48 protein-coding genes (1 of these 48 only partly in view) are annotated in these 57,671 nt (G+C 51.9%); 4 read left to right on the top strand and 44 right to left on the bottom strand.

Annotated elements, in window-relative coordinates; genetic code table 11:
* Positions 1-119: 119 nt before the first annotated feature.
* The 9 genes from CLFS41_RS06390 to CLFS41_RS06350 all read right to left on the bottom strand — a co-directional run bounded on the left by CLFS41_RS06390 (position 120) and on the right by CLFS41_RS06350 (position 9,446).
* Positions 120-1,517: an alpha/beta hydrolase gene (locus CLFS41_RS06390; protein WP_045091789.1), complete on the bottom strand. Its 1,398-nt coding sequence runs from the start codon at positions 1,515-1,517 to the stop codon at positions 120-122.
* Positions 1,518-1,541: 24 nt separating this feature from the next.
* Positions 1,542-2,399, bottom strand: a complete 858-nt coding sequence (locus CLFS41_RS06385; protein ID WP_045091788.1) for an EamA family transporter — start codon at positions 2,397-2,399, stop codon at positions 1,542-1,544.
* 1 nt (position 2,400) lies between these two features.
* Positions 2,401-2,937, bottom strand: coding sequence for a hypothetical protein (locus tag CLFS41_RS06380; protein ID WP_242856778.1), 537 nt, complete (start codon positions 2,935-2,937; stop codon positions 2,401-2,403).
* A gap of 91 nt (positions 2,938-3,028) precedes the next feature.
* A complete protein-coding gene (locus CLFS41_RS06375) occupies positions 3,029-3,619 on the bottom strand; it encodes an NUDIX hydrolase (protein ID WP_045091787.1) in 591 nt (196 codons plus the stop codon).
* Between the two features lie 48 nt (positions 3,620-3,667).
* The gene (gene proC, locus CLFS41_RS06370; RefSeq protein WP_045091786.1) at positions 3,668-4,465 is read right to left on the bottom strand and encodes a pyrroline-5-carboxylate reductase; all 798 of its coding nucleotides are present in this window, start codon (positions 4,463-4,465) and stop codon (positions 3,668-3,670) included.
* A 180-nt stretch (positions 4,466-4,645) separates the two neighbouring features.
* Positions 4,646-5,914, bottom strand: coding sequence for a diaminopimelate decarboxylase (locus tag CLFS41_RS06365; protein ID WP_045091785.1), 1,269 nt, complete (start codon positions 5,912-5,914; stop codon positions 4,646-4,648).
* Positions 5,915-6,030: 116 nt separating this feature from the next.
* Positions 6,031-7,467: a pyruvate kinase gene (gene pyk, locus CLFS41_RS06360; RefSeq protein WP_007863283.1), complete on the bottom strand. Its 1,437-nt coding sequence runs from the start codon at positions 7,465-7,467 to the stop codon at positions 6,031-6,033.
* Between the two features lie 163 nt (positions 7,468-7,630).
* Positions 7,631-8,482 (bottom strand): rhomboid family intramembrane serine protease, encoded by an 852-nt coding sequence (locus CLFS41_RS06355; RefSeq protein WP_007863284.1) that lies wholly within the window; start codon positions 8,480-8,482, stop codon positions 7,631-7,633.
* Positions 8,483-8,504: 22 nt separating this feature from the next.
* Positions 8,505-9,446, bottom strand: coding sequence for a magnesium transporter CorA family protein (locus CLFS41_RS06350; protein ID WP_007863286.1), 942 nt, complete (start codon positions 9,444-9,446; stop codon positions 8,505-8,507).
* A gap of 336 nt (positions 9,447-9,782) precedes the next feature.
* Here CLFS41_RS06350 and CLFS41_RS06345 point away from each other — a divergent pair, with 336 nt between their 5' ends.
* Positions 9,783-14,102 carry a 2-hydroxyacyl-CoA dehydratase gene (locus CLFS41_RS06345; RefSeq protein ID WP_045091784.1) on the top strand — a complete coding sequence of 1,440 codons (4,320 nt, stop codon included), beginning with the start codon at positions 9,783-9,785 and terminating at the stop codon, positions 14,100-14,102.
* Positions 14,103-14,232: 130 nt separating this feature from the next.
* Here the strand turns inward: CLFS41_RS06345 and CLFS41_RS06340 are convergent, their stop codons facing one another.
* The 8 genes from CLFS41_RS06340 to CLFS41_RS06305 all read right to left on the bottom strand — a co-directional run bounded on the left by CLFS41_RS06340 (position 14,233) and on the right by CLFS41_RS06305 (position 22,213).
* Positions 14,233-15,153 carry an ABC transporter permease gene (locus tag CLFS41_RS06340; RefSeq protein WP_045091783.1) on the bottom strand — a complete coding sequence of 307 codons (921 nt, stop codon included), beginning with the start codon at positions 15,151-15,153 and terminating at the stop codon, positions 14,233-14,235.
* The gene (locus CLFS41_RS06335) at positions 15,153-16,220 is read right to left on the bottom strand and encodes an ABC transporter permease (RefSeq protein WP_045091782.1); all 1,068 of its coding nucleotides are present in this window, start codon (positions 16,218-16,220) and stop codon (positions 15,153-15,155) included. Before CLFS41_RS06335 ends, CLFS41_RS06340 begins: the two co-directional genes overlap by 1 nt.
* Entirely contained in the window at positions 16,217-17,731 is a 1,515-nt protein-coding gene (locus CLFS41_RS06330; RefSeq protein ID WP_007863294.1) for an ABC transporter ATP-binding protein, read from the bottom strand. Before CLFS41_RS06330 ends, CLFS41_RS06335 begins: the two co-directional genes overlap by 4 nt.
* A gap of 29 nt (positions 17,732-17,760) precedes the next feature.
* A complete protein-coding gene (locus tag CLFS41_RS06325; protein WP_045091781.1) occupies positions 17,761-18,861 on the bottom strand; it encodes a BMP family ABC transporter substrate-binding protein in 1,101 nt (366 codons plus the stop codon).
* Positions 18,858-19,535: an HAD family hydrolase gene (locus tag CLFS41_RS06320; protein WP_045091780.1), complete on the bottom strand. Its 678-nt coding sequence runs from the start codon at positions 19,533-19,535 to the stop codon at positions 18,858-18,860. The genes CLFS41_RS06325 and CLFS41_RS06320 overlap by 4 nt, the downstream gene beginning before the upstream one ends.
* A gap of 14 nt (positions 19,536-19,549) precedes the next feature.
* Positions 19,550-20,329, bottom strand: coding sequence for an MTAP family purine nucleoside phosphorylase (locus tag CLFS41_RS06315; RefSeq protein ID WP_007863299.1), 780 nt, complete (start codon positions 20,327-20,329; stop codon positions 19,550-19,552).
* Between the two features lie 216 nt (positions 20,330-20,545).
* On the bottom strand, positions 20,546-21,565 hold the full coding sequence (locus tag CLFS41_RS06310; protein WP_007863301.1) for a LacI family DNA-binding transcriptional regulator: 1,020 nt from the start codon (positions 21,563-21,565) through the stop codon (positions 20,546-20,548).
* A gap of 111 nt (positions 21,566-21,676) precedes the next feature.
* Positions 21,677-22,213 (bottom strand): PadR family transcriptional regulator, encoded by a 537-nt coding sequence (locus CLFS41_RS06305; RefSeq protein WP_007863302.1) that lies wholly within the window; start codon positions 22,211-22,213, stop codon positions 21,677-21,679.
* A 185-nt stretch (positions 22,214-22,398) separates the two neighbouring features.
* Between CLFS41_RS06305 and CLFS41_RS06300 the strand changes: the two genes are divergently transcribed.
* On the top strand, positions 22,399-23,775 hold the full coding sequence (locus CLFS41_RS06300) for an MATE family efflux transporter (protein ID WP_045091819.1): 1,377 nt from the start codon (positions 22,399-22,401) through the stop codon (positions 23,773-23,775).
* On the opposite strand, the gene CLFS41_RS06295 is transcribed toward CLFS41_RS06300, so the two are convergent.
* From CLFS41_RS06295 to CLFS41_RS06190, 23 genes are all read right to left on the bottom strand, one after another.
* A complete protein-coding gene (locus CLFS41_RS06295; protein WP_045091779.1) occupies positions 23,751-24,443 on the bottom strand; it encodes a hypothetical protein in 693 nt (230 codons plus the stop codon). The genes CLFS41_RS06300 and CLFS41_RS06295 overlap by 25 nt on opposite strands.
* Complete coding sequence (locus CLFS41_RS06290) at positions 24,433-25,863, bottom strand: AAA family ATPase (RefSeq protein ID WP_152649016.1); 1,431 nt, start codon at positions 25,861-25,863, stop codon at positions 24,433-24,435. Before CLFS41_RS06290 ends, CLFS41_RS06295 begins: the two co-directional genes overlap by 11 nt.
* A 150-nt stretch (positions 25,864-26,013) precedes the next feature.
* The gene (locus CLFS41_RS30045) at positions 26,014-26,163 is read right to left on the bottom strand and encodes a hypothetical protein (protein ID WP_161797482.1); all 150 of its coding nucleotides are present in this window, start codon (positions 26,161-26,163) and stop codon (positions 26,014-26,016) included.
* Positions 26,164-26,188: 25 nt separating this feature from the next.
* Positions 26,189-28,477 (bottom strand): alpha-xylosidase, encoded by a 2,289-nt coding sequence (gene yicI / locus CLFS41_RS06285; RefSeq protein WP_007863318.1) that lies wholly within the window; start codon positions 28,475-28,477, stop codon positions 26,189-26,191.
* Positions 28,478-28,525: 48 nt separating this feature from the next.
* A complete protein-coding gene (locus CLFS41_RS06280) occupies positions 28,526-30,508 on the bottom strand; it encodes a TIM-barrel domain-containing protein (RefSeq protein ID WP_152649015.1) in 1,983 nt (660 codons plus the stop codon).
* Between the two features lie 23 nt (positions 30,509-30,531).
* A complete protein-coding gene (locus CLFS41_RS06275) occupies positions 30,532-31,350 on the bottom strand; it encodes a carbohydrate ABC transporter permease (protein ID WP_045091818.1) in 819 nt (272 codons plus the stop codon).
* Positions 31,351-31,409: 59 nt separating this feature from the next.
* Positions 31,410-32,309 (bottom strand): sugar ABC transporter permease, encoded by a 900-nt coding sequence (locus tag CLFS41_RS06270; RefSeq protein WP_007863323.1) that lies wholly within the window; start codon positions 32,307-32,309, stop codon positions 31,410-31,412.
* A gap of 106 nt (positions 32,310-32,415) precedes the next feature.
* Entirely contained in the window at positions 32,416-33,699 is a 1,284-nt protein-coding gene (locus CLFS41_RS06265) for an ABC transporter substrate-binding protein (RefSeq protein ID WP_007863324.1), read from the bottom strand.
* Between the two features lie 82 nt (positions 33,700-33,781).
* Complete coding sequence (locus CLFS41_RS06260) at positions 33,782-34,516, bottom strand: response regulator (RefSeq protein WP_045091776.1); 735 nt, start codon at positions 34,514-34,516, stop codon at positions 33,782-33,784.
* Between the two features lie 106 nt (positions 34,517-34,622).
* Positions 34,623-36,422, bottom strand: a complete 1,800-nt coding sequence (locus CLFS41_RS06255; RefSeq protein ID WP_007863326.1) for a sensor histidine kinase — start codon at positions 36,420-36,422, stop codon at positions 34,623-34,625.
* Positions 36,423-36,587: 165 nt separating this feature from the next.
* Positions 36,588-38,489: a sigma 54-interacting transcriptional regulator gene (locus CLFS41_RS06250; protein WP_007863327.1), complete on the bottom strand. Its 1,902-nt coding sequence runs from the start codon at positions 38,487-38,489 to the stop codon at positions 36,588-36,590.
* A 166-nt stretch (positions 38,490-38,655) separates the two neighbouring features.
* Positions 38,656-39,615: a D-2-hydroxyacid dehydrogenase gene (locus CLFS41_RS06245; RefSeq protein WP_040416385.1), complete on the bottom strand. Its 960-nt coding sequence runs from the start codon at positions 39,613-39,615 to the stop codon at positions 38,656-38,658.
* Positions 39,616-39,670: 55 nt separating this feature from the next.
* Positions 39,671-40,579, bottom strand: a complete 909-nt coding sequence (locus tag CLFS41_RS06240) for a TIM barrel protein (protein ID WP_007863329.1) — start codon at positions 40,577-40,579, stop codon at positions 39,671-39,673.
* Between the two features lie 83 nt (positions 40,580-40,662).
* Entirely contained in the window at positions 40,663-41,574 is a 912-nt protein-coding gene (locus CLFS41_RS06235) for a TIM barrel protein (RefSeq protein WP_007863330.1), read from the bottom strand.
* 11 nt (positions 41,575-41,585) lie between these two features.
* On the bottom strand, positions 41,586-42,521 hold the full coding sequence (locus CLFS41_RS06230; RefSeq protein WP_045091775.1) for a transketolase C-terminal domain-containing protein: 936 nt from the start codon (positions 42,519-42,521) through the stop codon (positions 41,586-41,588).
* Entirely contained in the window at positions 42,521-43,348 is an 828-nt protein-coding gene (locus CLFS41_RS06225) for a transketolase (protein WP_007863333.1), read from the bottom strand. The genes CLFS41_RS06230 and CLFS41_RS06225 overlap by 1 nt, the downstream gene beginning before the upstream one ends.
* A gap of 88 nt (positions 43,349-43,436) precedes the next feature.
* Positions 43,437-44,099: an aspartate/glutamate racemase family protein gene (locus tag CLFS41_RS06220; protein WP_045091774.1), complete on the bottom strand. Its 663-nt coding sequence runs from the start codon at positions 44,097-44,099 to the stop codon at positions 43,437-43,439.
* Positions 44,096-44,950 carry a sugar phosphate isomerase/epimerase family protein gene (locus tag CLFS41_RS06215; RefSeq protein WP_007863339.1) on the bottom strand — a complete coding sequence of 285 codons (855 nt, stop codon included), beginning with the start codon at positions 44,948-44,950 and terminating at the stop codon, positions 44,096-44,098. The genes CLFS41_RS06220 and CLFS41_RS06215 overlap by 4 nt, the downstream gene beginning before the upstream one ends.
* Before the next feature lie 352 nt (positions 44,951-45,302).
* Positions 45,303-46,289 (bottom strand): tripartite tricarboxylate transporter substrate-binding protein, encoded by a 987-nt coding sequence (locus CLFS41_RS06210; protein WP_045091773.1) that lies wholly within the window; start codon positions 46,287-46,289, stop codon positions 45,303-45,305.
* Between the two features lie 36 nt (positions 46,290-46,325).
* Positions 46,326-47,831: a tripartite tricarboxylate transporter permease gene (locus tag CLFS41_RS06205; protein ID WP_045091772.1), complete on the bottom strand. Its 1,506-nt coding sequence runs from the start codon at positions 47,829-47,831 to the stop codon at positions 46,326-46,328.
* Between the two features lie 17 nt (positions 47,832-47,848).
* On the bottom strand, positions 47,849-48,298 hold the full coding sequence (locus CLFS41_RS06200) for a tripartite tricarboxylate transporter TctB family protein (RefSeq protein ID WP_045091771.1): 450 nt from the start codon (positions 48,296-48,298) through the stop codon (positions 47,849-47,851).
* Positions 48,299-48,327: 29 nt separating this feature from the next.
* Positions 48,328-49,329: a 4-hydroxythreonine-4-phosphate dehydrogenase PdxA gene (locus CLFS41_RS06195; protein WP_007863344.1), complete on the bottom strand. Its 1,002-nt coding sequence runs from the start codon at positions 49,327-49,329 to the stop codon at positions 48,328-48,330.
* A 241-nt stretch (positions 49,330-49,570) separates the two neighbouring features.
* Positions 49,571-51,514 carry a sigma 54-interacting transcriptional regulator gene (locus CLFS41_RS06190; protein ID WP_045091770.1) on the bottom strand — a complete coding sequence of 648 codons (1,944 nt, stop codon included), beginning with the start codon at positions 51,512-51,514 and terminating at the stop codon, positions 49,571-49,573.
* 384 nt (positions 51,515-51,898) lie between these two features.
* On the opposite strand from CLFS41_RS06190, the gene CLFS41_RS06185 reads away from it, so the two are divergent.
* Together CLFS41_RS06185 and CLFS41_RS06180 are read left to right on the top strand one after the other, a co-directional pair.
* The gene (locus CLFS41_RS06185; RefSeq protein ID WP_007863346.1) at positions 51,899-52,915 is read left to right on the top strand and encodes a 2-keto-3-deoxygluconate permease; all 1,017 of its coding nucleotides are present in this window, start codon (positions 51,899-51,901) and stop codon (positions 52,913-52,915) included.
* A 20-nt stretch (positions 52,916-52,935) separates the two neighbouring features.
* Positions 52,936-54,108 carry an amidohydrolase family protein gene (locus tag CLFS41_RS06180; RefSeq protein WP_045091768.1) on the top strand — a complete coding sequence of 391 codons (1,173 nt, stop codon included), beginning with the start codon at positions 52,936-52,938 and terminating at the stop codon, positions 54,106-54,108.
* 60 nt (positions 54,109-54,168) lie between these two features.
* Here CLFS41_RS06180 and CLFS41_RS06175 read toward each other — a convergent pair whose 3' ends face one another.
* The 4 genes from CLFS41_RS06175 to glyA form a co-directional block, all read right to left on the bottom strand.
* The gene (locus CLFS41_RS06175; RefSeq protein ID WP_045091767.1) at positions 54,169-54,810 is read right to left on the bottom strand and encodes an RpiB/LacA/LacB family sugar-phosphate isomerase; all 642 of its coding nucleotides are present in this window, start codon (positions 54,808-54,810) and stop codon (positions 54,169-54,171) included.
* A 144-nt stretch (positions 54,811-54,954) separates the two neighbouring features.
* Positions 54,955-56,094 carry a glycerate kinase gene (locus CLFS41_RS06170; RefSeq protein WP_007863351.1) on the bottom strand — a complete coding sequence of 380 codons (1,140 nt, stop codon included), beginning with the start codon at positions 56,092-56,094 and terminating at the stop codon, positions 54,955-54,957.
* Between the two features lie 111 nt (positions 56,095-56,205).
* A complete protein-coding gene (locus tag CLFS41_RS06165; protein ID WP_045091766.1) occupies positions 56,206-57,402 on the bottom strand; it encodes a sugar diacid recognition domain-containing protein in 1,197 nt (398 codons plus the stop codon).
* Positions 57,403-57,494: 92 nt separating this feature from the next.
* Positions 57,495-57,671 carry the final stretch of a serine hydroxymethyltransferase gene (glyA, locus tag CLFS41_RS06160; RefSeq protein WP_007863354.1) on the bottom strand. 1,071 nt of this gene lie beyond the right edge of the window, so 177 of the gene's 1,248 nt are visible here — the last part of the coding sequence; its start codon lies beyond the right edge, outside the window; its stop codon occupies positions 57,495-57,497.

Below are 57,671 nucleotides of genomic sequence, written 5' to 3'. Positions count from 1 at the left end.
GCCCTCATTTTACGTTACTTAACATAAAACATACTACATGTTGGAAGGGGGCATTTTGGCGTGACAACATGTTGTAAAATCCCCAAAAAACTTTTTTCCTCAACAAGTGGTCCAGGGGCCTAAAATCCCCTGTTTTTCAGCTCTTCCACCAATTTCACATAGAACTCCACCACATCAAATCCCCTGTAATCCTCACGCTTCAGATCGATCATATCGCCATGGGAAATGCCCCTGTGCTTTTGGTTGGTGACAATCCCCCTGAAATCCCCCCACATGGCCGACTCCGGGGTCACCAGGCCGTCATTGGCCCCGTCCACTGCCTGGATGAGCAGATAGGGGAACCACAAAAGCGGGTCGCTGAGGAAATCCTTCATCAGTGAAGTATAGCTCTGATAATAGATACCGGGCATATCCGGTACATCCTCATTAAACACACGGCTGGACTCCGTGCTAAACTGGTGGGTAGCCGTGTAGAAATCGGGATGGGAGTCCCCGAACCGGCCGAACCAGTAATCAAACCCCCTGGCTATGGTCCTGTACAGGCCCTCCGGAAGCCTGCATGCATAATCCACAAAGCGGCATCCCCTGTGAGGCGTATTGATGGTGGTCAGGGACGCCACCATAGGCGCTGCCCCCAGCTTTGAGATGGCGAACCGGGAATCCAGCCCGCCCTTTGAATGAGCAATGATATTGACCTTGCCGCAGCCTGTCTCCTCCACGATCTGCTCTATCTTTTTTCGGATATCCCCTGCATTCCAGGCCACTGTGGCAAACGCCTCCTGGTTGCCGTAGTACACCGATGCCCCATACCTTGCAAGTTCCCTTGGGATCCTTCCCCAGTAATTGAAATACCTGAGATCCCTGAATCCAACTCCATGGACCAGAAGAAGGGGGTATTTTGTGCTGCACAGATCCGATTCCGCCCTCACCCGGCGGACCGACTCCTTATAGCACTCAAAATCATATTCCTCATGAACCAGCCTCATGGCGTGGAGCAGCACCAGCAGGTTTACCGCCGGTATCCACATGGCCAGCAGCATAAGGATTCTGGTCCTGAGCCTCAGGCGTTTGGAGGTGAGGAACATGCGCAGTATACCGTTCCAGAGAAGGATAAATAGCATCACGACCGCGTAAATGCCGTTAATCCACAGGACCCGGCTGTCCCCCAGTCTGTCCATAAGCCCAGGGTACAATTTTAAAAAGATCACAGACTGGGCGCAGAAACCGTAGAGAGCAGCATAGCACAGGCTTCTGCCCCCCTCCATGACCGTAATGCGCCAGGATGCAAAGACGTCCTTTTTCCTGGGCAGTATCTGATAGGCCATCCAGATCACCCAGGAAATTCCCGGGATAACGATCAGCGCCGCGTTTCTGGGCAGGCCGCCCATTTCCTCTGTGCCCGGCCACACTCCCTTATACCATGCATAGGCAGACAGGGGAATATTCACGGCAAAGGGAATATAAAACGCAAGAAACAGACGTTTCAGATATGCATGTCCAAATTTTCCACCCTTCATATGTATTTCCTCTCAGTTCCTCCTTTAAACCAGTAAAAGCAAGGTCCCCGCAATCATCAGCGCCAGGCCTGCAGCGGACTTCACAGTCAGCTTTTCTCCCAGGAACAGCCGCGAGAACAAGATGGTGACCACAATGCTCAGCTTATCAATGGGCACCACAATGCTGGCCGGCCCCAGCTGCAGGGCCCTGTAATAGCACAGCCATGAGCCCCCGGTAGCAAACCCCGAAAGAATCAGGAAAAGCCAGCTTCTTCCCCGGATCCGTTTCAGTTCACGCTGTTTCCCCTTAAAAAATACGATCATCCATGCCATGACTAAAACCACGCAGGTGCGGATCGCAGTCCCCAGGTTGGACTCCACTCCCTGGATCCCGATTTTTCCTAATATAGCTGTCAGGCTTGCAAATACAGCTGACATGAGGGCTGCCGCCATCCAGCCCTTTCCTCCCCGTCCCTCAGTAACCCCGGGAGTCCGCCGGATCATAAGCATGGTTCCCGTGCCCATTAACACCATGCAGAAAAGCTTCATGGCCCCCAGTCCCTCACCTAAGATCACAGCTGCCAGGATCATGGTGATGATGGTACTGGACTTATCAATGGGTGCCACCTTATTCACATCCCCCAGGTACAGGGCCTGAAAATAGAGCAGCCAGGACGCCCCTGTGGCAAGGCCGGAAAGCACCAGGAACAAACATGTCCTGGCACTGATCAAACCTATGGTTCCAATGGATCCTGTAAGAAACACCATGATCCATGAAAATAATAATACAACCCCGGTCCGGATCGCCGTAGCCACATCCGAATCCGTGTCCCTGACCCCGATTTTTGATAAAACCGCCGTAAGGCCGGCAAATAAAGTTGATCCAAAAGCAAATAAAAGCATTTTATAATAGTCCTGTCAGTAAAGGCGATATGTACACTTCCAGAAATGCCCCCGCACCGGCTATGGCGATCAAAAGCATTCCAGGCAGGATATGCAGTTTTTTCTGAAACTGTCCGGACCATCCGGAAAGCACATACCAGATCATAAGGTAGACCAGTCCATGGGGAAGCACGGCAAAAAGGAAGGCTGCAATTCCCAAAATTCCCTTTTGCATGGTGAGCACGGACATCACAACGGCCAGGGACATGCCCGCGTAAAAGGTGAGAAAGCCAAACAGCATCTGGCTGCACACCGTAAGCCCTGCCAGCCACCCTGCCCCTGTCTCAAAGGCCCTCTGCTTCCACACTCCCAGAAACTCCTTTAAGCCGTATTCTCCCCCTATACCAGCCGCTCCGGCCGCCCCAAGGATGCTTCCCTGAACCACCGGCCCGCCAAATGCCAGAGTTGCCGCCGTCCCGCCAAAAATCCCCAGGACAAAGCAGAACAGAAGCCAGTCCTGGTATGTAAGTGTTGCAAGACTCAGTCTCAACCGTCTCATCCCCACAGCATACATCCTCCCTTCCGGAGTGTGTTTTCTTTCATGTTCAAATTAATGTATGCGGGTAAATGGGACAATATGCCATGTCCTCTTACACCATGTCGTCCTTCTTATCCACGGAGCGGTACTTTCTGGCATAGGCCATGACAGCGGCTATGGTTTTCCCGTCCGTAATCTTTCCTGTATAGATCATTTCCTCCAGCTCCTCCAGTTCACAGGGAACCACATTGATCACCTCATCCTCGTCCAGGTGCTGATGGGATGGGATCAGGTTGTGGGCCACAAAAATATCAATGGCCTCATCGCAGAATGCCACCGTGGTGGCAAGGCTCATAAGATACTCCAGCTTTTCTTTGGACTCCACCCTAAATCCTGTCTCCTCCTCCAGCTCCCTGAAGGCGCACTCCACCTTTGGCTCATCCGGGGCATCCAGCTTTCCCGCTGGTATCTCCAGGGTAAAGCGGTTCAGCGCATTCCTGTACTGGCGCACCATCAGTATCTTTCCGTCATCTGCAACAGGCAGCACTGCGGCAGCGCCGTCATGGTGGATGAAATCCCACTTTGCCTCATGGCCATTGGCAAGGACCGTATCCTCATACATTTTCAGGATATTGCCCTCATATTTCAGTTCCCTGCCCAGGCGCACCACCGGCATTCCCTCATTTTCAACTTTGCGTTCCATCTTTCTTAACCCTTTCCTGATTCTTATTTGTCCATACTGTTTTAAATCCTATTTCATCCTCTGGGTCTTGTCATAGCAGGCATCCGCCGCCTTGATCACAGAACTTCTGAACCCATGTTCCTCCAGGGCGGAAACCCCAGCAATGGTGGTGCCTCCCGGTGAACACACCTCATCCTTTAACTGGCCTGGATGCCTTCCTGTTTCCAGCACCATCTTTGCGCTTCCCATCACGGTCTGTGCAGCCATGGCATAGGCGGTCTTTCTGGGAAGCCCGTACTTTACTCCGCTGTCGGCCAGGGCTTCGATAAACATATACACAAACGCAGGGGAACTTCCGCTGACACAGCCCACCGCGTCCATCAGCCGTTCCTCCACCAGCTCCATGCGGCCGCAGGAAGAAAAGATAAGCCCGATCTCCCGCTTCTCCTCCTCATCATAGGCGGCTGCCTCATATGCCACCCCTGTCATCCCCTCGCCCAGCATGGCGGGAGTGTTGGGCATGGCCCGGACCACCCTCACGCCGCCTCCCAGCCTGGTCCTGATATTTTCTATGGAAATCCCGGGAGCCAGAGAAATGATCACCTGCTCCGGTCCCACCACATCCCTGATCTCCTCAAATACAATGTCAAAATACTGGGGTTTCACGGCCAGGATCAGGTATTTTACCTGCCCGGCACACTCCCGGTTGGATGAGGCATGCTTTACCTTTGTCTCAGCCGTAACCTTCTCCATCTTTTCCCTGTGTGCGGCTGTAAAAATCATATCCCCGGGCTGATATACCTTGAGAAGCCCGTTTAAAATGGCGCTTCCCATATTTCCCATTCCAATAAAGCCGATCTTAGCCATAATCCTTTTCTCCTTTTCCTTATTGTGTACTCTAGGAGACTCCGAGAGTACACTATTTTTCCCGTACCAGCACCCTCTGATGCCGCTTAACGAAAAATGATAGATACCTGTACGAAACTGCCAAAAAGCCCCGGCAGGCCGCATGTTTGCGGCCCGCCAGGGACATTAAGTATTTATCCGTCAATCAACACATTTCAGTATATCACAAAAATCAAAGGTAGCAAAGTAATCTTCGGGAGTTTCCGCACGGCGGATCATTTCCACGGAACCGTCCTCTTTTAGCAGCAGCTCGGCCGACTTTAATTTGCCGTTGTAATTATACCCCATGGCAAATCCATGGGCGCCCGCGTCATGGATAAACAGCAGGTCGCCCTTCTCAATCTCCGGAAGGCTGCGGTCAATGGCAAACTTGTCATTATTCTCACACAGGGATCCCACCACATCATACACGCGGTCACAGGGAGCTTCCTCTTTGCCCATGACCGTAATATGGTGATATGCACCATACATGGCAGGCCGCATAAGATTGACCGCGCAGGCGTCCACGCCCACGTACTCCTTGTGGGTATGTTTTTCGTGTATGGCCTTGGTGACCAGAGCGCCGTACGGACCCATCATAAAGCGTCCCAGCTCCGTGCACACTGCCACATCATCCATGCCTGCCTGTACCAGCACCTCCTCATAGACCTTCCTCACCCCGTCACCAATGGCCAGGATGTCGTTGGGCTCCTGGTCCGGACGGTAAGGAATGCCGATGCCTCCGGAAAGGTTTATAAATGATACATGCGCCCCTGTCTCCTCTTTCAGATCCACTGCCAGCTCAAAGAGGATCTTTGCCAGCATGGGGTAATACTCATTGGTCACCGTATTGCTGGCCAAAAAGGCATGAATGCCGAAATGCTTTGCCCCCTTTGCCTTAAGGGTCTTAAATGCCTGGAACATCTGATCCCTGGTCATTCCGTACTTGGAATCCCCGGGATTGTCCATAATGTCATTGCTCACCTTAAAGACCCCGCCCGGATTGTAGCGGCAGCTGATGGTTTCCGGTATATATCCCAAGGTCTGCTCCAGGCATTCAATATGGGTGATATCGTCCAGGTTTATGATGGCTCCCATCTTCTGAGCATAGGCAAACTCCTCAGGAGGCGTATCATTGGATGAAAACATGATATCATGGCCTGTAAACCCGCAGGCCTTTGACATCATAAGTTCGGTCATGGACGAGCAGTCCGTGCCGCATCCCATGTCCTTTAAAATATTCAGTAAAAATGGATTGGGGGTTGCCTTTACGGCAAAGTACTCCTTATATCCCTTGTTCCATGAAAATGCCTGTTTTAATTTAGCCGCGTTCTCCCTGATTCCCTTTTCATCATAAAGATAGAAGGGGGTTGGGTATGTTTTTTCAATCTCTCTCAGCTGTTCAAGTGTTGCAAATGGTCTCTTATCCACTACTCTAACTCCTTTCTCTTAAAGAACAGTAAAACGCAAAAAGTCTGTCAGGAAGCACAATAATCCTTGCGCATTATTGTACCCCCAGTCAGACTCCTTTGTCCAGTATTATTTGATTACTCGATATTAATAACTCTCATAATATTGGTCTGTGTGGCTGCCTCATGCCTTCTTGCGTATGTCACCACACCTGCGGTGATGACCGCCAGTTCCCCAACCGTCACAAAACCTCTGTTTTTAAGCTCTTCCACGGAGCTCTCGATCAGTTCGTCCGTTGACTCCGCCCGGCGTGACCATACCGGGACAACGCCCCACTGCAGCTGCATCTGGCGCACGGTTGCCATGCTTGGAGACATGCCGATGATCCTTGCCCCGGGTCTCCATTTGGAAAGCATCTGAGTGGTAAATCCTGTAATGCTGGGAGCAATGATCACATCCGCTTCCAGGTCATGGGCAGTGGACACAGAGGCAAAGCACACGGCATTGGAAACATTCTTCATGTTCTGCTCTGTGACCTTTCTCTGGCGGTATCCCGCATAGTCCAGATGGGACTCTGTCTCCTGGGTGATGGAAACCATCATCTTCAGCGCCTCGATGGGATACCTGCCCATGGCTGTCTCTCCGGAGAGCATTACCGCATCGGTGCCGTCATATACCGCATTGGCCACATCCGTCACCTCAGCCCTGGTAGGCCTTGGATTGCGGATCATGGAGTCCAGCATCTGGGTGGCGGTGATAACGATCTTACATGCCTCATTGCACTTGCGGATGATCTTCTTCTGGATATGGGGTACCTTCTCAGCCGGGATCTCCACGCCCATATCGCCTCGGGCCACCATGATACCGTCAGCCGCCTCAATAATGGCGTCCAGGTTCTCGATCCCCTCCGCGTTCTCAATCTTCGCAATAACCTTCATGCTGGAACCCTGTTCCTCCAGCATTTCCTTAATCTCCCGGATACAATCCGCGGTACGGACAAAGGAAGCCGCAATAAAGTCAAAGCCATGCTTGATGCCAAAGCGGATATCCTCCTTATCCTTGTCTGTCAGGGCCGGAAGCTTGATCTTTACATTGGGCACATTCACGCCCTTCTTCTCTCCCAGCTCTCCGCCGTTGACAACCGTACAGATGATGTCGGTGTCCTTAACCTCCACCACGTCCATCTCAATCAGGCCATCGTCAATCAGGATCTTGTTGCCGGGAGCCACATCGGAATTAAGCCCGCTGTAGTTGATGTAACCGATGGTATCATCTCCCGTCACTTCACGGGTGGTCAGGGTATAGGTCTGGCCTTCCTTCAGCGTTACCTTTTTTCCGTCCTTCAGCTGGCCGGTGCGGATCTCCGGTCCTTTTGTATCCAAAAGCGCTGCAACCGGAATATCCAGCTCCTTGCGCACATCCTTTAACAGCTCCAGGCGTCCCTGATGCTCCTCATAATCCCCGTGGGAAAAGTTAAAACGCGCCACATCCATGCCGTTTTTTGCAAGTTCCATCATTATGTTCTTGTCGCTGGTATTGGGGCCCATGGTACAGATAATCTTGGTTTTCTTCATTGTCAGTCCTCCATAAACTTCGTACAGTGTGATATTTGGTTCGTGATACCTTGTTCGTGATATTTGGTTCGTGATATTTAATGCATCCTATTTGAAAGATGGTGAAAATACCGGAATAGATAGTGGGGTATAACGGAGGTCCACAGTGGGTGCCTGTGGTCCGTTAGCTGGGGGGATCCGATTTTTTCACGTGCTGATGTGTATATAAATGATCCATGCAGTACTCATAGCTGCCTTCACATTTTGAACAATAGCGGAACTCCATGCCCGGGCTGTCCTTGTCCGTACGTCCGCATACCGCGCACTTATGACCTGTCTTGGCAGCTGTCATGGGCTTGATCTTTTTCTGGAACTCTTTCTGGCGTTTCTTCTGCTTATAGCTTGTTTCACCTGCCACCACCATCCATCCAAAGAAGATGAACATGTGCAGGATACATACAAAGATCTCCACCTTTGTGAAAATGCCGCCCTTGTAAAAATCGTACACATAGATCACGGCCTCTGCCACGGCGATCCATTTGGCCTTCAGGGGCAGGACCATCATCAGAAGGATCTGGGACTCCGGGAACATAAGGGCAAACACAAAGAAGAAGGAGTATACCAGGTGGATGGGTGTGAGCATCAGCGGGAAACCAGAAAGCAGGTACACCACCAGGGAGGCGATCACGTTCAGCAGCACGCCCAGTATGATATAGCAGTTAAAACGGAACTTTCCCCACACCTGCTCTACGATCATGCCGAAGGTACGGATACAGTAAAGGGCCAGGGCATTAAACAGGATAAATCCCATGGTACTGCCCCCGGTAAATGCAGGTGGGAACACAAGAAATGTAAAAATTCTCCATATTTGTCCCTGCATAATGGCCGCAGGGTTCAGCGTCAGGTAATTAAACAGAAACTGCGGTGCAATCAGGTACAGCACAATACCCAGCGCCTGGAGCGCGCACACATAGTTGATGATGCCTCCAATGGCATACCTGCTTAATTTCTGTTCAAGCTTCTTTAGAAATTTCATTAACGACTCCTTCTTTATGATATCAGAACAAATCCTTCTTATTAAAAATATAAGCTACCAGCAGTGACAGAGCCAGGGCAAATCCCAGGACAATGACGAATCCGTATGGATGGGTCGCAAAGGGCATGCCTCTGGAATTGACATTCATACCGTAGAAGCTGGCCACCATGGTGGGGATGGACATGACAATGGTCACGGTTGCCAGAAACTTCATCACAATATTCAGGTTGTTGGAAATAACAGAGGCAAACGCATCCATGGTTCCGCTGAGGATACCGCTATAGATATTGGCCATCTCAATGGCCTGTTTGTTTTCCACGATAACGTCTTCCAGCAGATCCGTGTCCTCAGGATACTTCTTGATCTTCTCAGTTCTGAGAAGTTTTTCCAGCACCACCTCATTGGAACGCAGGGAGGTGGTAAAATATACCAGGGACTTCTCCAGCTCCAAAAGCTCGATCAGCTCCTCGTTCTTCTGGGACTGGTGGAGCTTGCGCTCTATGACCTCACTCTTTTTGTCTATGATCCGGAGGTACTGCAGGTATTGGGTAGCGTTTTTATAAAGGATCTGCAGGATAAACCTGGTCTTCATAAAGGTGTGGAAATCCCTCACCCTTCCGTCCATAAATGACGTGAGCACCGGTGTCTCCTCCAGGCAGACAGTAATCAGCACCTCGTTGGTGGTAATAATAGCCAAAGGAATGGTCACAAACCAGTCCTTGCCGCTGCGCTCCTCAATGGACGGGATATCCACCAGAACCAGGGTGTAATCATCCTCCACCTCAATACGCGAGCGTTCCTCCTCATCCAGAGGCGCCTTTAAGTGGTCCGGGTCAATCTGATATGCATCCGCAATGTCAATGATCTCAGAGGCTGTAGGGTTTGTTAACGCAATCCAGCAGCCAGGCTGCATCTCTTCTTTTTCGTGCATAGCACCGTCTTCGGTCTTAAAAATCCGTATCATGCGAACTCTCCCCCATTTTGAAATTATACGTTCTCATTATAGTGACTGCCCCGCGGTTTGTCAAATAAAATAGCCTGCCATTTTTTATAAACAAAATAATTTTACTAGAATCATGCACAATTTTTGCCATTTCTTCACGATTTTTTAACGCCTGTCCCCAATTGTATTCCTTCCTAATTTATGCTAAACTCTATGGTGAGTATTCGCAGCCTCGTCTGCGGATTGTTGCATAAATCACAGTTTTTTCCATAAAACTGTAATATGATGAACGCAAAACAACTTCACGGTCCTCTGGGCTGTAAGTCACAAAGGAGGTTAGGGTAAAACCCCACGTATATGAGCTTACATACAACTACCCTTACACTTGGAATCGACATTGGTTCCACAACCGTTAAAATAGCATTACTGGATCAGAACTACCATATAGTATTCTCCGATTATGAGCGCCATTATGCCAATATACAGGAAACTCTGGCAGAACTTCTGAAAAAAGCATGCAGGGTAACCGGCCCCACGGACGTTGTCCCCGTCATTACCGGCTCCGGCGGCCTTACGCTGTCATCCCATCTGGATGTTCCCTTTGTCCAGGAAGTGGTGGCTGTGGCCTCCGCCCTTCAGGACTACGCGCCTCACACGGACGTAGCCATTGAGCTTGGCGGGGAAGATGCAAAAATTATATATTTTACCAATGGGATCGACCAGCGGATGAACGGAATCTGTGCAGGAGGCACCGGTTCTTTTATTGACCAGATGGCATCCCTGCTCCAGACAGACGCCGCGGGCCTGGATCAATACGCCAAGCACTACAAGGCCATCTATCCAATTGCGGCCCGGTGCGGCGTATTTGCCAAATCCGATATACAGCCCCTGATCAATGAGGGGGCCACCAGGGAGGACCTGGCGGCTTCCATTTTCCAGGCAGTGGTAAACCAGACCATCAGCGGTCTGGCCTGCGGCAAACCCATCAGGGGGAACGTAGCCTTTTTAGGAGGCCCGCTCCACTTCCTTCCCCAGCTGAGGGAAAGTTTTATCCGCACCCTGCGCCTGACCCCGGAGCAGATCATCGCACCGGACCACTCCCATCTGTTTGCGGCAGTGGGAGCTGCCATGAACCCTCAGGAAGATCAGGTCCCTGTGGCCCTTGATACCATCATCCAACGCCTGTCCTCAGGCATCCAGATGGATATTGAGGTAAAGCGCATGGAGCCCCTGTTTAAGGATCAGGCCGACTATGAAGAATTCTCCTGCCGCCATGCCTGCAACCATGTAAAGTCCGGCGACCTGGCATCCTATGAAGGGAACTGTTATCTGGGCATTGACGCAGGCTCCACCACCACCAAGGTGGCTGTGGTGGCCGAGGACGGAACCCTTTTGTACCGTTTCTACGATAATAATAACGGAAGCCCCCTGGCAACCGCGATCCACGCCCTGAGCGAGATACGTGGCCTGCTCCCTGATACGGCCCATATTGCCTACTCCTGCTCCACAGGATATGGGGAAGCCCTGTTAAAGGCAGCCCTGATGCTGGATGAGGGGGAGGTGGAAACCATCTCCCACTACTATGCCGCCGCGTTCTTTGAGCCGGATGTGGACTGTATCCTGGATATCGGCGGTCAGGACATGAAGTGTATCAAGATTAAGGACGGCACAGTGGACAGTGTACAGCTGAACGAGGCGTGCTCCTCCGGCTGCGGCTCCTTTATTGAGACCTTTGCAAAGAGCCTGAACTACAGTGTGGAGGATTTTGCAAAGGAAGCCTTGTTTGCAAAGAACCCCACGGACCTGGGCACGCGCTGCACCGTGTTCATGAACTCCAACGTAAAACAGGCCCAGAAGGAAGGGGCCACGGTGGCGGATATCTCCGCGGGCCTGGCTTACTCCGTTATCAAGAACGCCCTGTTTAAGGTTATAAAGATCACCAATGCCTCTGACCTGGGAAACCATGTGGTGGTCCAGGGCGGCACCTTTTATAATGACGCGGTGCTCAGAAGCTTTGAGAAAATATCCGGGTGTGAGGCGGTCCGCCCTGACATTGCGGGCATAATGGGCGCATTCGGCGCTGCCCTGATCGCAAAGGAGCGCTTCCACATGAACGGTGAGGAAGCCACTTCCATGCTCCCTCTGGATAAGATCATTTCCCTGAAATATACCACCTCCATGACCAGGTGCAAGGGCTGCAACAACCATTGTGTACTGACCATTAACCAGTTTGGCAGCGGCCGCCGTTTCATTTCCGGGAACCGGTGTGAACGCGGGCTGGGGCTTGAGAAGGCCAAAAAAGAGATTCCCAATCTCTTCGATTATAAATACCACCGCATGTTTGATTACGATCCCCTGCCCTTAGACCAGGCGGACCGCGGCACGGTGGGGATCCCGCGTGTCCTCAACATGTATGAGAATTTCCCCTTCTGGGCCGTATTTTTCCAGAAGCTGCGCTACCATGTGGTGCTTTCCCCCCAGTCCACCAGACAGCTCTATGAGCTGGGGATTGAATCCATTCCCAGCGAGTCCGAGTGTTATCCCGCCAAGCTGGTGCACGGCCACATATCCTGGCTGATCAAACAGGGGATCAAGTTTATATTTTATCCATGCATTCCATATGAGCGCAATGAAAGCCCGGATGCAGGCAACCACTACAACTGCCCCATGGTCACCTCCTATGCTGAGAATATCAAAAACAATGTGGAGGCACTGGAGGAGGAGCATGTTTCCTTTGTCAATCCCTTTATGGCATTTACCAATGAGCAGGTGCTCACCGATGCCCTGGTAAAGGAATTCACAAAACGGGGGGAGATCCCCGCTGCTGAGATCAGGATGGCTGCCCACGCGGCCTGGCAGGAACTTCTTGCATCCCGCCTGGACATGGAGAAAAAGGGTGAGGAAACCCTTGCATGGCTGAAGGAGACAGGAAAGCGGGCAGTGGTGCTGGCCGGCCGGCCTTACCACGTGGATCCTGAGATCCACCACGGGATCCCGGAACTGATCACGTCCTATGGGTTCGCGGTACTCACAGAGGACTCCATCTCCCATCTGGGTCAGGTGGAACGGCCCCTGGTGGTGACGGACCAGTGGATGTACCACACGCGCCTCTATGCGGCGGCCAGCTTTGTAAAGACCCAGGAAAACCTGGATCTCATACAGCTCAACTCCTTTGGATGCGGACTGGACGCAGTGACCACGGACCAGGTTGCCGAGATACTGACACGCTCCGGCAAGATCTACACCGTGCTGAAGATCGATGAGGTGAACAACCTGGGCGCTGCCAGGATCCGGATCCGCTCCCTGATCGCCGCCTTAAAGGTCCGCGACCAGAAGCACTATGAGCGCAAGGTGGTGTCCAGCGCTTACAACCGTGTGTATTTTACCAAGGAGATGAAGAAGACATATACCCTTCTCTGCCCCCAGATGTCGCCCATCCATTTTGACCTTCTGGAACCGGCTATCCGCTCCTTTGGCTATAAGATCGAGGTACTGCAAAACCATAACCGCAGCGCGGTGGATGTGGGACTCCAGTATGTGAACAACGATGCCTGCTATCCGTCCCTGATCGTCATCGGACAGATCATGGACGCCCTGCTGTCGGGGAAATACGACCTGGACCACACCGCCGTGCTTATGAGCCAGACAGGCGGCGGCTGCCGCGCATCCAACTATGTGGGATTCATCCGCCGCGCCCTGGAAAAGGCCGGTATGCCTCAGATCCCCGTTGTCTCCGTGAATGCCAACGGCATGGAGACCAACCCCGGCTTTACATTTACAGTCCCTCTGCTCACAAAGGCCATGCAGGCCATTGTGTACGGCGATATCTTCATGCGTGTGCTTTACGCCACACGGCCCTATGAGGCGGAACCGGGCAGCGCCAACGCCCTTCACGAAAAGTGGAAGGCCCGCTGTATCCAGTCCCTGTCCAAACGGAACGCCGCCATGATGGAATTCGGCCGCAACATCCGGGGAATTGTCCGGGATTTTGACAATCTGCCAAGACGTGATGTGAGAAAACCCAAGGTGGGTATTGTGGGTGAGATCCTTGTAAAGTTCTCCCCTCTTGCCAACAACCACATTGTGGAGCTTCTGGAGTCCGAGGGGGCTGAGGCAGTGATGCCCGACCTGATGGATTTCCTATTATACAGTTTTTATAACAGCAACTTTAAGGCAGAGCACCTGGGCACCAAGAAATCTACCGCAAGGCTGTGCAATGCCGGTATCTCCCTGCTGGAGTATTTCCGCAGGACAGCTAAGAAAGAGCTGAAAGCCAGCATGCATTTTACGCCCCCGTCCGCCATCAATGAACTGGCTGAGATGGCCAAGGGCTTTGTGTCCCTGGGCAACCAGACCGGCGAGGGATGGTTCCTCACAGGAGAGATGCTGGAGCTGATCCACAGCGGTGTGAACAATATCATCTGCACCCAGCCCTTTGGCTGTCTGCCCAACCATATTGTGGGCAAAGGCGTGATCAAGGAGCTGCGCCGGCACTACCCTCAGTCCAATATCATTGCCGTGGACTATGACCCGGGCGCCAGCGAGGTGAACCAGCTCAACCGTATCAAACTCATGCTTTCCACTGCCCAGAAAAACCTAAAGCAGGAAAAACCGGCTGAACCCCAGCCTGTGAAAAAGCGGCACGCCCCCAAGGCAAAGACGCTGCAGACAGCGTAAGGGGCGGAGGTATCAAGAACGGACTGCTTGATCACAGACGGCAGAACTGACAGAATATAATACATAACAGACAGGCTGCATCCCCGCTGAGCGGAGGATGCAGCCTGTCTGCCTATCATGTTTATGTTTGTCAAGAACACGTTTCCAAAGAGGTCCCTTTCATCCTGGATCGGATTCCTGAAACCACCAGGACCGCGATGGTCATAAAATATGGCAGGGCCAGTACGATCTGGGACGGTATCCCAAAATTCTGCATGCTGGCCGCCAATGCCTGTGCATACGCAAACATGAAACTGTATACCGCCGCCATCACCGGATTTCCCTTGGCGATCATAATGGCCGCAACTGCCAGGAAGCCGCGTCCCGCGGACATGTTTTCCGTAAAGATGGAAGTTCCCCCCAAAGGCAGGATGGCCCCTGCGATCCCCACAAAAAAGCCGGTGATCAAAACGGAATACCACTTGTAGCGCAGCACGTTGGTTCCTGTTGTCTGGGCCGCCTTCTCATTGATGCCCACGCTTCTGAGCCTGAGGCCAAAGGGTGTTTTGTACATGGCGATCCATGTGCCCGCAACTGCCAAAAGTGTAAGGTACACCACAATATTATGGGCGCCCAGCACCTCCCCCACATAGGGGATCCTGCTGATCAGGGGCAGTTTGATCACGGGGAGACTGACCAGGCGCGGATCCATAAAGGAGCCGCGTTTTCCAAATAAATTCAAAAGCAGGAAGGAGGTAAATGCATCCATTCCCAGATTCATGGCAATGCTGACCACCATTCCGCTGGAGCCCAGATGGAACACCAGTGTCCCGAACAGGACCGCACAGGCCAGTCCGGCCAGGATACCGCACAATACCCCCACATAGGGGCTGCCTGAATAGTAGGTACCCAGGGTTGCGAAAAAGGCCGCGCACAGCATAAAGCTTTCCAGGGCAATATTAAAGATTCCTGTCCTGTCCCCAAAGCAGCCGCCAATGGAGGACAGGATCAGGGGCACGGCCATTCTCAGCGCAGCTGCCATGGTAATGGTTCCCACTAAAATATTTAGCATTATCCCACCACCGCCTTTCTCTTAAACATACCTGCCAGTTTCCTGTAGTCCACTGTGATGAACAGCACAAAGAGGGCCTGGATCAGCAGTACCGTGAGACGGTTCACATCGCACATGCGCTCCATGTGAAGGGAACCGGCTTTCAGGATCCCCCATATCACGGCTACCACCAGAACTGTCAGCGGATTGTTGCCCGCGATCATGGCGATCATGATCCCGTCCCATCCCAGATTGTTGGAAAAGCTGGCCGTAAACTTCCCATAAGTGCCCTGTACCTCAATACTGCCGCATAATCCGGCCACAAAACCGGACAGCAGGAAGATGGCCAGGAATGTTTTTGTCACATTGACGCCCCCTATCCTGGCAAACCTGCGGTTCTCACCCACCTGCTTTAGCTCATACCCCACCACCGTGCAGCGGTAGACCAGGTAGATGACCACCACAAGTCCCACCGCGATCAGAATCCCGGTGCTGGCATTTGTCTTGGGGATCAGGTTGGTGAGACGCGCCGTATCCTCGATGGGAGGCGTGGACAGGGCCAGGGAATCCCCGGCCGCGCTGATGCCCATCACAATATAGGTGAGATATTCCGTCATCAGGATGGCAATGTAATTCAGCATAAGGGTTGTGATCATCTCATTCACATGGAATACCAGCTTCATCACTGCCGGAATCAGTGCAAACAACATTCCCGCAGCACCGGCTGCCAGCAGGCATCCGGTTACGTGAAGGGCCTTTGGCAGATGTACATAGAATCCAAACAGTGCCGCCGCATAGGCCCCAAAGTAAAGCTGCCCCTCAATGCCCAGGTTCATGACCCCTGATTTGAAGGCTATGGTGGCAGCGATCCCGGTCAGGATACAGGGTGTGATCCAGCGCAGCGTATTTCCAACATTGCGGATGCTCCCAAAAGCTCCCTGGAGGATATATTTCATGGCCGTGGCAGGATTCTCTCCCTGCCACAGGATGAGAACACTGCCGATTATCATAACTGCCATAAATGAAAATACATATTTCATCACATTCCAGGCAGCGTCCTGGCCCATGCCCCTTGTTATCTTACTCATGCGCAGCCACCTCCCGTCATCAAAAGCCCTATCTCTGTCTCCGTCTTCTCACCGTGTATTCCTCCATCGTACAGCTGTCCATCGTACATTACAAGGATGCGGTCTGATACTTCCATCACCTCATTCAGCTCATGGCTTACCAGCAGGATGGCCGCTCCTGCGCCTGCCAGGCTTTCAATCTTTTTCCAGATAAATTCAATGGCACCTATGTCAATGCCCCGGGTGGGATCCTCAATGATCAGCAGACGGTTGTCCTGCAGGAACTCCCTGCCCACGATCAGTTTTTGGATATTTCCCCCTGAAAGGGTCTGTATCTTCAGGTTGGGCGAGGATGCCTTAACATTAAAATCATGGATGATATGCTCTGTAAAGGATATGGCCTGCTTTCGCTTCAGGAGATAGCGGTTTCCAAATCCCTTCACAATATGGTAGCCCATGATGGCGTTCTCCCACAGGGTGGCTTCCCGGTTGATGCCTTCGCTGATGCGGTCCTGGGGCACATATCCGATATGGCACATGCGGTGTTCCCGGCAGTTAAGGCCCGTGATGTCCTTTCCATCAAAGAGGACTTCCCCCCGGCTGCTGCTTCTTAGGCCGAACAGTCCCTCCACCAGCTCCTGCTGGCCGGAACCGGCCACGCCTGCAATTCCCAGAATCTCCCCCCTGCGTATTTCAAAGGAGACATCCTTTAACTTTTCCCTTCCCTCATAATCCGGTACGGACAGATGCCTGACCTGGAGCAGCACGTCTCCCTGCTTCTTTTCTTCTTTCTGGGCAGTAAGGATGACCTCCCTTCCCACCATCATGGTGGCAAGGCCATGTTCGTCCGTCTCATCCGGTTTTACGGTATCCACATAATGTCCGTTCTTTAAGACCGTGATGCGGTCGGAGATTTCCATTACTTCCTTCAGCTTGTGGGTGATGAACAGCACGGTCTTGCCGTTTTTCACCAGAAAACGGATGGCCTCAAACAGGCCCTGGATCCCCTGGGGTGTCAGCACGGATGTGGGCTCGTCAAAGATAATGATGTCCACTCCCCGGTATAATATCTTCACGATCTCCACCTGCTGCAGCATGGAAACGGACAGGTTCTGGACCAGTTCATCCAAAGGTATGTTAAAATGATACTCCCGGCATATGTCCTCCACATGGCGGCGGGCCGCTTCCCGGTTCAGGAAAATACCCCATTTCTTCTTCTCATATCCCATCATGATATTATCCAGCACGGTCAATTCAGGGAACAGCATAAATTCCTGGTGCACCATTCCGATGCCCGCCCTGCTGGCATCATTGGGATTCTTGAAATCCACCTTTTTCCCGTGTACAAACAACTCCCCCTCATCCGGCCGGTACAGGCCGCTGATCACATTCATGAGCGTGCTTTTTCCAGCCCCGTTTTCCCCGATGACCGCATGGACTGTTCCCTTCCTTACAGACAGGCTGATCCTGTCATTTGCGGTCAGACTTCCGAACCGCTTGGTTATCCCCTTTAATTCCAGCACAAAGTCCATAGATGCCTCCTTTATGTAACCATGGCCTGCTATTTAAGCAAGTCCTCCAGGTTAAGGGAACCGGATCTCACAGCTGCAAGCAGTTCGTCCAGCTCTGCCTTCACATCATCAGGAAGTTTTTCATAATCCCTGTCATCATAGATCGCTGACTGGGTCTCAATTCCGTAATTGGTCCTTCCGGCCGTGAACCTGCCTTCCTTGTAAGCGGTAAAGGAGTCAAACACAGCTCCGTTGATATCGGTTAAGGAGGACCAGAATACGCAGCCGTCAATGCCGCCCTGCCATTCATCCACTCCAATACATTTAATTCCCGCATCCGAACAGCCCTGGATCACACCCAGGCCCGCCAGATTGGCTGTCTGGAAGATAATGTCGGCGCCCTGGCTGACCATGATCTTTGTCTGCTCCCCTGCCTTTACCGTATCACTGTCGTCCCCCACATAAGCGGTCTGTACCACCACATCCGGGTCCGCATATTTGGCTCCAGCCAGGTATGCGTCACGGAACCGGTTGATGACCGGGATATCCAGGCTGCCGATCCATCCGATAGTCCCTGACTGGGTGGTCTTGGCTGCCACAAAGCCGGATACAAAGGCTGGTTCCAGGGAATCCACATACACGTTTGCCACATTGTCATACTTTGTGTCCAGGCTGCTGTCGATCAGACAGAACATGGTCTCCGGGTATTCCGGCGCCAGCTCCACAGCCACCTCATTGACCGTGTCAAACATAGTGTAGATGGGATTTGCCCCCATTTCCGCCATGGCCCTGATCTGCTCGGAATACTCAGCCTTGTCAAGCGCCTCGATCAGCTTAACCTGGGCTCCGTACTCATTTTCGATCCTCTCAAAACCGGTCCAGGTCAGGTCCGTAAAAGGAACGCCTGCCGGCGCCTCAGATATCAGACAGGTAAACAGATCCCCGTTCTCCGGCGTCTCTGCTTTTTTTGCTTCCTCTGTTTCCCCTGCGTTCTCTGATTTACCCGCTTCCTTTCCTGCTTCCTCTGCTTTCTCGGTCTTTGCCTCGCTTGCGGCCTGTGTCTGGTCCTTGGGGGCCTCTGTCTTGCCTGCACATCCTGACAGCGCGCAGATAACGGCTGCTGCGGTTAAAAACAATTTCATCTTTCTCATATCGTTCTCCTCCTTCGTGACTCATCAAAAATGGAACACAACTCTGTAATATCCTTTACCACACAATCCGGCGATTGTTCCACCAGGGAATCCACCGGCCAGTTTCCCGATGGCACTGCCACCGTAAACACACCTGCAGCCACTCCTGCCTCAATGTCAAAGGGAGACTCCCCAATGTACACACAGCCCTTGGGGGCTGTCCCGCAGGCAGCTGCTCCCTTTAAAATAGGCTCTGGATCCGGTTTAAAACAGGTCACATCATCCCTGGTGACCATGAACCGTATATAGCGGTCCAGCCCCATCCGCCCTAAGATATGGGCTGCATTCTTTCTCCGCTCCGATGTGATCAGGCAGACCGGGCATCCCAGGCCCTCTATGTATTTTACAGTTTCCAGGGCTCCGTCTATGAGCCTGGCCCTCTCCATATGGATGGGGTACTGCCGTTTATACTCCTCGATAAAATCAGCTATGGTTTCTTTATCATCCGGGCTTATGTCGGTCAGGGTGGTGAGCATTACCTCCACCGGAAGCCCAAACATGCCCATGATCTCCTCTTTGGAAGGAGTCACCTTGCTTACCGTTTGAAACGCTGCCAAAAGCGCATCACAGATACAGTCCTGGGAGTGGATCAAGGTCCCGTCCAGATCCGTGAGCAGTGCCTGATATCCGGGCATCCCTACTCCACCCCTCACTTTTTTAAGATCGCATGGTCCAGCGCGTGGCTGCACGGGCAATCCCTGTCATCTGAAAGGGTGGGGATGGCCAGGTACAGCACCTGCTTAAAATCCTCTATTCCCTGTTTCAGCAGCCTTGGGAAATCGTCCGCCTCGATCTGCTCTCCCAGGCACCAGTTAGTGGGAACACAGATATGGGCATAACAGATTGCCGCCTCCCTGGCAAACACGGCCTCAGGCAGAGTGGTCATCCCAATGAGGTCAGCTCCCAGCTTTCTGAACATTTTCAGTTCAAACGGCGTCTCAAATCTGAGTCCCTCATTGACAAAGATCACGGCCTGGTCGTGGACATGTCCGGGCTTTACCTGGTTGGCCGCCTGGATCAATGCCTTTCTTAAGTCCGGGCAATAGGCCGGCGTCATGTCCACATGGTATGCCTCCACCTCATCATCATACAAAGAACGTGGGAACCTTCTGGTCCAGTCGCAGAAGTCATGGGGTATCACCAGGCTGCCCAGCTCAATGTCCGGGTTGCTGCTTCCCACGCAGTTGGTTGCCAGTATCTGCTCCACTCCCAGCTCCTTAAACGCCCATATGTTGGCCCTGTAATTAATGCGCGGCACAATGATTTTGTGCTCCTCCCCGTGACGCGGAAGGAAATAAACCTTGCGTCCCTGGATCATTCCCTCAAAGATTTCTGAAGAACGCCCATATTTATTATTATGGACAAACATCCTGGGGTTTTCCAGAAGCTCATAAAATCCGCTGCCTCCGATAATTCCTACTGGTTTCATTTGTTTTTCTCCTTTTCCCTTTTGTTTACTCTCGGGATCTCCGGGGGTAAACTTATATTTTTTGAAACTGAAATCGTTTTCAGTTCCTGTAAAAAAAATGTTGTCCCTATCCTGACCACATTTTTTTACTGTCATGTAAAAGGGAAGTCCCCCTGGACTCCCCAGGAGCGCGTATGAGCACGCTCCTGTCCGTCTTTATGGGTATGCCGCCTTTCCTCATAGCGAGGGAGCGCATACCGATGTCCGTTCAATAAAGTTTAATTCCAGGGCCTCCACCCGGGCCCCGGCGCGTTTTCCCGACTGTTCCATCCTGTTTAGCAGCAGTTTTACCGCACAGCTTGCAATCGCTGATGTATCCAGACGGAAGCTGGTGATCCCATGGCGGGCAAATGCCTGCACATCCTCATCACACTCCTCAAAACCAATCATCGAGATATCCCCTCCCGGCGTCATCCCATGATTCCTCACCGCCTCCAGGACACCTGTGGTCAGCGTATTATTCCCGGCTATGATGGCCGTGGGAGGATCCGGCAGTTCAAGAAGCCGTGACGCATACCGTATACCGGCTTCCGTCTTCCAGCAGTCCTGTATAAAATACTCCTCCCTCCAGGGCAGCCCATGGGCCTGGAGCCCATCCCTAAATCCCCGGATCCGCTCCTCCGCTATGCCGTGTCCCTCTGCTCCCACAAGAAAGGCGATCTTATTATGTCCATGTCGGATCAGATACTCTGTACCCTGGTACAGGGCCTCGTAATTCCGGTTCATTACGCAGTCTATGGTTGTATTCCCCTCAAAATAGCGGTCGATCAGCACCATGGGTTTCTTAACATTCTGCAACGGTGACAGTTCCTTTAAGGAGGTGGCATCCAATATCCCGTCAGCCATCTGGCAGATGGAGCTTCCCAGAAAGCTGCACTCCTCATCTGCGGACTCTGTTGTATATACAACCACATAATAGCCATATTTCTTCATTTCCTGGATAACCGTGTTGATCAGTTGGGTAAAAAAATGATTATCAATGATGGGCACGATCACCACCACCACCTGGCTCCTGCCCCGTACCATGGCCTTTGCCGTAAAATCAGGCACATAGTGGAGTTCGTCAATGGCTTTCTGAACCCGTTCCTTTACCTCTGAATTGATCCACTTATAGTCGTTGAGTACACGTGAGACGGTGGCCGGTGATACACTGGCATATTCAGCCACATCCTTAATTGTGATTTTCCCCTTTTTCATGTGCACTTCTTCCTCTTTTCTGCAGCTGAAATCCTTTTCAGTATAGCAATATTACCATATATTTTTTGTTTTTGCAATACTGTACCTTTATTTTCCCGCATAAAATAATCCCTATCGCGTGTCGGAAAGATCCCTTTTTACTTCCCTGATCCAGTCCTCGACTGCTAAGGCCAGGATCTGCTGCTGCTTTAAGACAGCCATACCTGTTCTTGGGATCACAGGCTCCCCCTCTTTCATGCTTACATTTTCTTCCAAATATGTTTTCAAAGTTTTTATATTGTCCTCAATCTTTTCCAGGCAGGCTTTCTGTTTCTCCGGTGTGATACTGTCCAGGTTCACCATCACAGCATTAAAATCCAGGAAAATGTGTATGGGCTTGGAGGCAATCTCCTCCATAAGGTGTTCAAATTCCCTGTTCCCCTGTTCCGTCAGGGAATAGACCGCCTTCTCGGCCATCCTGCCCTCCTTTACCATGCTGCTTGTGATATATCCCTTCTCCTCCAGCTGGATCACCTTTTTATAAATGGAAGGCGTGCTGATCTTCACCCACCTGGATATATTGCGGTACTCCACTAATTTCTGGATATCGTAGGCACTCAAAGACTCCTTTTTTAACATTCCCAACACGATCAGATCAATAGTCGCCATAATTTCCTCCTTTAACCTTGACATATACTATAATTTATAGTACTATTTATTCCGTTGCTTTAAATACTATAATTTATAGTACTTTATTTCACAATCTATGTCAAGGGAAAGGACAAAATAGTATGAATCACAGGAACGAACATGAAGGAGCGGTCATGAAGGAAAAAAACAGGAAATCAGAAAACATGGAATCAGAAAACAGAAAAACAGGAAACAGAAAAACAGAATTGCTGGGGAATGCGCCCATTCCCAAAGCCCTCTTGGCAATGGGGCTTCCCACCATGATCGGTATGATGATCAACGCATTATACAATCTGGTGGACGCCTTTTTTGTGGGAGGACTGGGAACCAGCCAGATGGGGGCCATATCAGTTGCCTTTCCCCTGGGGCAGGTGGTGGTGGGCCTGGGTCTGCTGTTTGGAAATGGGGCGGCATCCTATATTTCCAGGCTGCTGGGACGCGGGGATAAGGACACGGCGGATCAGGTTGCCAGCACCGCTCTGTACAGCAGCATCCTGGCAGGCGCTTTGATGATCCTCCTCACCCTGATCTTTCTCACCCCCATTCTCAGGCTTTTGGGCGCGACCCAAAGCATACTGCCCTATGCCCTTACCTATGGGGGTATCTATGTCACTTTCTCTATTTTTAATGTGTTTAATGTAACCATGAACAACATTGTCACCAGCGAAGGCGCTGCAAAGACCACCATGTGCGCCCTTCTCTCAGGAGCGGTCCTGAATATGGTCCTGGACCCTGTCTTTATCTATGGACTTGATTTAGGCGTGGCAGGCGCCGCCATTGCCACCGCCCTGTCACAGGTCATCTCCTCACTGGTCTATCTGGCCTATATACTTTGCAAAAAAAGCATGTTTACCTTCCGTCCCAGCCAATGCCGTTACTCCCCGCAGATCATGTCTGAAATCTTAAAGATCGGCGTTCCCACCCTGGTATTCCAGCTGCTGACCGGCCTTTCCATCACTCTGATCAACATGCAGGCAAAGGAATACGGGGACTCGGTAATCGCCGGGATGGGGGCTGTCACAAGGATCATTTCCATGGGAAGCCTGATGGTATTCGGTTTTCTAAAAGGCTTCCAGCCCATTGCGGGATACAGCTACGGGGCAAAGAAATATGATCGTCTGCGTCAGGCGATCCGTACATCCATCCTCTGGTCAACCATCTTCTGCACCGTGTACGGACTGGCCATGGCCGTCTTCCCCACAGCGGTCATTTCCCAATTCACAAAAGGGGATATGGAAATGATCCAGGCCGGACAAAAAGCCCTGCGCGCAAACGGGCTGTCCTTTCTGCTTTTTGGTTACTACACGGTCTATTCCTCGCTCTTTCTTGCCCTTGGAAAAGCCAGAGAAGGCTTTATCCTTGGCGCCTGCAGGCAGGGGATCTGCTTTGTCCCAATCATCTTAGCACTCCCCGCCCTTTGGGGAATAAACGGCATTCTCTACGCACAGCCGGCAGCTGACATCATCTCTGCCATTGTTGCCGTAGCCATGTCTGTACGTCTGCACAGGGAGCCTTTTTATGCCATACCCTCAAATATCTGATGCATATTAGTGTGGCGCTGCAATGAGTTTAAATCCTCCTCAATAAACTTCCAGGTATCTTGATAGGTGCCTGGAACAGCCACCTGCTGTTCCGACAGGAATGCGATAAAATCCTCCGGATTCTGCTCATATTTATCCGCAAACTCATCTGACATTTCTTCCTTTTCCTCATTGGTAAAATCCTTTAATTCATTGAACAGCACATGCTCCAGGTTACAGGAATTATAGTAGATATTGTATGGGATGGCGCCGATCTTTCCGGTCTTATACAGCTTAAAAAGTATTTCCGACTTCTTGTGGTTGCGGTCCAAAATAGCCTCCCTGGACCTTGTCTCTATGTGGTCCTCATAATATGTGATGGAATCCACGTCCGCAGGCCATACGCACTCGTCACTGATAAAAACACCGTCCGTGTCCGCAAGATGGATGATCTTAATAAAGTCCGAGGTTTTGTACCTGTATTTTTCCTTCAGCGTGCTTACCAAGTCGTTTATCTTCCTGATGATGTTATCCACACTTACATAGTCCCTGGTTGTTATGTCCCCGTGCACAACCACAAACTGTATCTGTTCATTTGAAAAATACTCCTTCATCACGGAACCGATGACAGCCTCATCGCTGGAGCCTTCCACAATAAATGCTATGACCTTTTTTTCCTTATTTTCCATGTTTCATTTCCCCGCCTGTGTGCTTCATGCTTCTGCCCGCTTTCCTGAACGCCCGCGCGATCTTAAAGCTGTCCGTCTCGCTGTATATCTCTTCAATCTGTCCCCCCAGGGTGATACTCCTTAGATACGCATCCCGCAGATTGTCCGATGCTTTCATGTTTCTCATATGAATGTAACGGTTATTTGGATTGGCAGTGGAAAACATGATGCTGTCCTTTTTAAGCATCTCCAAAGCCCGCAGGTTATGGGAGGTGAAGATCAGCTGTCCCCTGGCGTTTTTATGAAAGATATCCAGCAGTTCCCCCAGCATATATTCAAAAATCCCTGCGTCCAGTTCATCGATCACAAGGCAGATCGAGGCATTCCCAAATGCCTGGATCAGAGCGTTTAAAATGGAAATGATCTTGATGATTCCTTCTGATTCCATGCGTATGGGGATGGGAGGGATCCCATCCCTTTTGGATAACAGTTCCACTTTAAACCCTGTTTTTCCATTGCCCATCATCTGGAATCCATGGTCCCGGATATCCAGTCTCATCCCCGGAATTATGGTGTGGATCACCGTATTGATCTGTCCTGTGATTTGATACAGCACGTCCTTCTGCCTTTCATCCAGCACCGTGGCTTCCATGAGGGAAATGGTGAAATCCCCCTTCAGTCCAGGATTATATGGGTCCTCCTTGTCGATCCTGAATGCCATGGGCAGCACAAAATTGGCTGAGATCACACCGGAATGGGAGTTTCTTATAACAAACAGATCCGTGAGGGCATAGTGGAACAATGCCTTGATGATCGCAGAATACTCAGAAAAAGCATTCCCATGCTCTGAAAAAAAGATCTCCCGGCTGCTCTCCCCAAAGATGTAGGAACACCTGCTTTTCTCAGCCAGTTTTCTGGCCACGATCAGGTCGGTCTTATACTCTTTATTTGTTTCAAATACCTCCTCCAGCCGCTTTTTAGGCCTGAAAACCACCGACCTGTCATCCCGTTTATAATCCATAAATACGGCTCTGCTGGTCCTTCTGCCCTTTGAGTTTTTCGCACAGCTTAATAGTTCCCTCAGGATCTCAACCTGTCTGTTTTCCGTTCTTCGGATCTGGATACGATACCCCACTTCAAATACAGAATCCTCCATAAAGACCGCAAACTCCGCCCAGATTTCCGCCTGATCCTCATTGGCGTCTATATAATCTCCCATCTCCTCCTTCAGGCTTTTTCCGATCATAATGTTTTGCAGAAAATATAAAGCGTCCACCGCCGCCGTCTTCCCGGAACCGTTCTGCCCATACAGCCCTAATATTTCAGACCTTTGAAAGCACAGTTCTTTGTTGTGCGCGCAGGGCATTTCGATCCTGCCAAAAGATACATTTTTTATGTTCTTTAAATCCAGTGACTGCAGACGGACTATTATGTCACCCAATGAAACTACCCCCTCTACCACAAAATTGCCCATGGCATATCCAGTTTTTCCATTAGTATTTTCTGGTTGGGGGATTTCTATTCAGGGGATATCTGCAACGGCAAAAGAGTGGGGAAATCCCCACTCTCTTATGCACACCCCATCTGATGATCATACAAACAACCGGTCCGCCACATCCGTGATATTATCATATTTTTCAATATTACATATCATATTGATCCATTCCTCTGCCTGTTCAGGATCCATCACATGGGACACCTGAACTTTAAAACGATCGACAAACTGTTCCCTGGTCATCATGTTGGCCGGATGTCCTAAGTGGCAATCACTCCTCCGCAACTTCCACAATCATCCCCTCAGGACCTTCCACTGTCCAGTGAGCGCCGCCGCGGATCACGGCTCTGACCCGGCCCCGGTCTGAGGTGACCCTTATGTCAGCTGCTTCCTTTCCATCCACATCCGGAACCATGATGCGGATATCTGCCTGGTCCTTGATCTGGAACAGCTTTAAGGTGGTGCCGGATACATAGTCATAATCCGGCCGCTCCTCATGGCTGCCCACTGCCAGGACCGTGTTTTCCCTTACCATCAGCGGGAGATGGAAATAGTCAAAGACTTCCCTGTACCATCTGCCGCCTTCCCTCACCTCGCCTGTGAGGTAATTGGTCCATGTGCCCGCCGGGAGATAGTAGGCCACTTCCCCGCTTTCCCGGAACACGGGCGCTACCAGCAGGGAATCCCCCAGCATATACTGCCGGTCCAGCGTCTCGCAGGCAGGGTCCTCCGGGAACTCCAGGAACATGGGGCGCATCATGGGTATGCCTTCCCTGTGGGCCTTTACCGCCTGGGCAAAGATGTAGGGCATCAGAGAGCATTTTAACTTAACAAATTTCCTCAGCACGTCACATGCCTCATCATCAAACAGCCAGGGCACCCGGTAGGAGGTGGAGCCGTGAAGCCGGCTGTGGGAGCTGAGAAGGCCGAAGGCACACCAGCGCTTATACACATCAGCGGATGCGGTCTGCTCAAATCCCCCAATATCATGGCTCCAGAACCCGTAGCCCCCAAGGGACAGGGACAGTCCGCCCCTCATATCCTCAGCCATGGAAAGGTAGGTGGCCGTACAGTCCCCGCCCCAGTGCACGGGGAATTTCTGGCCTCCGGCCGCCGTGGATCTGGCAAATACAAGGGCCTTATCCTTTCCCAGCTTGCGCTCCAAAAGTGTAAATACCACCTGGTTGTACAGGTAGGTGTAATAGTTATGCATTTTTACAGTGTCGGACCCGTCATAATACATTACTCCGGTCACAGGTATCCGCTCTCCAAAGTCCGTCTTAAAGCAGTCCACACCCATGTCGATCAGGCGCTCCAGCTTATCCTGGTACCACTTGCAGGCCTTAGGATTGGTGAAGTCCACCAGAGCCATTCCCGCCTGCCATCTGTCGCACTGCCACACGGAGCCGTCCAGGTTCTTTACAAAATACCCCTGCTCCATGCCCTCATCAAACAGGGCCGACTTCTGGCCGATGTAGCTGTTGATCCACACACAGATATGAAGTCCTCTGGCCTTATACCTCTTTAACATGGCCTCCGGGTCAGGGAAGGTATCCTTATCCCACTCAAAGTTGCACCACTCATATCCCTTCATCCAGAAGCAGTCAAAATGGAAGGTGTGAAGCGGGATGTCCCGGTCCTCCATGCCCTGAATAAAGCTGCTCACCGTCTCCTCATCATAACTGGTGGTAAATGAGGTGGTCAGCCACAGTCCAAAGGACCATGAGGGAGGCAGGGCAGGCTTGCCTGTGAGCTCGGTGTACAGCTGCACCGTCTCCTTGGGGGTGGTTCCGTTGATGATGTAGTAATCCAGCCTCTCCGTCTGCACGCTGAACTGCACCCGCTCCACCTTCTCGCTGCCCACTTCAAAATGCACGTCACCGGCATGGGCCACAAACACCCCGTATCCTTTGTTGGTAATATAAAAGGGGATGTTCTTATAGGTCTGCTCAGAGGCAGTGCCCCCGTCCTCGTTCCACACCTCCACGGTCTGGCCGTTCTTCACAAAGGGGGTATACCGCTCTCCCAGTCCGTAAACATACTCGCCCACGTCTAAAAGCAGCTGTTCCGCCATGTAATTCTTTCCAGTCTCCCTGTTTTTCATATAAGCCAGGTTCCGGAAGCTGCTCTCTGTGAGAAGGCGGTCCCCATCCTTAAATTCCACCTTCCACCCCATTGGCGCCTTATGGATCACCGCGCTGGTCCTGCCGGATTGGTAGGTGATGGTCTCCTCGTCCTCTGTAATGGAGACAAAACTTCCCTCCTGCTCTGCCACCTGGTAGTGGGGCCCTTTATACAGGGCTCCCTTAAAGTGGACCGCCGATACCTTGATCACATTTTCCATGGGACTGGAAAATGTGACCGTGAGCATGGGCTGGTTCAGGGTGTCCCCCCGGTCTCCCATATGTTTTGTGGCAGCGTAAACCACAAGGCTGTTATCCTTTTTGCCTGTATCGTAAACTGTATCGTAATTTGTACTATAATCTGCATCATAATATTCCACCGCGTACACGGGGTCGATCTCTTCCCTGATACGCCAGTAACCGTTTGTGAATTTCATCTTTCCCTCCGATCGAGACTCCCACCTCTTCAGGTGGTGTTTCCCTTCTTATACAGCTGTGAACACAGGCAGCTGGTCAATGGGCGCTTCCACCTGGGCCGTTGTGCCTCCATGGTACATTTCTCCTGTAAAGAAATGCTTCCATTCCCTTCCCTCAGGGAAGTACACGGTCCGTTTCCTCATATCGGCATACAGCACGGGCGCCACCATCATATCAGGTCCAAACATGTACTGGTCCTCGATCTCCCACGCCATTTTATCCTCCGAGAAATCATAGAACAGAGGACGCATCACCGGGGTTCCCTGTTCATGGGCTGCTGCCATCTGCCGGGCAATATAGGGTTTCATGGACTCCCTTAAGTTGAGGTAGGTCTTGCAGATCTCATATGCCTCATCCCCAAAGGACCACACCTCATTGTCCGCACCTGACACACATGCGGCGCCGCCCTCCGTGCCCATGGGCTCTTTTAGTGGTTCCCGGTATCCATGCAGACGCATGACCGGGCAGAATGTACCGTACTCAAACCAGCGGATCAGCAGTTCCCTGAATCCCGGGTCCCGGGGGTCCCCGCCGTGGAATCCGCCGATATCCGTGGTCCACCAGGGGATCCCTGCCATTCCCATGTTAAGGCCTGCCGCCACCTGGTTTCTCAGACTGGCAAAGCTGGAATGAATGTCCCCGGACCATACCAGGGCCCCGTATTTCTGGGAACCGGCCCAGGCACAGCGCAGCAGGTTAATGATATTTTCCTGCCCCTCCGCCTTCATGCCGTCAAAGAATGTCTTTGCATACATGGCAGGATAGATATTGCCGATCTGCACATTGGGTCCCATGTGGTAGCGGTAGTTGTCAAAATCATAGATGCTGTATTCAGGCTCCGCCTCATCCAGCCAGAAGATCTTTACGCCCTTGTCATAATAATTCTGTTTTGCTTTCTGCCATACATACTCCCTGGCCTTTGGATTGGTGGCGTCAAAATGGACGGTATTTCCCTGGAAATCCATGGCGATCCGGAATCCCCTGTCCGTGCGGATCAGATATCCCTTTTCCTTCATCTCCTGGAAATTCTCGCTTCTGTAATCCACTGTGGGCCAGATGGAAACCATAAGCTCGATCCCCATTTCCTTCAGTTCCCGGATCATGGCATCCGGGTCGGGCCAGTACCTGAGATCAAACTTCCAGTCTCCCTGGAGCGGCCAGTGGAAATAGTCGATCACGATCACGGAGATGGGCAGGTTTCTCTTTTTATATTCCCTGGCCACCTGAAGAAGCTCCTCCTGGGTCTGATAGCGCAGCTTGCACTGCCAGAACCCCATGGCATAGTCGGGCATCATGGGAACCGTACCGGCAACCCGGGCATACGCCTCCTCAATTTTAGCAGGCGTATCCTCAGCCGTGATCCAGTAATCCAGCGCCTTGGTGGAATACGCTTCCCATGTGGTGATATTTTTTCCAAACATGGTCCTTCCCACTGCCGGGTTGTTCCACAGGAATCCGTAATTTAAGGATGACACATAAAAGGGAACACTTGCCTGGGAATTTCTCTGTGCCAGCTCCAGATCCGTACCCTTTAAGTTCAGGTAGGGCTGCTGGTACTGCCCCATTCCAAATATCTTTTCACGGGGATCAGACACAAAGCGCATGGATAAGTGGTAATCCCCTCCCGGAATGGGCTTAAACTCCCTTGCCTCCACTTCCAGGGCGCTGCAGTAGTCCGCAAACACATCCAGCCTGTTCCTCAGATACTCATCCAGAAGGATTTCCCCGTTCCGGTCATAAAAGGTCAGCTTTCCGTACTGTGATACCTTTGCCTGAATTTTTCCGTTTTTGATCCATGCGCAGTCTTCCTGGATGGTGATCTGGGGAACAATGTCCTCCACCTCCATCTGAAGCGCCCAGTTCTCGCAGGGCATTTGGGCAGTCTTGCAGGCCCTTACCCTGAAGCTGTTGGCGCTCCACGGCTGGATCCACAGCTCCTCTGCGTCATAATGGAATTTCAGGCAGTTGTCCTCAATTCTGAAAACGTTCATATCAATATCCTCCTGGTTTATTATTAACCCTTAACAGAACCGCTGGTCATTCCCTCCACAATGTGCTTTTGCATGGTCACAAAGATAAAGCAGCTGGGCAGGATCAACAGCACGCCGTAAGCCATGATACTGTTCCACTGGGTGCCGTACTGGTTCATAAAGGTGTAGATCGCGGATGTCATGGGCCTCATGATCTCCTTTGTGTTAAATGTCATGGAGTACGCAAGATCGTTCCACGCAAACACAAAGCTGAAGCAGGTGGCTGTGATCACCGTTGGCTTGGAGATGGGGATGGCGATCCGAAGAAAGGTGGTAAAACCATTGCAGCCATCGATCATGGCCGCGTCCTCCAGCTCCTTTGGCATGCTTAAGAATCCGGGACGGAGCATGAGCACGATAAAGGGGATGGAAATGGTTGCCGTGGACAGAATGGGGGCAAAGTAGGTATTCAGGATCCCCAGCTTGGAAAAGATCAGGTATAAGGGGGTCAGCACCAGGGACGCGGGAAGCATCTGGGTGATCAGGAAAACAAGGATGAACAGCTTCATTCCCCTTACCTTAAACCTTGCCAGTCCGTAGGCAGCGGGCACGGACAGGATCAGCGACAGGACCATGGAGCCCAGGGCAATGATGATCGAGTTCCTCACCGTGATAAACAGGTTTCCAAACTGTTCCTGGTATGCTTTTAATGTAAATTCCTTTGGCCACAGTGTGGGTGTGCTTGCAAATATCTCACTGTCCAGCTTAAAGGAATTGACAATGATCCAATATAACGGAAACAGGAACACACATGCGATCAGTACGGCCACAACGCACAGGATGATATTATTCTTCTTATTCATGGAATACTCCTTTCTTATTTTACCGATGTGCTGCTTGCACAGAGCCATTAAACGGCCTATTAAATGGCTTCATCCTTTGAAATGGTCCTGAGATAGACCAGGGCAACCATAAGCAGGCAGACAAACAGGACATTGGCAACCGCAGCCCCCTCCCCAAAGTGGAACAGCTGGAAGGAAAGCTTATAGGAATAGGTGGACAGCACCTCGGTGGCATCCACCGGACCTCCTCCCGTCATAACATACACCAGGTCGAACACCTTAAAGGTAAGCACAAATCCAAGGATCAGCACCGACATGATGGTGGATTTAAGAAGGGGGATGGTGATCTTTAAAAACTTCTGTATACCCGTGGCCCCGTCTATGGCAGCCGCCTCGTAGATATCCCCCGGAATATTGTTAAGTCCGGTTGTGAGCAGCAGCATGTTAAAGGGGATGCCCACCCAGGAATTTGCGATGATCAGTCCCATCATGGCTGTATTTCCCTGGAGCAGCCAGCCCACCGGCTTGTCGATCAGGTGAAGGCTCATAAGGATGTAGTTGATGATGCCGTTTCCCTCAGCGAACATGAACTTGAACACCAGGGCCGTCACCGTCACCGGAAGCATCCAGCTGATAACGATAAAACCGCGGATGGGTTTGGAAAGGGCGAATTTCTTTGTGAAGAATATGGCAAATAAAAAGCCCAGGGTAAACTGAATGCTTAAGCATCCAATGGTATAGATAAAGGTGTGGACCAAAGCCTTCTTGAAGGTCACGTCTGCAAAGATGGCTTTGTAATTGGAAAATCCCGCAAACTCCCTGGCAGCGCTTGCGATGGTCTTGGCCGTCACATTCTGAAAGCTGATGATCCAGTTATATATGATGGGATATCCTATAAACGCCAGCATATAGATCACCGCCGGCAGTATGAAGAAGTACCCCAGTATCTGTTCTTTTTTCTCCCGCTTACTGTCCCACATAAGCAACCTCCCGTTCTTTTTCCTGGTTTTTGGTGCAAAAAGCCCCATCACATCACAATCCAGTACTGTCTGGCCTTGTACATGTGATGGGACTCATTCAAATACTTTATTTAGCGCCGATGGCGTCAATCTTGGCCTGTGCGTCCGCAAGGGCGGTATCCGCATCCTTCTGCCCTGTGAACACTTCCTGCTGGGCGGTATAGATGGCCGCGGATATCTCGGGCCAGTCCGGGGACGGTCCTCTGGACTGGGCAGTGGGCATTACCTCTGCAAACACGGAGTTAAGGGGATCATCCGCAAACATCTCCTGCACATTCACATCCGACCTTGGAGAGAAACGTCCGATGGATTTGCAGATTTCCTGTGATTTCTCCTTGCTGGTGATCCATGACAGGAACTTCCAGCTGGCCTCCACATTGGCGCCGGAGCAGATTGCCACATTCTCGCCGCCCAGTACGGATGCATAATCCCCGTCATCCGCCTTTGGTGCTTTTGCCACACCGTATTCCAGGTCCGGGGCGTCCTTGGCCAGGCCGGAGAACTGCCACGGTCCATTGATCATCATGGCTGCCTGTCCTGAGGCAAACTGCTTTTCCACGTCTGCCTGGGTCCAGTTTACGCACTCTCTGCTGATATATCCCTTTTCGATCATTCCGTACAGGAAGGACATGGACTCCTTGGCTCCGCCGCTGGTCAGGTCCGTTACGCTTCCGCCGGCCGACAGCAGCCATGGCATATACTGGAAGGTGCCTTCCTCATTGCCGATGGCAGATATGGCAAGTCCCTTGCATGTGTCCGTGGTCAGCTTTTCGCTTGCCGCTTCCAGCTCAGACCAGGTTGTGGGAACCTCCACCCCTGCTTCATCCAGCATCTTCTTGTTATAGAAAAGTCCCAGGCAGTTATTGCCCCAGGGAAGTCCGTATAATTTATCCTCGTAATAGCAGGAATTCAGTGAGCCTTCAAGGAAAGCAGCCTCATCCCAGGAATTATAAAGGTCGGTGATATCCTCAAACACGCCCATGGAAGCATAGGAGTTGTGGTCTGGGTTATCCACCATGCCGCAGTCCGGCAGTTCCCCTGAAACCACGCCAATGGTGTACTGTTTCATAAGCTCTGCCCTTGGCAGATACTGGGCCGTCACATGGACCTCGTCCTGGGAGCTGTTAAACTCATCCACGGCCTCAACCACATATTTTCCTTCCTTGTCCTCCGACATATAGTGCCAGAAGGTGATCTCCGTCTTGCCGTCCGCTGATGCCTTGGCGCTCTCAGCCGCCCCCGAAGCTGCTGTCTGTCCCGATGTCTGTGTGGATGCGCCCCCGCCGCCGCAGGCTGTAAGAGACCCGGCCGTCATGGCCAGCGCTGTTAATAATACAATACCCTTTTTCATTGTATACCTCCTCTGTTCTTTCTGTTCTAAGTATACCGTCCGGAAAGGGAACATAAAATTCCAATATCTTAAAAAAAGTGTATTATATCTGTTTTCTCTGGGCATCCACGGCAAACTGTTTGGCGGAAACCCCCGTATACTCCTTGAACACCTTTGAAAAATATTTCTGGTCCGGATATCCCACGCTGCACGCCACCTCGTATATTTTCATATCCGTGTTAAGGATCAGGTCCTTTGCCTTTTCTATCCTGATCTTTTTCAGGTAATTGGAAAATGTCATCCCCGTCTCCTTTGCAAACAGGTTGCTGATATATTCCGGTGTGAGCCTGAATTTCTCCCCAAAGGTATCCAGCCCCAGCCTCATGCCATAGTTTTCCTCCATGGTAACGATCATCTCCCGGACCACGGCCGAGTACTGCCGTACATCCTCCCTGGCTTCATGCCCCCGCTCGTCTGCGGTGAGTTTTGTCAGCAGCTCCTTTACATCCGATATGGTGATAGGCTTTAAAAGGTATTCCTGTACCCCCAGCTTAATGCCCTGGCGGGCATACTCAAACTCCGCGTATCCGCTGAGGATCACAAAGGTACAGGAAGCCCCCATCTCCTTGGCCTTCCCTATCATCTCCAGCCCGCTGATCTTGGGCATACGGATATCCGTGATAACAATATCCGGCTCCATATCCCGTATCATCTTTAAGCCCTCATATCCGTTTTCCGCTTCCCCGATCACCCTGCATCCCATATCCACTTTATTGATCAGTCTTCCAAGTCCCTGCCTGATACGGAACTCGTCCTCCACAATTACAATATTCTTCATTGGCAATCCCCTCTTACTGCATTCCATCTATGCATTCCATCTATACATTCCGCCCGTACCTTCCGCCACACATTTCCGCCACACATGCCGCCACACATTCCACTGATCAGCAGACCTGCTGCCGTTCCGGTATCACCAGCACAAACTCCGTGCCCTCTCCCCAGGTGCTGTTCACCGTGATCTCAGCCTCCTCCTGATAGTACAGCCTGAGCCGGTGGATGACATTGCTGATCCCAATGCTTTTGCTGTTAAGAGGCCCATTTTCACTGATCTCCTTCCGGATCTCAGCCAGAACCTCCCCCTTCATACCGCTGCCGTTATCCCGTATGCGGATTTCCAGTTTTCCGTCCTGGCGCTTAAAGGCTTTTACATAGATCATGCCACCTTCCTTCACCTCCTCAAAAGCGTGAAGAATGGTATTCTCAATAATGGGCTGCAGCAGCATCTTATAGATGGGAAATGCCATGGCTTCCTCTGTTATGTCGTATTCACAGTCAAACGAGTACTGGAACCTGTCCCGCTGGAGGAAAATATACTTTTTCAGCCAGCTGATCTCAGCCTCCAGCACCACCTCCATGTCAATATTGGAAATGCTGTAGCGCAGCAGGCTTCCCAGCACTCCCAGCATGTTGCTTATCTCCTCCTCATCATGCTCAATGGCCCTCCAGTTAATGGAATCCAGGGTGTTAAACAGGAAATGGGGATTGATCTGGGCCTCCAGGGCCTTGATCTCAGCGTGCTTCTGGCTGATAGCCGCCGCCTTGATCTCCTCATTTTTCTGTTTCAATTTTTCCACAAGGGAATTGACCCTGGCGGTCATGGTGTTGAACTGCCTTACGATCACATACAGCTCGTTCTTTTCATCCATCTCCACATTGATCTGCTTGGCATCCGTACCCTCGTAATTGTGGATGCCCTGGGCGATCTTCTGGATGGTCTGGATATATTTTCTGGAAATAAGAAACACAGTGGAAAAGTAAATGCAGGTAATGGTAAGCACCAAAACCACCACTGCCCTTACCATGTCATAGATATCCTTCCTGTACAAATCCGTGTCCACAATATTCATAATGGTCCATTCCGTACCCTCAATGGAATGACGCATTTCGGAGATCCGTTTGGTCTTGCCAAACTCCTCCTTTACATATTCCTTATAATTCAGGTTGATAAAATCAGGATCCGTGCCTGCCAGGATCCGGTCCTCCCGGTCCAGGATAATGGTGGCAACCCCGCTCTCCTTGCGCTTGTCCTCATTTCCCTCAAAAAGCAGCACGTCATTCTCCAGGGCCATCACCAGCACACCGCTCTGCTCCTTGGTGCGCAGGTTTTTTACCGGAAAGCCCATGAGCACCACATAATCCCCTTTGATCCCGCCCTCCCGCAGATTCACTGTGGCGATAAAGGTCAGCTTCTGTTGTTTTTCCACCTCGTCATGGATAACCTCCCGCTTCCGGTCATCGATCCAGATATTCTCATGGTTGCTGCTGTACCATTTGGAATAGGACGCATATCGTCCGCTGTCCCCCAGAAATGTAATGCTTCTGATCCTGTCATATGTATACACACTGCTCCTGAGCAGGTCTTCCATGTGGCCCACATCCATGATCAGGGTGTCCTCATTTCCCTCATTGATCCGTTTGGACAGACTGATATATTCCTTGTTGGTCACCAGCTCATAGAGCACATTCTCATACTCATCCATCCGCTCGTGCACAACCTCCTCATGCTGCCCGGCGTTCTGGTCCAGCAGGGTATTGGCTGCTTTTAATATGTTGTTGTAATAAATCGCGCTTATGAATAAGGTGATGATAATGATGGGAAGGACTGCAACCAGCAGATAGATGACAATAACCTTTCTCTGCAGGCTGGATTTGGTTCCCAAAAAGCGTTCTATGTATTTGTTCATATATCCCGTTCCCCGATTTTCATTTTCATTCCGTACTAAGACCATTATAGTTTAAGCTTCCGGGGGGAGCAAGGGATTTTCTCCAATGTGCCCCGGAATGGGAAAAGGCGCTCCCAGCCATCTCTTACAGATAGCCGGAACCGCCTTTGCCATACAGACTGTTTGTTATGTGGTGTCCTTCTTTTCTTTAGCCATTCGCTCCATGCGCCAAAGGGTGGTCCTGCTGACCCCCAGTTCCTTGGCAATATCCTGCTTCTTCTTCCTGGGTTTGAGGGAAGAGTAGATATCCTCCGGTCCATCCCGCTGTCCCCTGGGTGTTTTTACAACAGGGTCGGGGGACGGCTCACCGGAGCGGAAGATCTTAAGCATCTGTATCTCCTTTGACCCGATCTCCTGGGCATCACTGAGCACCACCAGGCGCTCGCAGATGTTGCGCAGCTCACGCACATTTCCCGGCCAGTGATAATCCATAAGGCACTGGACCGCCTCCGGGGACAGCTTCGGAATGGACTTTCCCATCTCACAGGCAAACCGGGTGAGATAAAAATCCACCATCTCCTGGATATCCCCGCTGCGCTCCCGCAGGGGAGGAATGGTGATATCCAGCAAATTCAGACGGTAGTACAGATCCGACCGGAACTGTCCCTCCTGTATCTTTTCTTCTATATTGATATTCGTGGCTGAGATCACCCTCACGTCCACGGGCTGAAGACGGCTGCTGCCGATGCGGCGTATCTCCTTTTCCTGGAGGACGCGCAGGAGCTTGGCCTGGAGCGCGGTGGGGATCTCACCTATCTCGTCCAGGAAAATGGTCCCTTTGTGAGCCAGTTCAAACAGGCCCGCCTTGCCGTTTTTGGAAGCACCGGAAAATGCTCCCGGCTCATATCCAAACAGTTCACTTTCCAGCAGGTTCTCCGGCAGTGCCGCACAGTTTAGGGCCACAAACGGTTCTGCGCTCCGCCTGCTCTCCCTGTGGATGCTGTGGGCAAACAGCTCCTTGCCGGTTCCCGTCTCCCCCACAATAAGGACATTGGAGTCCACCCGGCTGTACCGCTTTGCCATCTGGATATTCTCACGGATGGAGTGGCTGGAACCGATGATGTCGTCAAAGGAATACTTTGCAGTAAGTCCCTGTTTCGCAAGGCTGTGGCGTATCTTGCTCTCCGCCTCCAGGATCTGTTCCGCGTAGCGCACAATGATAATGGCGCCTTTGCCCATCTTATCCACAACAACAGGCTTATACTCCGTATACAGTTTCCGGTCCTCCCACTGGATGATCTCCTCCTTTTCCCTTCCGTTCTCCACCACGTCCTGCCATGTGAACCCCGGACAGACCTCCTCCACAGGGCGTCCCATAAAGTCCGATCTGGTTGACAGATGAAAGGTCCGGTACGCCTGGTTGTTCAGGGCCTGGATCTGCCCCGCCCCATTGACGGCCACCAGGGCATCGGAACTGGTGTTAAGGATGGCGCTTGTCATATTAAACCTGGCCCGCTCCAAATTGATGGTCCTGGCAGCGTCCATTGCCTGCTTTAACGCCTGCTCAATGGCAATGTCCTTGGTATGGATATGGACCCTTCTTAAATTCTCCTTGTCGCAGAGCCCGCACATGGTGCCCGCGCCCACAAATACGTCCGCCCCGCTCTCCCTTGCCAGATGTATGGCTTCAAGGGTGGATGCCTCATCCTGGATGGCATAGTATTTGATCTCCGCCTGGCACAGGCGTTCCAGCTCCGCCACTGCCCCGTTGTCCATGTACCGGACGCATAGGGCGATCTTCTTAGGTGCAAACTCCTGTCTGGCCTTGATCAGCGCCTCCAGGATATCGAAACTGGACAGCTGGATCTCCACCACATGCTTTTTGGGGAACAGTGAGATCAGCCTGTCATAGGTCATGCCCCTGGCCACCAGGATCTCGGCATCTCCGTGGCCTGACAGGGATTCGGGGGTGCCGAACACGTGAAGCAGCTCGATCTTTACATCATCCTGGATCGGGACCTTTCTCACAGCTGCCTCAAATCTGTCCTTCATATTCAAATACGGTATGAACATGCGTATAGTAACCATAGGTTCCCTTCCTCCCGCTTCCGGAGTCTGTCTGGACCTATCAAGGCCCTGCTCCGGATAAAAAATGTACCCAACTATGAAATATGCCAACGTGAACATTATATCATAATCGGGTACATCCGTGTACATTGGATTACAGCCGGCCGCGCTCAGGCCTGGACTTCCCCTACCGGTTGACCACGTTCTGAGGCTTTCCGTCCACAAACTGCCGCAGGTTATCCACTGCAATGTCCATCAGCCTCTGCCTGGATTCCCTGGGAGCCCATGCAATATGAGGGGTAATGATCATATTTTTCGCGCCCAGAAGGGGATTGTCCTCCCTGATAGGCTCTGTGGAAACCACATCCACGGCCGCACCGCTGACTTTTCCACTGTTTAGCCCCTCTTTCAGGTCCTCCTCCACAATCAGGGGGCCTCTGGAAGTATTGATGATCTTAACCCCGTCCTTCATCTTTGCAATGGTGTCCTTGTTGATGATTCCTTCCGTGGAAGGGAACAGGGGGCAGTGAAGGCTGATCACATCAGCCTCTGCCAGCAGCTGGTCTAAGGATACGTACCTGCAGTGTTCTGTTTCCAGATCTTTGTTGGGATATTCGTCAAAGGCAAGGACATTCATGCCCAGGGCCTGGGCGATCTGTGCCGTCCTCCGGCCGATCCTTCCGAATCCGATGACGCCGAAGTTTTTGCCGGCCAGCTCCATGAGCGGATGTTTCCAGAAGCACCAGTCCTGATTGTGGGTCCACTCCCCTGCCTTTACGCAGTCGGAATGCTCCCCGATATGGTGGCACAGTTCCAGAAGAAGGGCGATCGCGTACTGGGCCACCGCATCCGTTCCATAGGTGGGAATATTGGAGACCACCACCCCGTTTGCCTTGGCTGCCGCTGTGTCGATCACATTGTACCCCGTGGCCAGGACACCGATAAACTTAAGGCTGGGGCACTTTGCAATGGTCTCTGCAGAAATTGGTGTCTTGTTGGTGTACACCGCCTCTGCGTCCCCGATCCGCTCCAGGATCTTATCCGCGGGAGTCCTGTCATACACGGTCAGGGAGCCGATGGCTTCCAGTCCCTCCCAGCTTAAGTCTCCCGGATTCTCCGTATATCCGTCTAAAACAACAATTTTCATCATACTTACCTCCTTATCATGTTTCGTGTGCTCTTTCAGATTCCAACAGCACTCTTTATGCCTCATCCTCTACCAATGCCCATGCCCGGTTGATGACCCGCTTTGTATTGGCCAGGATGATATCCCCGTCCTCGCCTGCCCATGGCTTTACTTCCAGTGACAACACGTATGGCTCCTCTTTGTTAAAAAAGCCTTCCTCCCTTAACACGGTAAAAAAGTCAACCAGCTGCATTGTGTCATTGGCGCTCTCCGGGAAGCCGAACCGGGGATGCTGGTCCCCGTATGCCTCGCAGCCTTCCTTTACCACTGCGTTGCCGATATGCAGGTGGGTGATATAGGGGCGCAGGGTCTGGATCACAAACCGGGATGTCTCATAGGTGGTGGGGAAATGGGACAGGTCCACCAGCAGGCCGAAGTTATTGTGAGTCATGCGCATGTCGGCGGCAAACCTGGCAGCATAGGGCGCAGGTCCGATGAGGGCCGCTTTATCCATATCAAAATCAAATACCTCCAGCTCCACCATCATTTTCTTGGATGCGGCATAGCTGCACACAGCCCTGGTGGTTTTAAGAAGCTGGGCATATGCCTGGTCCTTTGTCTCAGGTTCCCATTTGCCTGCCAGGAAAGCAATTCCCTTTGCGCCCATATACTCGGCCTCATCAATGGAATCAATGAGCACTGCCTCAGCCTTTTTCCTGCCCTCCTCATCCAGGTCATTGGGGTTCAGCTTGGGCCCCAGCAGACGCGGCTGGGCTCCGTAACACACCTTCATGTGTCCCTGGGCCAGCATGTCCCTCACACGGTCCTTTGTATCCTGGTCCTCAATATGGGTGATTTCCAGGACGCTGAAATACTCATCGCAGCAAATGGTCTTAACCGATTCCAGGATGGGATAATCCACCGGCGGATGGGTCATCCACTGGATGGTTCCCACCTGAAAATATTTCTGAATTGGATCCTTCATAAATGATAAGCCTCCTTTTTGTTTATGCGTACTCCCGTAATCCCCTGGTTCTCAGAATTGCGGGAGTACACTCATTTACATCGTTATACCAGCTCCCAGGCCAGGTTCAGGGTACGCTTTGCATTGGCGATCACTGCTTCCGGCCACTCATCCTTCCACGGCTTTACCTCAAAGCTGACAATGGGGCGCGTCTTTTCATTGAGAAAACCAATGGTCAGCAGCAGCCTTAAGTACCTGGCCAGTTCCGGAACATCATTTTCACTGTTTGGGAATCCAAACCTGGGATGATTGTCACCGTAAGCCTCACACTCCGGGCTTTTGATCACCGTATTGCCCATATGGGCATGGATAATATATTCCTTTACCGGGAGAATGCTCTCCTCTATGGTCTCATGGATCATGGGAATATGGCTTAAGTCCACCATCAGGCCAAAATTGTCAAATTCCTCCCTGATGGTTTTGGCATACCTGGCAGCCAGGTGCGCCGGTCCGATCAGCGCTTTCTTGTCTATGTCGTAATCAAACACCTCACAGCAGATGGGCATGTCTCCCTTTTCTTTGGCATAGGCGCACAGTTCACGGGTGGATCTCAACAGCTGCTCAAAGGACTGTTCCTTTGTCTCCTCCCGGTAGCGCCCTGACAGAAAGGAGAAATCCACGCAGCCCAGCTCATAGGCCTGGTCGATCCCCTCCTTCAGCACGGCCACTGCCTGCCGCCTGCCCTCCTCATCCAGGTCGTTAAGGTTTAACCCCCTTGACAGGGTGCGCCCCTGACCGCCATAAGCCGCTGCCATGCGGCTTGTGCGCATCATGTCTGCCGCAGCGGTCCTCACATCCGGGTCATTGATGGAGGTTACCTCCACTGCCTCAAAGTAGTCGTCCTGCACCACTTTGCCAAGGCATTCAAGAATGGGACCGTCCCCGTCCCCAATGCCTCTGTAGGCCACGTGGAGGATCAGGCCCACTTTCATGAACCTTCTCATGGATTGTTCCATGGCTTACCTCCTTATTTCCGCCTGATCACTGCCCTGCACTTGCCGGCAATGGCCTGGGGACTGTATCCGTATTTTACAAGCAGCTCACCGTAGTCCCCGGACTCCGCAAAATCCACGGCGCCGATCCGCTCCATGGGAACGGGCTTGTTCTCCACAAGCACCTCCGCCACCGCACTGCCGAGTCCGCCGTAAATACTGTGTTCCTCCACCGTGACAATGGCGCCCGTCCGTATTGCGCACTGTATCACCAGATCCCGGTCAATGGGCTTAATGGTGTGCATATCCACCACGGTGGCAGAAATCCCCTCCTGTGCCAGGAGATCCGCTGCCTCAAGGGCCTTGTGGAGAACGGTTCCCGTGGTGATGATGGTCACATCCCCGCCTTCCCTTACCGTGATCCCCCTGCCGATCTGAAAGTCCATGTCATCGGAATAATACACAGGGGCCTCCGCCCGGCTGAGTCTTAAGTACACCGGCCCATCGTGTTCCGCCATGGCAAATACCGCTTTTCTAGTCTCCGTCCCATCGGCCGCCGTGATCACGGTCATGTTTGGAATGGCGCGCACAAAGGCCAGGTCCGTAATGGCCTGATGGCTGGCCCCGTCATAGGAATCGGACAGGCCGCAGTAAGTGCCGCACAGCTTTACATTCAGGTTGTCGTAGGCGATCAGGCTCTGGATGGGGTCCGCACCCCTGGTGGTCATAAAGACCGCAAAGGTGTTCACATAGGGGATCATCCCTTCCCTGGCAAAACCGGCTGCCATGGATACCATATTCAGTTCACTGATACCCACATTAAAATACCGCTCAGGAAACGCTTTTCCAAATATCCCGCTTTTGGTGGAGGACGCCACATCCGCCTCCAGGCCCACGATCTTTGTATTCTGTTCTCCCAGTTCCTTCAGTGCCGCACCATACGCATCACGGATCGCTATCATTTTTCCCATCACAGAGCACCTCCTAATTCAGTTTTTGCCTTGGCATATTCTTCGTCATTGATGGCCTTTCCATGCCATGTGTTTCTGCCCTCCATAAAGGAGACGCCCTTGCCTTTTACGGTTTTTGCCAGGATCAGGGAAGGTTTCCCGGACACGGCTTTTGCTTCCTTTACCGCCCTGCATATGTCTTCCACATCATGACCGTCACAGGGGACCACATTCCAGCCAAATGCCTCCCATTTTGCCCTCAGGTCACCCATGGGCATGATCTCCTCAAGGGTTCCGTCCAGCTGCACTCCGTTGTTGTCCAGAAAACCGATGAGATGGTCGGCTTTAAACTTGGAGGCGGACATAGCTGCCTCCCAGACACAGCCTTCCTGTATTTCCCCATCTCCCATGATCACATATGTATAGGAATCCTGTCCCTTGATCCTTGCGGACAGGGCCATCCCAAGGCCGGCGGACAATCCCAGCCCCAGAGGGCCTGTGGACAATTCCACCCCTGGGGTCTTGTGCACACATGGGTGCCCCTGAAGCATACTGCCGGCCTGACGCAGGTTCTTTAACTCCTCTTTTGGGAAAAATCCTTTTTCCGCCAGGACCAGATAAAGGATCGGGGCTGCATGGCCTTTGGACAGCACCAGATGATCTCTTCCCTCCATGGCGGGGTTCTGCGGATCCACGTTCATGATCTCAAAATACAGGGCGGTAAGTATCTCGGTACAGGACAGGGAACCGCCCGGATGCCCGGTCTGGATGCTGTGAAGCAGATCGATCAGCTGGTTCCTGAACCGGCTGCACTGTGTCTGTAATTCCTTTTTTCGTTCATTGGTCATTGTCTTATCTCCTCTTTATGGGCACGGAAGGATCCTGTTTCGGCCTTCTGCGTGCGATCATTGTCATTTCGCCTAAAAAAATCCACCCTCAGCAAAGTGACGCAAGTTTTTGTTTGATTTCCTCTACACACAGCCTGGGGCTGGTGAGCACAGGGCATCCGGTGACAGCGGCGATCTCATATTCTAAATGGGCCATGGATGCCTGGGCCAGGACAATACAGTCATATCCTGTAAACTCCTTTGCCTTTTCCATGAGGATCCGGTCATGTTTTTCCATGTCCATGGCCTTCAGCGCCTGAAATGCCTGGGCGCACACACATGTGTCAATGGAAAGCTTTTTCCCTGCCGTCTCCCCTTCCCTCTCAATCTTTGAAACAGTGGGATGGACCGTGCTCCCGGCAGTGGCCATGACCAGCACCCGCTCACCGTATGTGACACTTGCTTTTGCCATGGCGTCATCAATGGCGATCACCGGAACCTTTATAAACGGCCGTATCATCTCCACCGTGGGGGTCAGTGTGGAACAGGTTGTAACGATCAGATCCGCCCCGGTCAGCTCCTGGGCCTTGATGTCAAGGAGAAGACGGTTCCTGTTATCCGCGGTAAATTCCCCTTTTTCATTGGGATCATTGGCCAGATAATCATCCCACAGGTTGTGGACCGTTAGATCCGTTCCAATCTCCCGGCGCAGCATTTGGTCAAAACTGACTGCCACGCTTTTTACCGTGTGGATCAATGCAATACTTTTCATATCCCGCTCCTGTCTGCTGCTTTTCTTCCATATACCCGCTCTGCAATGGGTCCGAGACATGCCATGGCTCCCCTGGCAGCTTCCTTCATGGATGGGATCTGGAATATTTCCGTACAAAAATTGCCGTCATAGCCGCATTCTTTAAAAGTGGTGAGAATCTTTTCAAAGTCCAGCCCGCAGTGGCCGGGGTAGCGGCGGTTATTGTCCGCCAGGTGGACATGTATGTTATATTTGCTGTAGTCTCTGATGGCCTGGTACAGGTCCTTTTCCTCCAGGTTCAGATGGAAGACATCCATCATCAGCCGGAAGTTAGGACGGTCCACCCGCTCTACCATGCGGGCTCCCTCTGCCAGTGTATTAATAAAATTGGTCTGCATAATGGTCACTGTCTCAAGGGCAATGGCCACATTCCCGGGCGCCGCATAGTCTGCCAGTTCCCGGAAAGCTTCCACTGCCAGTCCCTCTGTCTGCTCATGGGAAAGCCGGGCACAGTACTGGCCCCTGACCCGGCCGATATTAATGTTGGCCCCAAGGTATCCGGCAAAATCAATGATCTCCTTGGTCCGTTTAATAGCCTCCCTGCGGATCTCCTCCTCGGGGCTGGTATAGCTCAGTCCCAACTGCCCAAACAGCTCCCCTGTGCACACCAGCGCGATGGATATGCCGTATTTTTCAGCTGTTCCCTTTACTTCCTCCCAGTCAAGTTCCCCCGGGTTCAGAGTCATAAGCTCCACGCCGTCATACCCAAGCCTTGCCAGATCCCCAAAGCTTTGATCCAGCGGCCCCTGATAGGCGGTGACGGAGTCGGCAACGGCCACGTCTGGAGTGGCTACCTGATAACATAGTTTCATCTTGCATTTCCTCCTTCCATAATATCCGGCATCTTTTACCGATGGGATTCTGATGTATTAAAGAGCAAAAAACATGCCAACTTTTCTCCCCCTTACAGGTCCCCATCAGGCCCCCTGTTTTCATTTTCTTTCACACCGGACCTTTGTTTCAATTATAACATGTTTCAAAAATGTTTCGTTTTGTTTCTGGTTTCTTTTCGGGAAATGTTTCAAAATGTTTCCCTTTTTCTTTTAGCCAAGATTCTCCTGGCGCAAAAGCCATGAGCCGAACAGCCTCCCTGTTCCCGACCCATGGCTTTTTCCTTTTATCTCCATCTGAACTTTACATCAGGCTCTCCTGCGGATCCTGCTCTTACTGGATCCCCATGCTCTCCATATAGTCCTTCTCATAATCTGTCACATACCCTGTGGCCGCTGTCATGTCCATATAGTTGCCGATCAGCTTGTTCTTCTCCAGATAATCCGTATTCCAGGCATCTGTCTCAGATACCTTCTTTAACTGTTCGCTCCAGAATGCCGCCGCTGAATCGCTCATGGCCGCCGGAGCCGCCACGCCGCGCCATACCGGCACTTCCACATTTTCATAATCGCCGATCTCGCTTAAGGTGGGGGCGTCTGCCAGGTTGCCTGTGTACCGCTCCGTGGACAATGCCAGCACCGGGATCAATGAACCTGCCGCCACATACTCCGTGGCTGCCGCGGGTTTGGATATAACAAACTCAATGTGGCCTCCCAGGGCTGCTGTGATGGCATCGCCGGTGGAGTCATATGTTATGTAGGTCATCATATCCTTACCGATTCCCAGCTCCGCGATCAGGGCATCGTAAGTGGCGATATCATCTCCCTTGGAACCGCCGATCACCACCTTGGTCCCGCTCTTAGCCGCCTCTATAGCCTCGCTGAAATCAGCGTATTGTGTCTGGTCCCCCTTAAAGATCAGCTGCTTATCCACTGCCATGACGGCCAGGATCCTGAAGTTGGAGGAGCGGTTCTTTGTATTCTGCACCATAGGCATCAGGTCGCCGCTGTTAAACGTTAAAAGGGTGTAATCCGCCTTTTTCCCCTTTGTGCCGGCAACTTCATTTCGCCCGATCTCGCCGCTTCCGTCCGTCTTGTTTGTGACAATAATGGTCTGTCCATTGACCAGACTATCCTTGACCATGATATCAGATATCATCCTGGTATAGATGTCGCTGCCCCCGCCCGGACTGGACGTGACCACCCAGTTGATATTGTCCTTTGGCTCAAAGGGTCCATCGCTGCTGCTTTCCCCGCATCCTGTCATCACAGCTGCCGCCGCCATAGCTGCTATTGCCAGTAACATATTCCTTTTTTTCATTAATAAACCCTCCTATGATATTTTATGGTAAAACCGTCAAGCCTTTGATCTTGCTTTCCTTATAACTGCCTTGATAACGGGTGCAAATATAAATGCCAGGAAAATCAGCATCAGCACACAGGTGATCGGTCTTGTAAAGAAAATGTCCAGGCTGCCTCCTGAGATCATAAACGCCTTGCGCATATTGGACTCCAAAAGCTTTGCCAATACAAAGGAAAGCAGCATGGGCGCTGTTGGGAATCCGCTCTTTGTAAGGATATATCCCAGCACGCCTGACAGAAACATTACGATCACACCATACATGGAATAGCTGGAGCTGTAGGACCCAACCACACACACCGTGATGATAATGGGTATCATAAATTTCACGGGCACGGACAGTATCTTGATCAGGAAAGGAATCACGCCAATGGATACGATCAGTGTGAAAATGTTGGACAGGAACAGGGAAGCGATCAGGCCCCATGTAAACTCCGGTTCATTGGTAAACAAAAGAGGTCCGGGGTTCAGTCCCCACATCATAAGTCCGCCCAGGAGCACGGCTCCGGTCCCGCTTCCCGGAATCCCCAGTGCCAGCAGCGGAGCAAATGCCCCTGCCGCTGCCGCATTGTTTGCAGCCTCCGCGGCAGCGATCCCCTCGATGGCGCCGGTTCCAAGCTCCTCCTCGCTCTTAAACTTCTTCTGGGCCGCGTATCCCATAAAGGCGCCAGTGGTTGCCCCGGCTCCCGGGAGCACGCCCACAAAGGTGCCCATAAGGCCGGAACGTATGGCCGGAGGCAGAAGCCTTTTAAAATCATGCTTTGTCAAAAGGCTGCCTTTGATGGTCAGCTTCATATCGTGGTTTGCCTTTGCGTCCGCCCCCCGTTCCATCACCAGGTTAATGACCTGGGAAAAGCCCACCGTGCCAATGATAAAAGGTGTAAAGGGAATACCGCCCAACAGATACATGCTGCCAAAATCATAACGGGGAGAACCGGACAGGGTATCCATTCCCATGCTTGCCAGCAGGATTCCCAGCATTGTGATAACCACGCCCTTGATGGGATTTTCGCCCACAAGCCAGCTGATGGATGTCATGGCGATAAACAGCAGGGCCGTCATTTCGGACGGGCCGAATTTCAATCCTACATTGGCCAGGGCCGGTCCAGTAAATGTCAGGATGATGATGCCGATGGTTCCGCCGATAAAGGAAGCCATGTTGGCGGTAAACAGTGCCTGACCCGGACGTTTCTTTTTAGCCGCCATGGGATAACCGTCCATGGCCGTACAGATGGCCGGTGAATCTCCGGGGATGTTCAGCAGGATGGCGCTGAACGCGCCGCCGTACATATTAGAATAATAAAGGGCGCCCAGCATGATGATCGCCGTGGTGGGATTGAATTTGTAGGTAAGGGGCAAAAGCAGGGCAACGCCTGCAAGGCTTCCGATACCGGGCATGGCGCCCACGATCAGCCCCAGAACAGCGCCCATCATGGCAGCGCCTACGTTGCTGAATGTAAATAAAGTGGAAAAGCCTCCTAACAACAGTTGTATATTCTCCATCTTTTACTGCTCCTTTCCTATAAAATGTATTCCAAAAGGCCCATGGGGAAATAAACTCCCAGCCACAGGCGGAACACGCCCACGGAAATAGCCACACAGACAGCCAGCACGATCAGCGTATCCTTCCAGCTTGTACGCTCAAACACCTTCAGCCACAGTATGATAAACAGATAACAGCTGGGCAGAAGGCCGATAATATAGCTTCCAACTATGATCCCCGCGCCTCCGGCAATGACCAGAAGTTCATTCCTCTCGTACCTGGCTGATCCCTCATCTTTTAAAGACTGGATAAAAGAAGTAATACTGGTCAGGAACATGACAATTGCCATGATCGCCGGGAAAAATCCCGGCATCGGACCATCGACATCACTCCAGAACCCCAACTGCGTAAATCCAATCACTGCAAATACCACTGCGAACACTGCCAGCAGCAGCGGTACGATCTGTTTTGTCCCTATCCTTTTCATATAAACCTCCCTTTTTAAGTACACATTGCTTATGCTCTCAGGTGGTTGGCCATCCTTGCCGCCATTTTAACCGCATTCTCAAAGGCAGATGTTTTTACGATCCCCTTGCCTGCAATATCATAGGCGGTTCCATGGGCACATGTGACAATGGGAGCCGGAAGCCCTCCCGCAATGGTGATCCCCTGGTCAAATCCCTTTAATTTCAGCGCAATCTGCCCCTGATCGTGATACATGGTCACCACACCGTCAAAATCTCCGTTAAAAGCCTTGATAAACAGGATATCCGATGGATACGGCCCATAGGCGTCAATCCCCATTTCCCTGGCTTTTTCAATGACCGGAGCAATCACATCAATTTCTTCGCGTCCGCATTTCCCGCCCTCTCCGCAGTGGGGGTTCAAAGCTGCCAGCGCAAGCCTGGGCTTTTCGATTCCCGAATTTTTCAGAGACACATTGGCAAGGCGCACCGCCCTCATAATGGTCTCCTCCGTCAGGTCATGGCTTACCCGGCTGATGGGAATATGGCTGGTGGTCCTAGTGGTCCACAGATCTCCCAGGACATTGATCTCCCCAAAGGGTTCTGTGTGCTGGAACAGATGGGCCATGTAGTGATGCTCACTCTCAAAGGGGCATCCTGCTTTGATCATGGCCTGCTTATTCAGTGGCGCAAAGCAGAAACCTTCAATCTTTCCATCCTTATAAAGTTCAATTCCGGTTCTCAGCATATCCAGGCAGGCCTGTCCGCTTTTTACGTTGATCTGTGCATAGGGAACTTCCTCAGGATCCAGATCCCTCTGATCCAGCACAGGGATCCCTTTACTCCAGTCCGCATCCTCCACCCGGCTGATCACCTGCATGGGGATCTCCAGCCCGCAGATCTCAGCCCCGCGCTGAAAGATCCTCGCATCTCCGATCACCACCGGACGGCAGTACTCATCATAGAATCCGGATGCTGCCAGCTTTGCTATGATCTCAGCTCCCACTCCGGCTCCATCTCCTAAAAGCATTCCTAATATTGGTTTTGTGTTCATAAAAAATCACCCTTCCTTTTTTTTATTTTGTTTTCACATCTATGCCAATTAATAAAGCAAAATCTGTGCCAACTTTTCCAGTAAGGATGATTTTTTTATTTTTCACTGTTTTTTCCCCTGATTCCGTTGTATATTATGTATAATTCCAGTCATATAAAGGAACATCTATGGGCTATTTTTTCCATTTTTTTGTTTCACCTTTATATTTTGTTTCCAAAATGTTTCATTATGTTTTTTTGTTTTATTTTGTTTCATTCAACAAGCCGTATTTCTTCATCTTCCGCCACAGAGTACTTTTATCAATCCCCAAAAAGGCGGCTGTCCTGCCCCGGTTATACCCGGAACACTCCAGTGCTTCTATTATGGCCTGCCGTTCCGCTTCCTTAAGGTTTGTGTTCCTGGGTATTTTCCCTTCCCCGGTTCCATATGTGTTATTATCATGTGTACCATTGCCATATGCGCCGCTGCCCGCCTCCGTTATGCCGGGCAGCGCCTGGCGTACCTCTCCCGCCCCTGCCACGGGACGTTCGCAGAGAATGCAGATACGCTCGCAGAAATTGCGGATCTCCCGCACATTCCCCGGCCAGTCATAGCGCAGCAGCAGTTCCATCCCCTCCTCTGATATGTTCTCCAGCACACAGCCGGTGCGCCCATGCTCAAAGCCGGTCATACTTCTGATAAGAAGGGGAATGTCCTGTTTCCGCTCCCTGAGAGGCGGAATATCCAGTTCCAGAACATCCAGGCGGTACAGAAGGTCCCTTCGGAAATTTCCCTGTTCCACCTCCCGTTTCAGGCTTTTGTTGGTGGCGCATATGACCCTCACATCAATGGGGATCACGGTATCATTTCCCAGGCGTATGATCTCCCGCTCCTGGAGCACTCTTAAAAGGCGGCTCTGAAGTTTTGGGGAAATGTCGCCGATCTCATCCAGGAAGATCGTCCCTTTGTGGGCAATCTCAAAAAATCCCATCTTTCCGCCCTTTGCAGCTCCTGTAAAGGCGCCCTCCACATAACCGAAAAGCTCACTTTCCAGCAGATCCTCGGGCAGAGCCGCGCAGTTGATGGCCACAAAGGGATTCTTGCGCCTGGGACTCAAGTTGTGGATGCTCTGGGCAAACAGCTCCTTGCCGGTGCCGGTCTCACCGTGGATCAGAATATTGGAATCCGCATAGCTGTATTTTTCAGCTGTTCTGATCAGGCTTCCCATGGCCTGGCTTTGGTACAGGATATGCGTAAAGTCGTACTTGGCTGTAAAACCCGTGGAATAGATCCTCTTTCTCAGCTTTCCCTCCTCTGCCTGGATCTGCTCTGTCCCCTGGAAGGTGATCACCGCCCCAAAATCCTCGGACTCACCGGAGACAGGGACACAGTTGACCATCACCGGGCGGCCGGAACAGTCATAGACCTCGGAGAGTATCTTTTTCTTTTTGCAGATCACCTCATCCATCTTTATATCCGGAAATATCTCCCTGATATCCGCTCCAACCAGGGATTCCTTGCGCTCTCTCATATAAGAATAGCAGCAGCTGTTGGCCAGGGTGATGATTCCTTTTCTGTTAACGGACAGGATCCCCTGAAAGGAGTAGTTCATAATGCTGGCAATCTCATCCCGCTTTTCCCGCTCATACACCGTGATGGCGGCCAATGCCAATGCCTCTGTGATAGCCTGGTTCACCGCCTCCCTGCCGGAACGTATCATCACAGCCGGGATATTGCACTGTTCCGCAATCTGTACCGTGGAATATCCCCCCACTATGACCTGGTTCCCATCCGCCTTTGCCCGCAGCACCGCTGTCTCCAGCTTTGTCTCATCATCCTCCGCATAGCAGCTCACCATCAGGTCAGGATATACCTGGTTCACCTGTTCCGCCCCATAGACCATGTTAAATGCCCCCACCACTGCGATCCGTTTCACATCCCACCGTTCCAGGCACACATGAATGGCGGCCAGCACGTCATAGCCCGTGGTCTTAAGCTCCACACAGGGAATCTTCCTCCGCTTCAGGGTATGGGCCGTAAATCCCCTTGCAATGATCACATCCGCTTCCACATGCTCCAGTTTATTATTATAATAGTCCTGGACCACCCGGTACTGGATATCCCTGGATTCCGGCCGTTCACCGATGACCCGCTGGATCACCGGCAAGATATTGGGGTATGGTGCGAAAAATACAAGTTTAACCATAAAGCTCCTCCTTTTTCATCGTTCCCTCCGCTTGATACTCCCTCCAAGCTGAAGTCTCCGGCGGACTTCCTAAGGTGTACTTCTTAAGTTATACTTCTTAAGGCGTACTTGAATCATTCTATCTTATTAATTGCAAAAATGGAATTAAGAAGTTGCAAAGAATGGTAAAATTGCAATTGTTGCATATTCACCGGTTTATGGCTTTTTGCAGATTCGGGGGCGAATTATTATACAAAGTTCCCAATTATCTTTACCCATTTTTATATTATTTTCACAAAAAACATTTTTATCGGAACCCTTCCACCAATATGGCATGGCTTTTGCTTTTATATACAGGCAGAAAACATTGCAATGGTTCGTAAAAATCAAATCAAAGGAGATTAGATGATGAAATTACTGGCAACTATGAAACGATTTCCTGCAGGTGTTATGGTAATCCCCCTTCTTTTGGGATGTACCATGAATACATTCTTCCCCAATGCCCTGACCATCGGCGGCTTTACCACGGGTCTGTTTAAAAACGGCGTTCCCACCCTGATCGGCCTTTTCCTGTTCTGCAGCGGCGCTACCATTGACGTAAAAATGGCCGGAGCCACGGTATGGAAGGGTGTTGTGCTCACCGCCCTTAAATTTTTTATCGGCTTTGGCCTGGGGCTGCTGCTAAATGCCCTGTTTGGGGAGGCCGGTTTTCTGGGCCTGGCTCCGCTGGCAGTGATCGGGGCCGTGACCAATTCCAATGGCGTGATCTACGCAACACTGGCCGGTGAATACGGGGATGAGACAGATGTGGGGGCCACCTCCATCCTGGCCCTTAATGACGGACCCTTTTTTACCATGATCGCCCTGGGCGCTTCGGGAATGGGCAACTTTCCGGTCACTGACATTATTGCAAGCATCATCCCCATGGTGATCGGATTCATCATTGGCAACCTGGACCATGACTGGAGAAAAATACTGGCAACCGGCATGATCCTCCTTCCCCCGTTTAACGGCTTTGCCCTGGGAGCGGGCATGAACTTCCGCAACATCATAAGCGCAGGCATGTCCGGTATTGTACTGGGGTTGTTAACTGTTTTGGCCACCGGCCTGCTCTCCTTTTTTATCTACAGCGCCCTTCGCAGGAAAGCGGATCCCATGGGCGCCGCCATTGGCACCACTGCCGGAGTGGCCACCACTACCCCCACCGCCGTGGCCATGGCAGATCCGTCCTTCCAGCCCCAGGTGGAGACCGCCACTGCCCAGACAGCTGCCGCCGTGGTCATCACAGCCGTACTCTGCCCCCTTCTTGTATCCTGGCTGGCTAAATTTTCCAAAAAATGGAATGCGGCCCATGGGATTATGGAAACAGACATGGCCCTCGATCCCCTTTTGGAGGAAGCAGGCACCAACATTGAAGAATAGCGGAAGGAGGTATAATAGAAATGAACCGATTGATTTTGCGCGCTGACATGATATTGCAGGGCAAGGAGCTGGCCCCCGTGGAAAAAGGCGCCCTTGTAGTTGAAAATGGACGCATATGCGATATATTTCCACAGCACGTCCTGGACGGTCATCCCATTGAGGACGCCCGGGAGTTATGCTTTCCGGGCCAGACCCTGATGCCGGGTATGATCGAATGCCACAACCATCTGTGTATTGACGCCACTCTGCCGGACCACCTGGAACTGCTGGAATGGAGCAGCGAATGCCAGCTCACCATCCTGGCCCTCAAAGGCTTGGAGGAAGACCTCCTAAGCGGTGTCACCACCGCCCGATGCATGGGCGATAAGTATTACATTGACGTGGCTATGAAAAAGATGATCCAGGAGAAAAAGATCAAGGGGCCCAGGCTTCTGGCAGCCGGTATCGGCATGAAGGGAAGCCATGGGGCAGGTTATATCGGAAGCCCCCACTGCGGTGCTGAGGAGATCAGGGACACCTGCCGGAAGAACATGAAAAAAGGCGTGGATCTGCTGAAGCTCTTTGTAACCCCCGGGGTCCCGGATCCCAATTCCTCCTTTGTTCCCAGTTTCCTCAGCCCGGAGGAAATTGCCATGGCTGTCAGCGAAGGGGCGCGGCTGGGGATTCCCGTGGCCGCCCACTGCATCGGGGGCCAGGGCTTAAAGGACTGCATAGAAGGCGGCGTACAGGTGATTGAGCACATGTATATGGCCACGGAGCAGGACGTGGAACTGCTGGCCGCCTCCAACTGTGTGGTGGACCTTACCTCCGGCATCTTCCTGGATCCCAGCAGGGAAGCGTTCCTGTCCCCCTCCAACGCCAGGAAGGTGCGCCTGAACCGGCCCCGTGTGCGGGAAAATGTAGCCCGTATTCTTAAGGCAGGGCTGCCCTTTGTCCTGGGCACGGACGCCTATCACGGATATCTTTACCGCGAAGTGGAATATGCGGTGGAGCTGGGAGCCGATACCGTAACCGCCCTTCAGGGAGTCACCTCCCATGCGGCTGACATCTGCGGCCTGGGCCATAAGCTGGGAAGCCTGGCTCCCGGGCTGGCTGCCGACATCATTGCCGTAAAGGGCAATCCCCTGGAACAAGTCTCCTGTCTGTCCCAGGTGGGATTTGTAATGAAGGACGGGACGATCTGTAAACAGTAAAAAAACAGCCGGCCGGTACCTTTTAGATACCAGCCGGCTGAGTTTTTTCCATTCTTATAGCTATGCCAGGAGACCCCTGATATAGGAAGCCAGTTTCTCGTCCCTGCATGTTTCAAAAAAGAGCTCTGAGAATTTCTCTCCCGCAAACGCTCCCTTCACAAGTTCCTGATCCAGTCCCCGGAAAATCTCCACCAGGTCCTCCTTAAATGTGACCTTGCGGACTTCGTCCAGGATCTTCTTATTCCTCTGTTCCGGCACTGCCCTCTCCCTGGGATATCCCTGGCCCGATGGCTCGCAGAACAGTTTTTCAAAAATATATTCCAGATTCAGGTCGCCGCCCCAGCCAAATCCCTTTGCAAAAGGAAGGGCAATGGCATTGCCGTCATTGATCTGGGCAAATGTATATGCGTCCAGGGCATCCTCCACATGGCCGCAGATCACACCCGGAAAGGAATTGCAGGCCAGCATGGCGCCCTCCCCTGTTCCGCATCCGGTTACCACATAGTCGGCCGCCTTGCTGTTAAGCAGAGCTGCCGCCAGGATCCCCACCTGTACGTATGTAAGCTGTGCCTGGTCCTCTGCCGTGTACATGCCGTAGTTATCCACTTCATAGCCATAGTGGTCGGCCACCTTTTTTAAGGCATGATAGATCATTCCGTTCTTGGCTCCCTGGCTGTTTTCATTGATAAGCGCGATTCTCATATCTTCACCTCTCACTTGATTTTGTCCCCGGAGTGCAAAGCCGTACTGCCGGCCCTGCACCTGCGGACACTTACAAGCATATCGCTCAACCGATCCCCTGTCAATAAGATCTTGATGGTCTCCTTAAGAGAGCTTGATGAGATCTTATCTGAGGCTCATCCCGGCCTTCAGCATCCTGAACATCCTGTCAGCCGCGCTCACATACAGCTCCTCGGAGCGGTCCAGGGCTTCCTCCAGCTCCATGGCCCCGTTGATGGTGGTCATGATGCTGTCCACGCCGTGATCAAAGATTGTCTCCGCCTTGTGGCCCATACCGCCTACAATGGCTACCACGGGGATCCCCCTCTCTTTGCACCGCTGGCCGATGCCGCTGGGCACCTTGCCGAAAGCGGACTGCCAGTCCATTCTGCCTTCCCCTGTGACAACCAGGTCCACGCCCTCCAGCAATTCATTAAAATGCACCAGGTCCAGCACTGTATCGATTCCCGATTTCAGGTTTGCCTTAAGGAATACACAGAAAGCCGCCCCCAATCCACCGGCTGCCCCGGATCCGGGGATCTTATCCACATCCACGCCCAGTTTTTCCTTGATCAGAGCTGCGTAACGGATCATTCCGCCTTCCATGATATCCAGGATCTCAGGAGTACCGCCCTTCTGCTTGCCGAATGTATAGGTGGCTCCGTCCGGACCGGTCAGAGGGTTGGTCACATCGCACATCACAGTGAACCTGGCCTGTGCCACGCCGTGGTGAAGGCCGCTCACATCAATATCAGCCACCTTGGTAAGGTCCTCCCCTTTTCCTTCCAGCTCATTTCCCCGGTCATCCAGGAACTTTACTCCTAGCGCACGCATGGCCCCCATTCCGCCGTCATTGGTAGCGCTGCCGCCAATAGCAATGGAGATCTTCCTGTATCCCCTGTCCAGGGCATCCCTGATCAGTTCCCCGGTTCCATAGGTGGTGGTATTCAGCGGGTTACGCTTCTCGGCGGGAACCATGGGAAGGCCTGATGCGGCCGCCATCTCAATGATGGCGCTGTCCCCCTCAAATTCCCCGTAAAAGGATTCACACTCCTCCATGAGAGGTCCGTGTACCGTAAGTCTGCGATAGGTGCCGTTAAGGGCTGAGATCACCGCATCAATGGTTCCCTCCCCACCGTCAGCCACAGGCACGCCCGCAGTCTCACAGCCCGGAAAAATACGTCCCGCGGATTCCTCCAGCAGGGCAGTGATGCGCTCAGATGATAAGGTTCCCTTAAATGAATCAGATGCAAATAAAAATTTCATGTTCCGCCTCCCAAATAATCATTGATTTCATGTATGTCCCATGTGGTTTCACTATCTACTATTTTAGTGGTTCCAGGCATTTCCGTCAATGTTTTACAAGACAATCATTTTTTATTTTATATATTCCACAGAACAAATCTCCTCCATCTCATCCTTTATATCCCTGAAAAACAGCATGGCCATATAGAATACAGTGGCCTGGCTCACGAGGCGGACATCATACCCGGTCAGTTCCTTTAACCGCTTCAGCTTGTAAGTCAGCGTGTTTTTATGGATGTGAAGGGTCTGTGAAGCTGCATGAAGGGAGCCCTCGGACTCAAAATACGCTTCCAGAAGACCCATCCACCGGCACAGCTCCTCATAGCTGCATTTCTTAAACAGTTTATGGATGTACTCCGCCTTCACCCCATCTCCCAGATCCTCTGTAAACAGTTCCAGGGTTACGCTGTCATAGGTGAGGATATCCTGTTTGGCCATGCCGGCGGAGCGCCAGGCCTTGTTGGCCTGTCCATAGGCCACATGGATATCCTCCGCCCTTCCGTCAATGCCCACCACCATGCGGATATTGAATTTTTTCAGCACAGCTGTGCGGATGCGCCCGGCCAGCTGCTCCATCTGGCAGTCGGAGCATTTTTTCACCAGGATCACCTGCCTGCCGCCGCTTCTGAGCACAAGGCTGCCTCTGCCTGCAAGGGATGCGCTCTCCTGTTCCACCTGCTCCAGCAGCTTTTGTCCGGCTGCCGTGGATGCGTACTCCTCCAGTTCCCTGGCACTGGCCACCATCACACGCCTGGGCACTGCAATGTCAATGCCCAGGGCAAATCCCCTCTCCTCCAGGATCTTGGGCTGCATCAGCCCGCTGCCGATCACCCAGTCCTCCAAAAAACGGTTCAGGACCCTCTGCCCCATGCGGCGCTCATCCTGTTCCGCATTTTCCCGGATGAGTATTTCCACCATCTTTTTTACAACCTGTCCATAGCCCACCACTTCGCTGTAAAGTCCCGTTATCCCGATCACACCCACGATCCTTCCCCCATGGTTAATGGGAAGGTTTAACCCTGGTCTGGAGGTGGCAGTGGCATGCTCCTCCTCCACATACAGCTCGGTCAGATGCTCCTCGATCACCCTCCCGGCCCCCTCGTGAAGGCTGCCGATCCTGGTCTCATCCGTACTGGCGATCACATATCCCCTGCGGTCCATCATGTTGATGTTCTGCCCCACAATAGCCCCCACTTCCTCCACAACAGACTGGGCCCCCTGCCGTGACAGCTTCAGCCCGCTTTCCATTTCCAGTTCATACTGTTCCATATCCCCTACCCCCAGGTTTTAAAAGGGCTGCCCCTGAATATACCAGGTGCAGCCTTTTATCGGTTACGTGTTCCCTATATCGATTGATAGTCCTATTTGTAGATCGGATACTTATCACAGAGTTTTGTGACCTCGCCCCTGATATAATCAGCCTGATTCTCAAAGTCCGTGGCAGCCAGCCAGATGCACTCGGCAATTTTAGGCATATCCTCTTCCTTCAGACCCCTTGTGGTGATGGCCGGTGTTCCAATGCGAACGCCGGATGTGAC

Source organism: Clostridium sp. FS41 (assembly GCF_000954015.1).
In the GTDB taxonomy this organism is placed as follows: Bacteria; Bacillota; Clostridia; order Lachnospirales; family Lachnospiraceae; genus Enterocloster; species Enterocloster citroniae.
The sequence above is the reverse complement of the archived record's forward strand: the minus strand, read 5'-3'. Positions and strand labels throughout refer to the sequence as shown.

Excerpts from the sequence above, each read along its gene's own strand:
- CLFS41_RS06390 (WP_045091789.1), bottom strand. The coding sequence starts at position 1,517 with ATGAAGGGTGGAAAATTTGGACATGCATATCTGAAACGTCTGTTTCTT.
- CLFS41_RS06385 (WP_045091788.1), bottom strand. The coding sequence starts at position 2,399 with ATGCTTTTATTTGCTTTTGGATCAACTTTATTTGCCGGCCTTACGGCG.
- CLFS41_RS06380 (WP_242856778.1), bottom strand. The coding sequence starts at position 2,937 with ATGAGACGGTTGAGACTGAGTCTTGCAACACTTACATACCAGGACTGG.
- CLFS41_RS06375 (WP_045091787.1), bottom strand. The coding sequence starts at position 3,619 with ATGGAACGCAAAGTTGAAAATGAGGGAATGCCGGTGGTGCGCCTGGGC.
- proC (WP_045091786.1), bottom strand. The coding sequence starts at position 4,465 with ATGGCTAAGATCGGCTTTATTGGAATGGGAAATATGGGAAGCGCCATT.
- pyk (WP_007863283.1), bottom strand. The coding sequence starts at position 7,467 with ATGAAGAAAACCAAGATTATCTGTACCATGGGCCCCAATACCAGCGAC.
- CLFS41_RS06355 (WP_007863284.1), bottom strand. The coding sequence starts at position 8,482 with ATGAAATTTCTAAAGAAGCTTGAACAGAAATTAAGCAGGTATGCCATT.
- CLFS41_RS06350 (WP_007863286.1), bottom strand. The coding sequence starts at position 9,446 with ATGATACGGATTTTTAAGACCGAAGACGGTGCTATGCACGAAAAAGAA.
- CLFS41_RS06345 (WP_045091784.1), top strand. The coding sequence starts at position 9,783 with ATGAGCTTACATACAACTACCCTTACACTTGGAATCGACATTGGTTCC.
- CLFS41_RS06340 (WP_045091783.1), bottom strand. The coding sequence starts at position 15,153 with ATGCTAAATATTTTAGTGGGAACCATTACCATGGCAGCTGCGCTGAGA.
- CLFS41_RS06335 (WP_045091782.1), bottom strand. The coding sequence starts at position 16,220 with ATGAGTAAGATAACAAGGGGCATGGGCCAGGACGCTGCCTGGAATGTG.
- CLFS41_RS06330 (WP_007863294.1), bottom strand. The coding sequence starts at position 17,731 with ATGGACTTTGTGCTGGAATTAAAGGGGATAACCAAGCGGTTCGGAAGT.
- CLFS41_RS06325 (WP_045091781.1), bottom strand. The coding sequence starts at position 18,861 with ATGAGAAAGATGAAATTGTTTTTAACCGCAGCAGCCGTTATCTGCGCG.
- CLFS41_RS06320 (WP_045091780.1), bottom strand. The coding sequence starts at position 19,535 with ATGCCCGGATATCAGGCACTGCTCACGGATCTGGACGGGACCTTGATC.
- CLFS41_RS06315 (WP_007863299.1), bottom strand. The coding sequence starts at position 20,329 with ATGAAACCAGTAGGAATTATCGGAGGCAGCGGATTTTATGAGCTTCTG.
- CLFS41_RS06310 (WP_007863301.1), bottom strand. The coding sequence starts at position 21,565 with ATGAAAAAGGGGAAAATCACAATTAAGGATGTGGCTGAATATGCCAGT.
- CLFS41_RS06305 (WP_007863302.1), bottom strand. The coding sequence starts at position 22,213 with ATGGCGACTATTGATCTGATCGTGTTGGGAATGTTAAAAAAGGAGTCT.
- CLFS41_RS06300 (WP_045091819.1), top strand. The coding sequence starts at position 22,399 with ATGGAATCAGAAAACAGAAAAACAGGAAACAGAAAAACAGAATTGCTG.
- CLFS41_RS06295 (WP_045091779.1), bottom strand. The coding sequence starts at position 24,443 with ATGGAAAATAAGGAAAAAAAGGTCATAGCATTTATTGTGGAAGGCTCC.
- CLFS41_RS30045 (WP_161797482.1), bottom strand. The coding sequence starts at position 26,163 with ATGATGACCAGGGAACAGTTTGTCGATCGTTTTAAAGTTCAGGTGTCC.
- yicI (WP_007863318.1), bottom strand. The coding sequence starts at position 28,477 with ATGAAATTCACAAACGGTTACTGGCGTATCAGGGAAGAGATCGACCCC.
- CLFS41_RS06280 (WP_152649015.1), bottom strand. The coding sequence starts at position 30,508 with ATGAACGTTTTCAGAATTGAGGACAACTGCCTGAAATTCCATTATGAC.
- CLFS41_RS06275 (WP_045091818.1), bottom strand. The coding sequence starts at position 31,350 with ATGAATAAGAAGAATAATATCATCCTGTGCGTTGTGGCCGTACTGATC.
- CLFS41_RS06270 (WP_007863323.1), bottom strand. The coding sequence starts at position 32,309 with ATGTGGGACAGTAAGCGGGAGAAAAAAGAACAGATACTGGGGTACTTC.
- CLFS41_RS06265 (WP_007863324.1), bottom strand. The coding sequence starts at position 33,699 with ATGAAAAAGGGTATTGTATTATTAACAGCGCTGGCCATGACGGCCGGG.
- CLFS41_RS06260 (WP_045091776.1), bottom strand. The coding sequence starts at position 34,516 with ATGAAGAATATTGTAATTGTGGAGGACGAGTTCCGTATCAGGCAGGGA.
- CLFS41_RS06255 (WP_007863326.1), bottom strand. The coding sequence starts at position 36,422 with ATGAACAAATACATAGAACGCTTTTTGGGAACCAAATCCAGCCTGCAG.
- CLFS41_RS06250 (WP_007863327.1), bottom strand. The coding sequence starts at position 38,489 with ATGGTTACTATACGCATGTTCATACCGTATTTGAATATGAAGGACAGA.
- CLFS41_RS06245 (WP_040416385.1), bottom strand. The coding sequence starts at position 39,615 with ATGAAAATTGTTGTTTTAGACGGATATACGGAGAATCCGGGAGACTTA.
- CLFS41_RS06240 (WP_007863329.1), bottom strand. The coding sequence starts at position 40,579 with ATGAAGGATCCAATTCAGAAATATTTTCAGGTGGGAACCATCCAGTGG.
- CLFS41_RS06235 (WP_007863330.1), bottom strand. The coding sequence starts at position 41,574 with ATGGAACAATCCATGAGAAGGTTCATGAAAGTGGGCCTGATCCTCCAC.
- CLFS41_RS06230 (WP_045091775.1), bottom strand. The coding sequence starts at position 42,521 with ATGGGAAAAATGATAGCGATCCGTGATGCGTATGGTGCGGCACTGAAG.
- CLFS41_RS06225 (WP_007863333.1), bottom strand. The coding sequence starts at position 43,348 with ATGACCAATGAACGAAAAAAGGAATTACAGACACAGTGCAGCCGGTTC.
- CLFS41_RS06220 (WP_045091774.1), bottom strand. The coding sequence starts at position 44,099 with ATGAAAAGTATTGCATTGATCCACACGGTAAAAAGCGTGGCAGTCAGT.
- CLFS41_RS06215 (WP_007863339.1), bottom strand. The coding sequence starts at position 44,950 with ATGAAACTATGTTATCAGGTAGCCACTCCAGACGTGGCCGTTGCCGAC.
- CLFS41_RS06210 (WP_045091773.1), bottom strand. The coding sequence starts at position 46,289 with ATGAAAAAAAGGAATATGTTACTGGCAATAGCAGCTATGGCGGCGGCA.
- CLFS41_RS06205 (WP_045091772.1), bottom strand. The coding sequence starts at position 47,831 with ATGGAGAATATACAACTGTTGTTAGGAGGCTTTTCCACTTTATTTACA.
- CLFS41_RS06200 (WP_045091771.1), bottom strand. The coding sequence starts at position 48,298 with ATGAAAAGGATAGGGACAAAACAGATCGTACCGCTGCTGCTGGCAGTG.
- CLFS41_RS06195 (WP_007863344.1), bottom strand. The coding sequence starts at position 49,329 with ATGAACACAAAACCAATATTAGGAATGCTTTTAGGAGATGGAGCCGGA.
- CLFS41_RS06190 (WP_045091770.1), bottom strand. The coding sequence starts at position 51,514 with ATGGTTAAACTTGTATTTTTCGCACCATACCCCAATATCTTGCCGGTG.
- CLFS41_RS06185 (WP_007863346.1), top strand. The coding sequence starts at position 51,899 with ATGATGAAATTACTGGCAACTATGAAACGATTTCCTGCAGGTGTTATG.
- CLFS41_RS06180 (WP_045091768.1), top strand. The coding sequence starts at position 52,936 with ATGAACCGATTGATTTTGCGCGCTGACATGATATTGCAGGGCAAGGAG.
- CLFS41_RS06175 (WP_045091767.1), bottom strand. The coding sequence starts at position 54,810 with ATGAGAATCGCGCTTATCAATGAAAACAGCCAGGGAGCCAAGAACGGA.
- CLFS41_RS06170 (WP_007863351.1), bottom strand. The coding sequence starts at position 56,094 with ATGAAATTTTTATTTGCATCTGATTCATTTAAGGGAACCTTATCATCT.
- CLFS41_RS06165 (WP_045091766.1), bottom strand. The coding sequence starts at position 57,402 with ATGGAACAGTATGAACTGGAAATGGAAAGCGGGCTGAAGCTGTCACGG.